57 protein-coding genes, 1 tRNA gene and 1 other RNA gene (2 of these 59 running past the window's edge) are annotated in these 54725 nt (G+C 67.5%); 32 read left to right on the forward strand and 27 right to left on the reverse strand.

The window, feature by feature from the left end; all coding sequences use genetic code 11:
- From E6N53_RS05945 to E6N53_RS05955, 3 genes are all read left to right on the forward strand, one after another.
- Positions 1-123 carry the 3' portion of a DoxX family membrane protein gene (locus E6N53_RS05945; RefSeq protein ID WP_142857680.1) on the forward strand. 300 nt of this gene lie to the left of the window's left edge, so 123 of the gene's 423 nt are visible here — the last part of the coding sequence; its start codon lies beyond the left edge, outside the window; the stop codon is at positions 121-123.
- A 33-nt stretch (positions 124-156) separates the two neighbouring features.
- The gene (locus E6N53_RS05950) at positions 157-600 is read left to right on the forward strand and encodes a rhodanese-like domain-containing protein (protein WP_142857682.1); all 444 of its coding nucleotides are present in this window, start codon (positions 157-159) and stop codon (positions 598-600) included.
- Between the two features lie 280 nt (positions 601-880).
- Positions 881-2107: an RNA-guided endonuclease InsQ/TnpB family protein gene (locus tag E6N53_RS05955; protein WP_142857684.1), complete on the forward strand. Its 1227-nt coding sequence runs from the start codon at positions 881-883 to the stop codon at positions 2105-2107.
- 317 nt (positions 2108-2424) lie between these two features.
- Here the strand turns inward: E6N53_RS05955 and E6N53_RS05960 are convergent, their stop codons facing one another.
- Both E6N53_RS05960 and E6N53_RS05965 read right to left on the reverse strand, forming a co-directional pair.
- On the reverse strand, positions 2425-4368 hold the full coding sequence (locus E6N53_RS05960) for an aldehyde ferredoxin oxidoreductase family protein (RefSeq protein ID WP_142857686.1): 1944 nt from the start codon (positions 4366-4368) through the stop codon (positions 2425-2427).
- 265 nt (positions 4369-4633) lie between these two features.
- Entirely contained in the window at positions 4634-5896 is a 1263-nt protein-coding gene (locus E6N53_RS05965; RefSeq protein ID WP_142857688.1) for a M20/M25/M40 family metallo-hydrolase, read from the reverse strand.
- Positions 5897-5991: 95 nt separating this feature from the next.
- Between E6N53_RS05965 and E6N53_RS05970 the strand changes: the two genes are divergently transcribed.
- The 6 genes from E6N53_RS05970 (at position 5992) to E6N53_RS05995 (ending at position 12178) form a co-directional block, all read left to right on the forward strand.
- On the forward strand, positions 5992-7395 hold the full coding sequence (locus tag E6N53_RS05970) for an FAD-binding oxidoreductase (protein ID WP_142857690.1): 1404 nt from the start codon (positions 5992-5994) through the stop codon (positions 7393-7395).
- 132 nt (positions 7396-7527) lie between these two features.
- Positions 7528-8646, forward strand: a complete 1119-nt coding sequence (locus tag E6N53_RS05975; RefSeq protein WP_136600808.1) for an ABC transporter substrate-binding protein — start codon at positions 7528-7530, stop codon at positions 8644-8646.
- A gap of 3 nt (positions 8647-8649) precedes the next feature.
- Positions 8650-9729 carry an ABC transporter ATP-binding protein gene (locus tag E6N53_RS05980; RefSeq protein ID WP_142857692.1) on the forward strand — a complete coding sequence of 360 codons (1080 nt, stop codon included), beginning with the start codon at positions 8650-8652 and terminating at the stop codon, positions 9727-9729.
- Between the two features lies 1 nt (position 9730).
- The gene (locus E6N53_RS05985; RefSeq protein WP_142857694.1) at positions 9731-10648 is read left to right on the forward strand and encodes an ABC transporter permease; all 918 of its coding nucleotides are present in this window, start codon (positions 9731-9733) and stop codon (positions 10646-10648) included.
- Positions 10645-11505 carry an ABC transporter permease gene (locus E6N53_RS05990; RefSeq protein WP_236642310.1) on the forward strand — a complete coding sequence of 287 codons (861 nt, stop codon included), beginning with the start codon at positions 10645-10647 and terminating at the stop codon, positions 11503-11505. Before E6N53_RS05985 ends, E6N53_RS05990 begins: the two co-directional genes overlap by 4 nt.
- Before the next feature lie 100 nt (positions 11506-11605).
- Positions 11606-12178 carry a DoxX family protein gene (locus tag E6N53_RS05995; protein ID WP_142857696.1) on the forward strand — a complete coding sequence of 191 codons (573 nt, stop codon included), beginning with the start codon at positions 11606-11608 and terminating at the stop codon, positions 12176-12178.
- A gap of 37 nt (positions 12179-12215) precedes the next feature.
- Here E6N53_RS05995 and E6N53_RS06000 read toward each other — a convergent pair whose 3' ends face one another.
- A complete protein-coding gene (locus E6N53_RS06000) occupies positions 12216-12743 on the reverse strand; it encodes a metal-dependent hydrolase (RefSeq protein ID WP_161596515.1) in 528 nt (175 codons plus the stop codon).
- A 167-nt stretch (positions 12744-12910) separates the two neighbouring features.
- Here E6N53_RS06000 and E6N53_RS06005 point away from each other — a divergent pair, with 167 nt between their 5' ends.
- Positions 12911-13981 (forward strand): archaeosine biosynthesis radical SAM protein RaSEA, encoded by a 1071-nt coding sequence (locus E6N53_RS06005; RefSeq protein WP_142857700.1) that lies wholly within the window; start codon positions 12911-12913, stop codon positions 13979-13981.
- A gap of 344 nt (positions 13982-14325) precedes the next feature.
- On the opposite strand, the gene purQ is transcribed toward E6N53_RS06005, so the two are convergent.
- Positions 14326-15000, reverse strand: a complete 675-nt coding sequence (gene purQ, locus E6N53_RS06010; protein ID WP_142857701.1) for a phosphoribosylformylglycinamidine synthase I — start codon at positions 14998-15000, stop codon at positions 14326-14328.
- A gap of 52 nt (positions 15001-15052) precedes the next feature.
- Positions 15053-15307: a phosphoribosylformylglycinamidine synthase subunit PurS gene (gene purS, locus E6N53_RS06015; RefSeq protein ID WP_136601281.1), complete on the reverse strand. Its 255-nt coding sequence runs from the start codon at positions 15305-15307 to the stop codon at positions 15053-15055.
- Between the two features lie 277 nt (positions 15308-15584).
- Between purS and E6N53_RS06020 the strand changes: the two genes are divergently transcribed.
- From E6N53_RS06020 to E6N53_RS06030, 3 genes are all read left to right on the forward strand, one after another.
- Positions 15585-16628 (forward strand): formyltetrahydrofolate deformylase, encoded by a 1044-nt coding sequence (locus E6N53_RS06020; protein ID WP_142857703.1) that lies wholly within the window; start codon positions 15585-15587, stop codon positions 16626-16628.
- A gap of 114 nt (positions 16629-16742) precedes the next feature.
- On the forward strand, positions 16743-17186 hold the full coding sequence (locus E6N53_RS06025; RefSeq protein ID WP_142857705.1) for a GNAT family N-acetyltransferase: 444 nt from the start codon (positions 16743-16745) through the stop codon (positions 17184-17186).
- Positions 17187-17234: 48 nt separating this feature from the next.
- Positions 17235-17513, forward strand: a complete 279-nt coding sequence (locus E6N53_RS06030) for a WNWW family protein (RefSeq protein ID WP_142857707.1) — start codon at positions 17235-17237, stop codon at positions 17511-17513.
- Between the two features lie 96 nt (positions 17514-17609).
- On the opposite strand, the gene E6N53_RS06035 is transcribed toward E6N53_RS06030, so the two are convergent.
- Together E6N53_RS06035 and E6N53_RS06040 are read right to left on the reverse strand one after the other, a co-directional pair.
- Positions 17610-18035 carry a type IV pilin domain-containing protein gene (locus E6N53_RS06035; protein ID WP_142857709.1) on the reverse strand — a complete coding sequence of 142 codons (426 nt, stop codon included), beginning with the start codon at positions 18033-18035 and terminating at the stop codon, positions 17610-17612.
- Between the two features lie 6 nt (positions 18036-18041).
- A complete protein-coding gene (locus tag E6N53_RS06040) occupies positions 18042-18509 on the reverse strand; it encodes a type IV pilin domain-containing protein (RefSeq protein WP_142857711.1) in 468 nt (155 codons plus the stop codon).
- 313 nt (positions 18510-18822) lie between these two features.
- Between E6N53_RS06040 and E6N53_RS06045 the strand changes: the two genes are divergently transcribed.
- Positions 18823-20094, forward strand: a complete 1272-nt coding sequence (locus E6N53_RS06045) for an MBL fold metallo-hydrolase (protein ID WP_142857713.1) — start codon at positions 18823-18825, stop codon at positions 20092-20094.
- Positions 20095-20100: 6 nt separating this feature from the next.
- Here E6N53_RS06045 and E6N53_RS06050 read toward each other — a convergent pair whose 3' ends face one another.
- Complete coding sequence (locus E6N53_RS06050; protein ID WP_142857716.1) at positions 20101-20295, reverse strand: hypothetical protein; 195 nt, start codon at positions 20293-20295, stop codon at positions 20101-20103.
- A gap of 127 nt (positions 20296-20422) precedes the next feature.
- Between E6N53_RS06050 and E6N53_RS06055 the strand changes: the two genes are divergently transcribed.
- The gene (locus E6N53_RS06055) at positions 20423-21277 is read left to right on the forward strand and encodes an aldo/keto reductase (RefSeq protein ID WP_236642311.1); all 855 of its coding nucleotides are present in this window, start codon (positions 20423-20425) and stop codon (positions 21275-21277) included.
- Positions 21278-21376: 99 nt separating this feature from the next.
- Positions 21377-21766 (forward strand): hypothetical protein, encoded by a 390-nt coding sequence (locus E6N53_RS06060; protein ID WP_142857718.1) that lies wholly within the window; start codon positions 21377-21379, stop codon positions 21764-21766.
- An 11-nt stretch (positions 21767-21777) separates the two neighbouring features.
- Here E6N53_RS06060 and E6N53_RS06065 read toward each other — a convergent pair whose 3' ends face one another.
- The 5 genes from E6N53_RS06065 to E6N53_RS06085 all read right to left on the reverse strand — a co-directional run bounded on the left by E6N53_RS06065 (position 21778) and on the right by E6N53_RS06085 (position 26149).
- Complete coding sequence (locus E6N53_RS06065) at positions 21778-22725, reverse strand: DMT family transporter (RefSeq protein ID WP_142857720.1); 948 nt, start codon at positions 22723-22725, stop codon at positions 21778-21780.
- 250 nt (positions 22726-22975) lie between these two features.
- Positions 22976-23257: a DUF6360 family protein gene (locus E6N53_RS06070; RefSeq protein WP_136589676.1), complete on the reverse strand. Its 282-nt coding sequence runs from the start codon at positions 23255-23257 to the stop codon at positions 22976-22978.
- 52 nt (positions 23258-23309) lie between these two features.
- Positions 23310-23819, reverse strand: coding sequence for a DUF5367 family protein (locus E6N53_RS06075; RefSeq protein ID WP_136589675.1), 510 nt, complete (start codon positions 23817-23819; stop codon positions 23310-23312).
- A 75-nt stretch (positions 23820-23894) separates the two neighbouring features.
- Entirely contained in the window at positions 23895-25727 is a 1833-nt protein-coding gene (locus tag E6N53_RS06080; RefSeq protein WP_142857722.1) for a nitrite/sulfite reductase, read from the reverse strand.
- Between the two features lie 80 nt (positions 25728-25807).
- Positions 25808-26149 carry a DUF8134 family protein gene (locus E6N53_RS06085; protein ID WP_142857724.1) on the reverse strand — a complete coding sequence of 114 codons (342 nt, stop codon included), beginning with the start codon at positions 26147-26149 and terminating at the stop codon, positions 25808-25810.
- A 301-nt stretch (positions 26150-26450) separates the two neighbouring features.
- Between E6N53_RS06085 and E6N53_RS20980 the strand changes: the two genes are divergently transcribed.
- The 4 genes from E6N53_RS20980 (at position 26451) to E6N53_RS06100 (ending at position 28334) form a co-directional block, all read left to right on the forward strand.
- Positions 26451-26600 carry a hypothetical protein gene (locus E6N53_RS20980; protein WP_201741086.1) on the forward strand — a complete coding sequence of 50 codons (150 nt, stop codon included), beginning with the start codon at positions 26451-26453 and terminating at the stop codon, positions 26598-26600.
- 71 nt (positions 26601-26671) lie between these two features.
- The gene (locus E6N53_RS06090) at positions 26672-27349 is read left to right on the forward strand and encodes a DUF7119 family protein (protein ID WP_136589672.1); all 678 of its coding nucleotides are present in this window, start codon (positions 26672-26674) and stop codon (positions 27347-27349) included.
- A 174-nt stretch (positions 27350-27523) separates the two neighbouring features.
- Positions 27524-27635 (forward strand) — tRNA-Lys (locus E6N53_RS06095).
- A 267-nt stretch (positions 27636-27902) separates the two neighbouring features.
- Entirely contained in the window at positions 27903-28334 is a 432-nt protein-coding gene (locus E6N53_RS06100) for a group I intron-associated PD-(D/E)XK endonuclease (protein WP_142857726.1), read from the forward strand.
- Positions 28335-28448: 114 nt separating this feature from the next.
- On the opposite strand, the gene E6N53_RS06105 is transcribed toward E6N53_RS06100, so the two are convergent.
- On the reverse strand, positions 28449-28925 hold the full coding sequence (locus E6N53_RS06105; protein ID WP_142857728.1) for a deoxyuridine 5'-triphosphate nucleotidohydrolase: 477 nt from the start codon (positions 28923-28925) through the stop codon (positions 28449-28451).
- 244 nt (positions 28926-29169) lie between these two features.
- Here E6N53_RS06105 and E6N53_RS06110 point away from each other — a divergent pair, with 244 nt between their 5' ends.
- The 3 genes from E6N53_RS06110 (at position 29170) to E6N53_RS06120 (ending at position 32257) form a co-directional block, all read left to right on the forward strand.
- Positions 29170-31143: an aconitate hydratase gene (locus E6N53_RS06110; RefSeq protein ID WP_142857731.1), complete on the forward strand. Its 1974-nt coding sequence runs from the start codon at positions 29170-29172 to the stop codon at positions 31141-31143.
- Positions 31144-31252: 109 nt separating this feature from the next.
- Positions 31253-31798: a ribosomal protein S18-alanine N-acetyltransferase gene (rimI, locus tag E6N53_RS06115; protein ID WP_142857733.1), complete on the forward strand. Its 546-nt coding sequence runs from the start codon at positions 31253-31255 to the stop codon at positions 31796-31798.
- Positions 31799-31837: 39 nt separating this feature from the next.
- On the forward strand, positions 31838-32257 hold the full coding sequence (locus tag E6N53_RS06120; RefSeq protein WP_142857735.1) for a DUF5810 domain-containing protein: 420 nt from the start codon (positions 31838-31840) through the stop codon (positions 32255-32257).
- Positions 32258-32261: 4 nt separating this feature from the next.
- Here the strand turns inward: E6N53_RS06120 and E6N53_RS06125 are convergent, their stop codons facing one another.
- Complete coding sequence (locus tag E6N53_RS06125) at positions 32262-32759, reverse strand: hypothetical protein (protein WP_142857737.1); 498 nt, start codon at positions 32757-32759, stop codon at positions 32262-32264.
- 96 nt (positions 32760-32855) lie between these two features.
- Between E6N53_RS06125 and E6N53_RS06130 the strand changes: the two genes are divergently transcribed.
- The 3 genes from E6N53_RS06130 to E6N53_RS06140 all read left to right on the forward strand — a co-directional run bounded on the left by E6N53_RS06130 (position 32856) and on the right by E6N53_RS06140 (position 34537).
- Positions 32856-33392, forward strand: a complete 537-nt coding sequence (locus E6N53_RS06130) for a DUF5809 family protein (RefSeq protein WP_142857739.1) — start codon at positions 32856-32858, stop codon at positions 33390-33392.
- Entirely contained in the window at positions 33389-33952 is a 564-nt protein-coding gene (locus tag E6N53_RS06135) for an NUDIX hydrolase (RefSeq protein WP_142857741.1), read from the forward strand. The genes E6N53_RS06130 and E6N53_RS06135 overlap by 4 nt, the downstream gene beginning before the upstream one ends.
- Before the next feature lie 225 nt (positions 33953-34177).
- Positions 34178-34537 carry a rhodanese-like domain-containing protein gene (locus E6N53_RS06140; RefSeq protein WP_142857743.1) on the forward strand — a complete coding sequence of 120 codons (360 nt, stop codon included), beginning with the start codon at positions 34178-34180 and terminating at the stop codon, positions 34535-34537.
- Positions 34538-34658: 121 nt separating this feature from the next.
- On the opposite strand, the gene yciH is transcribed toward E6N53_RS06140, so the two are convergent.
- The 4 genes from yciH to E6N53_RS06160 form a co-directional block, all read right to left on the reverse strand.
- Positions 34659-34952, reverse strand: coding sequence for a stress response translation initiation inhibitor YciH (gene yciH, locus E6N53_RS06145; protein ID WP_103427006.1), 294 nt, complete (start codon positions 34950-34952; stop codon positions 34659-34661).
- Positions 34953-35024: 72 nt separating this feature from the next.
- The gene (locus E6N53_RS06150) at positions 35025-37298 is read right to left on the reverse strand and encodes a transglutaminase TgpA family protein (RefSeq protein WP_142857745.1); all 2274 of its coding nucleotides are present in this window, start codon (positions 37296-37298) and stop codon (positions 35025-35027) included.
- Positions 37295-38311 carry a DUF58 domain-containing protein gene (locus E6N53_RS06155; RefSeq protein WP_142857747.1) on the reverse strand — a complete coding sequence of 339 codons (1017 nt, stop codon included), beginning with the start codon at positions 38309-38311 and terminating at the stop codon, positions 37295-37297. Before E6N53_RS06155 ends, E6N53_RS06150 begins: the two co-directional genes overlap by 4 nt.
- On the reverse strand, positions 38308-39288 hold the full coding sequence (locus E6N53_RS06160) for an AAA family ATPase (protein ID WP_142857749.1): 981 nt from the start codon (positions 39286-39288) through the stop codon (positions 38308-38310). Before E6N53_RS06160 ends, E6N53_RS06155 begins: the two co-directional genes overlap by 4 nt.
- Before the next feature lie 445 nt (positions 39289-39733).
- Here E6N53_RS06160 and mutS point away from each other — a divergent pair, with 445 nt between their 5' ends.
- Positions 39734-42439, forward strand: a complete 2706-nt coding sequence (gene mutS / locus E6N53_RS06165) for a DNA mismatch repair protein MutS (RefSeq protein WP_236642325.1) — start codon at positions 39734-39736, stop codon at positions 42437-42439.
- Positions 42417-44060 carry a DNA mismatch repair endonuclease MutL gene (mutL, locus tag E6N53_RS06170; protein WP_142857753.1) on the forward strand — a complete coding sequence of 548 codons (1644 nt, stop codon included), beginning with the start codon at positions 42417-42419 and terminating at the stop codon, positions 44058-44060. The genes mutS and mutL overlap by 23 nt, the downstream gene beginning before the upstream one ends.
- A 31-nt stretch (positions 44061-44091) precedes the next feature.
- On the opposite strand, the gene E6N53_RS06175 is transcribed toward mutL, so the two are convergent.
- The 3 genes from E6N53_RS06175 to rnpB all read right to left on the reverse strand — a co-directional run bounded on the left by E6N53_RS06175 (position 44092) and on the right by rnpB (position 46051).
- Entirely contained in the window at positions 44092-44430 is a 339-nt protein-coding gene (locus E6N53_RS06175; protein WP_142857755.1) for a DUF7573 domain-containing protein, read from the reverse strand.
- A gap of 38 nt (positions 44431-44468) precedes the next feature.
- Positions 44469-45554, reverse strand: coding sequence for a matrixin family metalloprotease (locus E6N53_RS06180; protein ID WP_142857757.1), 1086 nt, complete (start codon positions 45552-45554; stop codon positions 44469-44471).
- A gap of 92 nt (positions 45555-45646) precedes the next feature.
- Positions 45647-46051, reverse strand: an RNA gene (gene rnpB / locus E6N53_RS06185) — RNase P RNA component.
- A gap of 176 nt (positions 46052-46227) precedes the next feature.
- On the opposite strand from rnpB, the gene E6N53_RS06190 reads away from it, so the two are divergent.
- Positions 46228-46830, forward strand: a complete 603-nt coding sequence (locus E6N53_RS06190) for a TIGR00296 family protein (RefSeq protein ID WP_136589655.1) — start codon at positions 46228-46230, stop codon at positions 46828-46830.
- A gap of 197 nt (positions 46831-47027) precedes the next feature.
- On the opposite strand, the gene E6N53_RS06195 is transcribed toward E6N53_RS06190, so the two are convergent.
- The 3 genes from E6N53_RS06195 to E6N53_RS06205 form a co-directional block, all read right to left on the reverse strand.
- On the reverse strand, positions 47028-47540 hold the full coding sequence (locus tag E6N53_RS06195; RefSeq protein WP_142857759.1) for a GNAT family N-acetyltransferase: 513 nt from the start codon (positions 47538-47540) through the stop codon (positions 47028-47030).
- 34 nt (positions 47541-47574) lie between these two features.
- Positions 47575-48729, reverse strand: coding sequence for a nicotinate phosphoribosyltransferase (locus E6N53_RS06200; protein WP_142857762.1), 1155 nt, complete (start codon positions 48727-48729; stop codon positions 47575-47577).
- 351 nt (positions 48730-49080) lie between these two features.
- Positions 49081-50529: an Hvo_1808 family surface protein gene (locus E6N53_RS06205; protein WP_142857764.1), complete on the reverse strand. Its 1449-nt coding sequence runs from the start codon at positions 50527-50529 to the stop codon at positions 49081-49083.
- A 117-nt stretch (positions 50530-50646) separates the two neighbouring features.
- On the opposite strand from E6N53_RS06205, the gene E6N53_RS06210 reads away from it, so the two are divergent.
- Positions 50647-51225 (forward strand): cysteine hydrolase family protein, encoded by a 579-nt coding sequence (locus tag E6N53_RS06210; protein ID WP_142857766.1) that lies wholly within the window; start codon positions 50647-50649, stop codon positions 51223-51225.
- A gap of 8 nt (positions 51226-51233) precedes the next feature.
- Here E6N53_RS06210 and E6N53_RS06215 read toward each other — a convergent pair whose 3' ends face one another.
- Entirely contained in the window at positions 51234-51761 is a 528-nt protein-coding gene (locus tag E6N53_RS06215; protein WP_142857768.1) for a PaaI family thioesterase, read from the reverse strand.
- A gap of 45 nt (positions 51762-51806) precedes the next feature.
- Positions 51807-52706, reverse strand: a complete 900-nt coding sequence (locus tag E6N53_RS06220) for a DUF8155 domain-containing protein (RefSeq protein ID WP_142857770.1) — start codon at positions 52704-52706, stop codon at positions 51807-51809.
- Between the two features lie 95 nt (positions 52707-52801).
- On the opposite strand from E6N53_RS06220, the gene E6N53_RS06225 reads away from it, so the two are divergent.
- Both E6N53_RS06225 and E6N53_RS06230 read left to right on the forward strand, forming a co-directional pair.
- The gene (locus E6N53_RS06225) at positions 52802-53518 is read left to right on the forward strand and encodes a lipoate--protein ligase family protein (RefSeq protein ID WP_142857772.1); all 717 of its coding nucleotides are present in this window, start codon (positions 52802-52804) and stop codon (positions 53516-53518) included.
- 48 nt (positions 53519-53566) lie between these two features.
- On the forward strand, positions 53567-54725 hold the 5' portion of the coding sequence (locus tag E6N53_RS06230) for a dihydroorotase (protein WP_142857774.1). It continues 206 nt past the right edge of the window; only the first 1159 of its 1365 coding nucleotides appear in the window; its start codon is at positions 53567-53569; the stop codon falls past the right edge of the window.

The raw sequence follows: 54725 nt of genomic DNA on the forward strand, positions 1-54725 counted from the left end.
CTCGCGGTCGCCGCCGTCCTCACCGAGGGCGCGTTCGTCGACGTGCTCATCCGCGACGTCGGCCTCGCCGCGCTCGCCGCGAGCGTCACAGTCCGGGCGGCGAAGCGTCGTGCCGCGGCGTGAACGATTATACCGCTGGCGTGCGCGTACTCGGCCATGAGCGACACCGAAGCCGACTTCGAGGTCGACCGGAAGGCGTGGGACATGGCCGACGCGGCGGACGAACAGGTCGAGACCGTGACCGTCGCGGAGTTGCAGGCGGAACTGGACGCGCAGGCGGGCGACGAGACGGACGTCGTCGTCCTCGACGTCCGCGACATCCGCGAGGCGTGGATCGAAGGCGGCGTCCCGGGGGCGAAACACGCCCCGCGCGGGATGATCGAGTGGTGGGCCGACCCCTCCACGAAGTACTACAAGCCCTTCTTCCACCCCTCGAAGCGGTACGTCGTCTACTGTAACGAGGCCGGCCGGTCGGCGCTGGTCGCGAAGACCCTCGGCGAGATGGGCTACGACGACGTCGCCCACCTCGAAGGCGGGTTCACGGCGTGGAAAGAACAGGGCGGCGCGGTCGAAGAGGTCCCCCAGCGCGACTACAAGTAGGCGAGCCGCTCGAACTGTTCGGTTCGCGAGCGGTGTCGGGAATCACGCTGAAGACAGGGAGCGTATCAGTCGCACGACTTCGCCGACCCGGTACCAGGGGCAGCTAGGGCACGGACCGATAGATGCTGAGGGAAGGACTCGTCACTCCTCGTCGTGGGGGCCACGCGTATACTTTTTACAAGCGGTATAGGAGAATGCCCCGGGGCTTGACCCTGGGGTTGAATCCGATAGGCCGGGATACAAACCATTAATTGAACAACTCTCTAATCAATAGATAGCGATGGAATACAGTCACCGCTACCACGCTTACCCGACACAAGAGGTAGCGGCTGAACTGGAATACCATATTGACGTTCATCGCCAAGCGTACAACCACACTCGATACGAATACGAGAACGTTGACGCCGACGACATCGGCTCCGCGTACAAACACCACTATCGACTCCCCGGCTGGAAAGAAGAGTTTCCCGTTTTCTCCGATGTTAACTCGAAGACTTTGCAACGAACCGTCACACGGTTCTATCAGAACCTTTCAAACCTCTCCGACAAAAAGCAGAACGGGCACAAGGTTGGGAAACTCAAGTGGAAGTCTCCGACCGAGTACCAGAGTATGACGTATTCGCAGTCCGGTTTCGAACTCAAAAACACGAGTGGCCGACATGCGACGTTAGAACTCTCCAAAGTCGGAGACATTCGGATTCGCTACCACCGCGAAATTCCCGAACGAGCAGACATCAAGGAAGTCACCATCAAGAAGGAGACCACTGGCGAATGGTTCGTCTCCTTCGGACTCGAAACCGACGACGCTGACTTACCCGAGAAACCCGATGTGGGGTCGCTCGATACGAGCAACAGCGTGGGTATCGACCTCGGCATCCTCAACTACATCCACACGAGCGATGGGAAGACGGTAGACTGGCTTGACCTCGAAGACGAGTACGAGAGACTCCGACGAGAACAACGTAAGTTGTCTCGTAAAGAGAAAGGGTCGAGAAACTACGAGAAACAACGCCAGAAGGTCGCCAAGGTCAAACGCCACATTCATGGGAAGGTGCTGGACTATCAGCACAAAATCACGACGTGGCTAGTCAAAGAGTACGACGCTGTGTTCGTGGAAGACCTGAACGTTCAGAGTATGCTTCAGGGCGACGGGAACGCTCGCAACAAACAGGATGCGGCGTGGCGGCAATTCATCACCTTGCTCGAATATAAGGGCGACCTGTACGGCACGCACGTCGTGCAGGTTGACGCGCAAGGAACGACCAAAGATTGTTCATCGTGTGGCGTGGAGACGGTGAAACCTCTCTGGGTGCGTGAGCATTCGTGCCCGTCGTGTGGGTTTGAGTGCGACCGTGACGCGAATGCGTCGTTGAACGTCTTGCAGAGAGGCTTTTCTGAACTAGGGCTGGGATGGCCCGAAGATACGCCCGTGGAGACTGCGCTCCCTACGGACACGGATTCCGTGTCTGCAAAGCGCGTCGTAGAAACGGGAAGCCTCGGAGCTTGACCCCGAGGCGATTCACTGTCCCTGTCGCGGTATCGTTTGCTTTCATCGTTGTACTCCTCGTTCGTAATCGTCCGAAGCAACTTATCAGCGGCTTTTTTTTACCTTGTTCGAGGTCTTCTCCGGCATCAAATTACAGTAGTCGTGAATGTATATATAAGTTTAGTCTCTCATAAAATGAAATTTTTTGGTGCACACGCCTTCTGCACGCCGCAGGCCGGTACCCTCTGCTCGTGACACCTCCGGGGGAACGGTCCGACTGTACTCTCAGTGGGTGGTCGTCGTCGAAAAAAGCAGTCGTCGTGGGGTTCCGAGCCTGCTCAGTCGTCGGCGGGCGTGCCGGCACCGCTGCCGGTGGAGACGCCCGTGCCGGGGCCGACGTCAATGCCGAGGTCGTCGAGCTTCTCGTCGGGCACGACGCCGTCGACCCAGCCGCGGTGGGCGTAGTACTCGTCTTTCATCTGGTCGAGCTCACACAGTTCGCCCTCGGAGGCACCCTGGCCGGGGACGGCCTCGTCGCCCTCGACGAACCGTCCGGGGAGGGAGTCGTCGACGCCCTCGAAGCCGGCGAGGTTGTTGTAGTAGCGCTCGAGGTTGTAGATGCGCTCGCCCGCCTCCATGAGTTCGTCCTCCGTGACGCTGAGGCCGGTCATGCCGTTGTACTGGAGCACGTACTCCTCGACGCCCTCCGCGAACGCGTTGAACTTGCAGATGTCGAACGAGTCCGAGATGGCGTGGAGGTCCTGGAAGGTGGCGGTGAGTTCGCCCTTGCCCTCCCACGCGTAGGGGTCGACCTTCTCCGGGATGCCGAGAATCTCGGCCGCCGGGGTGTAGCCACGCAGGTGGCACGCCCCTCTGTTCGAGGTGGCGTAGGCGATGCCCATGCCCTTCATACAGCGCGGGTCGTACGCCGGAATGGTCTGGCCCTTGACGTCGAGGCGGTTCGACTGGGCGTCCATCTCCTCGGCGACGAGCTTCGCGCCGTCGGCCAGCAGGTCACCGAGTGCGCCTTCGCGCTCGGCGATGCGGTCGATGAGGTCGACCATCTCCTCGGAGTCGCCCCAGTCGAGCGTCTCGCCGAGGTCGTCGAGTCGGCCCTCCTCGGACATCTCCATCGCCATCGCCATCATGTTGCCCACCTCGATGGTGTCGACGCCGACGTCGTTGCAGCGCTGGAGCATGAGCGCGATGCGGTCGCGGTCGGTGTGACCGGAGTTCGGGCCGAGCGCGAACGCGGACTCGTACTCGTACGACTCCGTCCGGACGTTCATCTCCTCGCCCTTGTGCATCACGTTCACCTCGACCTCCTTCTTGCAGGCGACCGGGCAGGAGTGACACGTCGGCTCGTCGACGAGGATGTTCTCGCGGACGTTCTCCCCGGAGATGCGCTCGGCGTCGATGTCGACGCCCGCGCCCTCGTCGGAGTCCTTGTACGAGTGCGTCGAGGTGTACTTCCCGTTGCGCGTCGGGAGGCCGTCCATCTCCTCGGTGATGTTCATGAGGACGTTCGTCCCGTACAGCGAGAGGCCGCCCTCGTTCGGGGCGGTGACGTCGGACTCGCGGATGACCTCCATGGCCTGCTGATACCCCTTCTTGAACGTCTCGGGATCGGCCGGCTTCGGCATCTTCGTCCCGGACTTGACGACGATGGCCTTCAGGTTCTTCGAGCCCATCACACAGCCGGTGCCGCCGCGCCCGGAGGCGCGGTCGTCCTCGTTGACGATGCAGGCGTAACGGACGAGGTTCTCGCCGGCCTGGCCGATGGCCATGATGGAGAGGTTCTTGCCGTAGGAGCCGTCGACCTCCTCCTCAACGATGTCCTTCGTCTCGTGGACGCCCTTACCCCAGAGGTGGCTGGCGTCACGCAGTTCGACCTCGCCGTCCTCGACGACGGCGTAGACCGGCTCTTCGGCCTTGCCCTCGAAGAGGAGTCCGTCGAAGCCCGACCACTTGAGTCGGGCGCCCGACCAGCCGCCGTGGTGGGAGTCCGTGACGGTTCCCGTCAGCGGCGATTTGGTACAGACGGCGATGCGGCCGCTCATGGTCACCTGCGTCCCCGTGAGCGGGCCGTTCATGAACGCGAGGAGGTTCTCCTCGCTCAGCGGGGCCACGTCGGGGCCCTGGTCGAAGACGTACTTCACACCCAGACCGCGGGCGCCGATGTACTTCTTCGCGTCCTCGTCGTCGATGCTCTCGTATGCGACCTCACCCGACGAGAGGTCCACGCGCGCGATGTGGTCCTGGAATCCGCCTAAATCTGTCATAGTTAATGCTCGAGATTATATTGGGTCGCTGTCCGATTAGATGTTGCCACCGTAACGTAACCGCCTTCGGTTTCATCCCCGGTTCGGCCCTGCTTCGGAGCAGACGTACACGACGGCTTACACGTGTCGAGAAATTGACCTAGCGTCCCTGGAAATCACGCGGCCGGAAAAGCCACGCGAGGCCGGCCGACACCCTCGTTTCAGCTCGAGACCGCTAGGAAGAATCACTCCCGTCGCCGTTCGTCACGCGCCCACCAGTGTGGGCTCACTCGTCGTCGGCGAGGAACGTCGACACGGCGTTGACGATGACCTCGCCGGCGACGAGCGCGTCCTCCCAGACGAGCGTCTCGTCGGGGAAGTGTGCCTGCTCGATGTCGCCGGGGCCGAAGACGACCGTCGGGATGCCCGCCGCGACGTAGTGGCGGTTGTCCGCGCCGTAGGTCTCACCGAGCGGTTCCGTCCGCGACAGCCCGTGCTCCCGCATCGCTGCCTGTACTGCCCCGACGACCGGTTCGTCGGGGTCGATTTCGGCCGGCTCGAACTGGATGGTGAAGCGGTCGAAGTCGGGTGGGTGCTCGGTGAGCCACTCGTCGTCGTCGACGACCTCCTGCAGGGCGGCCTCGTACTCCGCTTCGACGTCGTCGACGGACTCGCCGGGCGCGACGCCGAAGCGACACTCCGCAGTGAGCGAGGCGGCGACCGTCGACGCCCACGACCCCGCCTCGACGATACCGATGGTGAGCGGCCAGGGGTTGTCGAACTCGGTGTAGCGGGGATGGGTGACCCGCTCTCCGCGCTCGGCTTCGAGGTCGAGGAACCGGTGTCTGATGGTCTCGAACTTGTCGAGAACGTCGACGCCCTCCCAGCGTCGGGCGGCGTGTGCCGACCTGCCGACCAGTTCGAGCCGCTTCATCAGACAGCCCTCGGTGGCGACGACGGGAGTGAGGCTGGTCGGCTCCGCGACGATGGCGGCGTCGCGCTCGAAGGGGTACGGGTTGTTGAGCGCGGCCGCGGCGGCACCGATGCCACCCTCCTCCTCGCCGACGACACACTCGACGACGACTCTGCCGTCCAGGTCGTCCCCGAACCGTTCGTGGGCGCTCATCGCGGCGAACGCACAGACACCGACGGCGGTCTTCATGTCGACCGCGCCGCGGGCGGTGAGTTCCTCCGCTCCATCGCTCCACGTCGGGTCGAACGGCTCCGACGTCCAGACGCCCTCGTCCGCGGGGACGACGTCGACGTGGCCGTTCAACACCAGTGTCGGCCCCGCGTCGGGGTCGCCGAACTCGAGGACGCCGGCGACGCTCGGGCGGTCCTCGGTCACGAACTCGTCGCTGTCCGGGAACGACGGGTGCGCGGCGAGCGTGTCGGCGTCGGCCTCCCAGGTGTACGTCTCGAAACCGAGGTCGTCGAGTCGGGATTCGAGCCACTCCTGGGCGGGCTTCTCGTTCCCGTCTGTGGTGTCGAAGCGGAGGAACTCCTCGGTGAAGCGGCGGAGGTCGTCGTCGAACGCGCGGAACTGCATTGGTCGTGGTCCGTCGATTGGGTACAAAGGGCTTGCGTCCTCCCTGCGGCGACCCCACACGCTTTTGCCACGCGTTGACAACCTCGGGTAGACAGATGTCGACGCTCACCCCGGACCTCCTCTCCGAACTCCCCTTGCGAGACGACCAGTACTCCACGACAGCGAGTGACCGCGACGACCACTCCCGCGACTGGGGCACCCATCCCGACGACGCGGTCGACCCGGACGTCGTCGTCTGGCCCGAGTGCACGGAAGACGTCTCGGCCGTCCTCGAACTGGCGAGCGACCACGACGTCCCGGTCACGCCCTTCGCCGCCGCGACGGGTATCGAGGGTAACGCCGTCCCCGTGTGCGGGGGTATCAGCCTCGACATGACGCGGATGGACTCGGTGCTCGACGTTCGCCCCGACGACCTCCAGGTCGACGTCGAACCCGGGGTCTTCGGCGCAGACATCAACGAGGCGCTCGAACGCCATGGCCTCTTCTTTCCCCCGTTGCCGACCTCGGGCGACATCGCCACCATCGGCGGGATGATCGCGACGAACGCCGCCGGGAAGCAGACGGTCAAGTACGGGAAGGTGGGCGACTGGGTGCTCGAACTCGAAGCGGTACTCGCTGACGGCTCCGTCGTCGAGGTCGGAACGAAGGCGGCGAAGACCTCCTCGGGCTACAACCTCCGCGACCTCCTCGTCGGGAGCGAGGGGACGCTCGCCGTCGTGACACGCGCGACGCTGAAACTCGCCGGACGACCCGCCCAGCGTCGAGCGGGACGGGTCGTCTTCGACTCGTTCGAGACCGCGGCGGCCGCGGCCTCGGACATCGTCCGCTCCGGGGTCGACGTCGCCGCGCTCGAACTCATCGACTCGCTGGCCGCCGAGATGGCCAACGCCTACATCGACGGCGACCTCCCCGAGAAGCCGATGGCCTTCCTCGAGTTCCACGCGAACCACGGGGTCGACGAAGAGATCGACTTCTGCCGTGCGGTCCTCGAGTCGTACGCCCCCCTGTCGGTCGAGTTCGGCGACGAGTCGGCGCAGGCCGACCTCTGGGAGGCGCGGCGGGAACTCGCCGACGCCACGCGGGCGTACTACCCGGACCTCGATTCCATCGTCGCCGGCGACGTGGCGGTCCCCATCTCGAAGTATCCCGACCTCATCGAGCGCATCCACGCCCTCGCGCGCGAGCGTGAACTCGCCGTCCCCTGTTTCGGCCACGCCGGCGACGGCAACATCCACTTCGACGTCTTCGCCGACAAGGGAGACGAGGCGGAGTGGGCCCGCGCGCGAGACACCTACGAGACCATCGTCAGAGAGGCCCTCCGCCTGGGCGGTACCGCCACCGGTGAACACGGCATCGGGCGCGGGAAGCGGAAGTTCATGACCGACGAACACGGGGAGGCGGGCGTCCGAGCGATGCGTGCGGTCAAGCGCGCACTGGACCCCGACGGCGTGTTGAATCCCGGAAAGGTCCTTCCGGGTCCGGAGGCGGGCGGCGACTGACTCCTGTCGTGCAAACATTTCTACATTGATGGACACTTCTGTACGGCACATTCTGGACAATCGGACGGAATCGGCGTCCCCTGTGTCAGTGTAACAGGTACCACTATATACCAAGAGTCTAAAGCCGCCGCTATGTCCCGCAAGCAATCGTTCGGACGCAGAGAGGTACTGAAAACCACCGGTGCCGCGCTCGCCACGGGCGCTGTCGCCGGCTGTCTCGGTGGCGGCGGGGGCGGCAGCGGTGGCGACCGGGTGCCGATGGACATCACGGAGTGGCCGCCGGAGGAGTACTCGTCGAACCTGAACATGATGAACTGGTACGACTCCTGGGCGGAGTGGGCCATGGAGGAGTTCGGCAACGAGTACGACGTCGAGGTGACGAACGAGGGGTTCTCCTCGCCCGACCAGTGGTACTCGCGGCTGCAGGCCGGCAACACCGAGATCGACAACATCGCGGCGACGACCAACTGGGTCGAACGCTCCATCAACAACGACTTCCTCCACGAACTGCCGGTCGACATCATGCCCGCGTGGGAGAACGTCACCGACAACATCAAGGAGGCCTCCTCGTACCAGCAGGACGGCTCGACGTACGCCATCCCCGAAGCGCTCGTCCTCTACCCTCTGACGTACAACACGGACCACTTCGACGCCGCGCCGGAGTCGTGGGGCGTCCTCTGGGACGAGTCGCTGGAGGGTGAGATCATGATGTGGGACAACTCGACCGTCTCGTGTCAGATCGCGGCGATGTACACCGGACAGGACCCCATCTCGCCCTCGGACTTCGACGAGATCGAAGAGGTGCTCAAACAGCAGAAGCCGCTTCTCAGGACCTACTGGGGCGACTACGAGCAGGGGATGCAGCTGTTCGTCAACGAAGACGTCGTCGCCGGGCCGCTCACGATGGGGCGGACCTACACGGCGCGGTTCAGCGAGGGTGCACCCGTCAACTACACGGCTCCCGAGGAAGGGGCGATGTTCACCTCCGACCTGTTCGTCATCCCGAAGGGCGCGCCGAACCCCATCACGAGCCTGCTCTTCACGAACTGGGCCTCGGAGAAACCCAACGCCGCACAGCTGTTCGAGACGATGGGCTACAAGCCCGGCGTCGACATCCAGAGCGAACTCTCCGAGCAGGACCGCGAGTTCACGACGTGGCCCTCGGACTGGAACCTCGTCTTCTCGGAGACGCTCTCGGACGACGTTCGCTCGCGCTACGACGAGATCTGGACGGCGGTCAAGGCAGCCTAGGCCATGTCACTCCTCAGTGTTCGCGGCCTCACGAAGCGGTTCGGGGACCTCACGGCGGTCGACGACGCGGACTTCGACGTCGAAGACGGCGAGTTCGTCTCCATCCTGGGGCCCTCGGGCAGCGGCAAGTCCACCATCCTCCGGATGGTCGCGGGGTTCGAGACGCCGACGGACGGCGAAATCGTCCTCGCCGGCGAGGACATCGTCGCCAGACCACCGTTCGAGCGCGACATCAACATGGTGTTCCAGAACCTCGCGCTCTTCCCCCACCTCACGGTCGCGGAGAACATCCAGTACGGCCTGAAGCAGCGCGGCGTCCCGAAGGACGAACGCGAGCGACGAACCGAAGAGATGCTCGAGATGGTCCGGCTCCCGGGCTACGGCCCGCGTGACCCCTCGGAACTGTCGGGCGGCGAACAGCAGCGCGTCGCTCTCGCCCGCGCGCTCGTGAACGAACCGGCGCTGGTGCTGTTCGACGAGCCCCTCTCCAGCCTGGACCGGAAGCTCCGCCAGCACATGCAGACCGAACTTCAGCGCATCCAGGCGGAGACGGGCATCACGTTCCTCTACGTCACCCACGACCAGGAGGTCGCCCTCTCCGTCTCCGACCGCCTAGTCGTCCTCAACGACGGCCTCGTCGAACAGGTCGACTCCGTCGAGGCGCTGTACGAGGCCCCCCAGTCGCAGTTCGTCGCGGACTTCATCGGCGACGTCAACACCGTCGACGCCCGCGTCGTGTCGGCGAGCGACGACGGGCTCACCATCGAGACCGGCGGCACGGAACGGTTCATCCCGGCGGCGAACGGCTTCGCCGGCGGCGACCGGATCCACGTGTGCGTCCGTCCCCACGACGTCAGCCTGAGCGGTGACGGCGACTTCGCCACCGACGGCACCGTCCGGACGCGGAGCTACCAGGGCTCGGACACCGTCTACACCGTCGAGACCGACCAGTGGGGGGACATCGTCGCCGACGTCCGTGGGTCGAGCTTCGACGTCGGCGACAGCGTGACCGTCGCGTGGGACGCCGCGGACGTCCACCTCTTCGCCGCCGGGGAGGAAGGCACCGTCGAGGGGGCGGCCTGAGATGGGGACGGAGACGGAGACCCGCGCGCCGAGCGGGGAGTCGACGCTCCTGACCGACCTGACGGACTTCTTCCGCACGCGACCGCGGCTGAAGAAGCTCGCCATCGCCGGGCCGCCGTACGGCGTGCTCATCGGCTTCTTCCTTCTCCCCCTCGTGGCGATGCTCGTCATCTCGTTCCAGGAGGGACAGATCAACGGCCCGTGGACCCTCGCGAACTACACGAACTTCCTCGGCTCGCAGACGTATCTGACGGTCGTGTGGCGGACGCTCGTCATCACTGTGCAGGTGACGGTGCTCGTCACCGTCGTCGGCTACACGCTCGCGTACAGTATCGTCCGTTTCTCGCGACGGGCTACCCTCCTGTTGCTCCTCGTCATCCTCCCCTTCTGGACCTCGTACATCATCCGGATGTACGCGTGGATTAATATCCTCCAGAGCGGCGGCGTCCTCGACTCGACACTCCAGCTGTTCAGTCTCCCGTCCGTCGGGCTGCTCTACACCCAGCCGGCGGTGATGATCGGCTTCACCTACGTGTGGCTTCCGCTCGCCGTGTTGCCGTTCTACGCCTCGCTCACGAACATGGACGCCGACCTCATCGAGGCCGCGAAGGACCTCGGGGCTGGTCCCATCAAGACGTTCTTCACGGTGACGCTCCCGATGACGAAGAACGGCGTCATCACCGGGGTCATCCTCGTGTTCATCCCGACGTTCGGGTCGTTCATCACGCCCCGGCTGCTGGGCGGCACCAACAACATCATGATCGGGATGGTCATCGAGAACCAGTTCAAGTCGGCGTTCAACTGGCCGTTCGGTGCGGCTATCGGCATCGTCATCTCCGTCGTGGTGGTCCTGCTGCTCGTCGCGGGTGCCCGCGGCGGCGGCAACCTCTTCGGCAGTAGCGGGGGTGAGCGCACGTGAGCACCGACACGGCGAAACCGCGTTCGACGGGGCCCGTCGCCGCCGTCGAACGGCTCGTACAGAACCACGGGAGTTCGCTCGCCCGCGTCGCGATGGTCGCCGTCTTCGCGTTCCTCTGGGTGCCCATCGCCGTGTTGGTGTTCATGTCGTTCGCCGAGGGAGGTGTGCTCTCGTTCCCGCCGAAAGAGCTCACCCTGCGGTGGTACTTCGTCTTCCTCGAGAACGACACGGCCATCGACGCCATCATCACCACCCTGCAGGTGTCGCTCCCGACGACGCTCATCACCGTCGTCCTGTCGACGCTCATCGCCTACGCGGTCGACCGCTACGTCTTCCCGGGGCGGGGCGCTCTCCAGCTTCTGGCGACGCTCCCCATCGTCGTCCCGCTGGTGGTGACCGGCGTCGCGCTGGTGCTGTTCTTCGGGCTCATCCGGCCGCTCATCGTCCTCAACGGCTATCCGGCCGTCGTCATCGCCCACGTCGTCCGCACCATCCCCTTCGCGACGCTCGTCATCATCCCGACGTTCCTCACCTTCGACCGCCAACTCGAGGAGGCCTCGAAGGACCTCGGCGCGGACGAACTCCAGACGTTCCGGCAGGTCACCCTGCCCAACGTCTTCCCCGGTATCATCGCCGGCGGCCTGCTGGCCTTTACGCTCTCGTTCAACGAGTTCGTCTTCACCTACTTCGTGAAGGATTCGGCGACGACGACGCTACCCGTCTACATCTGGAACCAGATCCGCTACAACGTCACGCCCGAGGTGAACGTCATCTCGGTGGTGTTCCTCCTCGTGGCCGTGACGCTCGTCCTCGTGGCCGTCTCGCTCACCCGCGTCGACCTGCTCGCGCGGCGCTGAGCGCCCTCTGCTTCTCGGTGGCGTGATTCTCGGAATCCCGTATGTACTTGAATATTCATGGTCTCCTTTCGTATCGGCGACAGGCGTAGTACCGTGTGGAATGTCCACACAAAACACGCTCCACGCCGAGATACTCGGCCGCGGCTTCGACTTCGACTACTCGGAGAACTGGATCGGGTACTCCCTGGTGTTCATGCGGGTGACGATGGGATGGGTGCTGTTCCAGGGCGGCATCACGAAGCTGGTGACGTACCTCGACGCGGACCCCGCGAACAACTGGACGGCCGCCGGCTACCTGGCGAACGCCATCCCGGCGGGGAACCCGCTGGCAGGCTTTTTCGCCTCGATGGCCGGCAACCCGCTCATCGACGTCCTGAACATGTGGGGGCTCACCCTCACCGGATTGGCGCTCATCCTCGGCGCGTTCGTCCGCTGGAGCGCGTTCTGGGGCGCGGTCATGATGCTCTTTTACTGGCTCGCCGCGCTGCAGGGCGGCCTCCTCGCGGGACTGCCCCTCGAACACGGCTGGGTCGTCGACGACCACCTCGTCTACGCCTTCCTCCTGTTCGGCCTCGGGGCGTTCGGCGCAGGGCGCATCCTTGGTCTCGACGCGTCCCTCGAGAAACTCTCGGTCGTCCAGAACAACCGCTGGCTCCGGCTGTTCTTGGGCTAATCCCTGGAACCGCCGAACGCCGGCGTGACCGCGTTCGTTACTCGGCGACCCGCCGTCGCCGTTCGCGCTCGACGAAGAGGAACGTCACGAACACGAGCGGGACGAGCACGAGACCGGGCGTGAGCCGGGGTGAGGCGTAGAACTCGGCGACCCTGACCCAGGGAGCCACGTTGTCGCTCGCGTACACCGGGGCTGGCAGCAGCGGCCAGAGGAGGAACCCGAACTCCGCTACCGGCGTCTGGTCGACGACGGCGGCGACGAGGTCGCCGACGACGTGGGCGACGTGGCCGAACCCGAACGCGACCGCGAGGTGCGGACGGTCGTACCGTCGGACGAGTGCCCAGAGCACCGCACCGACGACGAGCGCGAAGAAGACCGAATGGCCCATAGCGCGACCGCTGGGGAGCACGTCGGCGTACGCCAGCGGCTTGTCGACCAGGTCGGGGAACTGTGTGCCGACGAGGAGCGCGCCGAGTGTCACGCCGTAGGGTAACCGCCGACCGGTCACCCACGCGAACGGGACATAGAGGAGGTAACCGAAGACCGCGTGGCCGAGCGGGAACACTGTGTGTAGTAGTTCCGTTGACGTCTGGGTAAACCTTCCCATCTGTGGACCGGCGTCCAGCGGGGGCGACACCCCGACTGGGGCCGACGGTGCCTGCCTCGCGTCGCCCTCGTCGGAACGGTGCTCGAGACGAAGCCGTTTTCTCCGGCCCCCAAGTAGAGACGTCAATGAGTAAGCCGACGCCCGAGGTGTACGAGCGGGGTCGCGGCATGGACGCGCACAACCAGGTGATGCGCGACATCCGGTCGCAGAAAGACAAGAAGTACGACCCCCACGAGCCGACGCGGGTGTGGCTCGACGAGGACAACACGCCCGATGGGGTGCGACAGTCGCTCACCATCATCCTCAACACCGGCGGGTGTCGTTGGGCGCGCGCTGGCGGCTGTACGATGTGCGGCTACGTCGCCGAGTCGGTCGAAGGCGGGTCGGTCGCCCACGAGGCGCTGATGGATCAGCTTCAGGTCTGTCTCGACCACGAGGCGGAGAACGCCGACGAGCCCTCCCCGCTCATCAAGATCTACACGTCGGGGTCGTTCCTCGACGAACGGGAGGTCCCCGCCGAGACGCGCGCGGCCGTCGCCGAGACGTTCGCCGAGAGAGAGCGCATCGTCGTCGAGTCGCTCCCGGACTTCGTCTCCCGGGCGAAGCTCGCGGATTTCACGGCACAGGGGCTGGAGACCGACGTCGCCGTCGGGCTCGAGACCGCCACCGACAGGGTCAGACACGACTGCGTGAACAAGTACTTCGCCTTCGACGACTTCGTCGCCGCGAGCGAGGAGGCCGAGGCCGCCGGCGCGGGTATCAAGGCGTACCTCCTGATGAAGCCCCCCTTCCTCACCGAGCGCGAGGCGCTGGAGGACATGGTCTCCTCGGTCCGCCGCTGTGCCGACTACGCCCACACCGTCTCGATGAACCCCTGCAACGTCCAGCGGTACACGATGGTCGACGAGCTGTTCTTCCAGGGCGGCTACCGCCCGCCGTGGCTGTGGTCGGTCGCCGAGGTGCTCGAGCGCACGGCCGACGTCGACGCCATCGTCGTGTCGGACCCGGTCGGGCACGGCTCCGACCGCGGCCCGCACAACTGCGGCGAGTGCGACGACCGCGTCCAGCGTGCCATCAAGGACTTCGACCTCCGGCAGGACCCCGCCGTGTTCGAACAGGTCGACTGCGACTGTGCGGCGACCTGGCGTGCGGTGCTCGACGAGGAGGCGGCCTACGCGATGCCGCTCGCTCGATAGACGTCGGACACGGGGTGTGCTCCTTAAACATCCGATTTAGCCGTCTCCGGCCCGTTCGTACCGACTCGTGCCCCCTGTCAGCAGTTACCAGTCTCTGCTGTCGACGGTACTTAACCGGTGGTTGGTGTCTGTAAGGCGACCCTTCCGTTCCGGAAAGCGCCGCGTACCAAAGTACCCCTGGTGCGTGTCACTTCGTGATAGCACCTGCCGCTATCTCACACACATGTCGGAACACGCCTACAAATCAGTTCATTACAAGGACGGCTGGCTCGAGATTCGCGAAGACGGCAACGCCGACGGCTGGATCGCCACCGACACGCCGACGTGGATCGAACTGTAGACGTCTACGCGAGACCCTGCAGTATCCCCTGCCCGTCCGTCCGCCCGAGGTCCGGGAGCGTCGCCCGCTCGGGGTGTGGCATCAACACGGCCACCGTGTCGCGCTCACCGACCACGCCCGCGACGTTGCCGACGGACCCGTTCGGGTTCGCCTCCTCCGTGACGTTCCCCTCGTCGTCACAGTACCGGAAGAGCACGCGTCCCGCCTCCGCTAACTGCTCGTACAGCTCTTCGCTCACCTCGAACCGCCCCTCGCCGTGGGCGATGGGGAGTTCGACGACGTCGCCCTCGTCGTAGGCGCGCGTCCACGGCGTGTCCGCGCGCTCCACGCGGACGAAGACGTGTTCGCACTGAAAGCGTGCGCTCCGATTCGTCGTGAACACGCCCTCGGTGAGGCCCGACTCACACCCAATCTGTGCGCCGTTGCAGATACCGAGCACCGGAACGCCCGCCTCGGCGCGCTCGCGCACCTCGTTCATGACCGGCGAGCGCGCAGCCATCGCTCCCGCGCGCAGGTAGTCGCCGTAGGAGAACCCGCCCGGAATGACGACGCCGCTGGTGTCGTCGGGGAGACCGTCCTCGTGCCACACGCGGCGGGCGTCGATTCCCAGGTGGGCGAGCGCCTGCACCGCGTCGCGGTCGCAGTTCGACCCGCCGAACTGGACGACAGCGACGGTCACCGCGACCACCTCCGTGTGAAGAGACCGACCGTCGGTGTCGGAGACGTGGCAGTCATTCCGCCGTCGTGACCTCCACGTCGTAGTCGTGGATGGTCGGGTTCGCGAGGAGTCGCTCCGCCATCTCGTCGGCGCGGTCTGCGGCGGCGTCGCTCGACTCGGCGTCGAGGTCGATCTCGAACCTGTTCGCAGAGCGCAACGCCTCCAGTTCGAACCCCAGGCGTTCGAGGGCTCGCTTCGTCGTCTCCGCCTCGGGGTCGAGCACGCCGCGCTTGAGGCGGACGGTGACCGTCGCGGTGTAGGCAGTCATCGTCCGAGGGTGCGTGGTCATGAGCAAAAGCCGTTTTGGAGTCGGTGTGATATACATACATGCGTATACCACCGCGGTCGGCGACGCCTCACTGCGTCCGAGCCTCGTCGCGGCAGGCGTGTCTCGGCCGCGTTGTGGTCGGCGCGTCCGACGCGCGCGTCCCGCGGACACGACTTACTCGCTTCCGAAGCAATCCTTTCGGAGAAAACGGAAAGCGTTTACGCCCGCACCGACACCTCGCGTGTATGCACGGCCTTGAACAGCCGGAGGTGACGGTATGACACGCGAGTACACCCAGATTACGGTCATCGGAGACGACAAGACCGGAATCGTCGCGAAGTTCACCACCCTGCTGTTCGAGCGCGGAATCAACATCGAGGACATCGACCAGGCGGTCCGCGACGGCATCTTCCGGATGACGCTGCACGCCGACACCGCGGGGATGGTCTGTACGAAAGACACCCTGCGCGAGGCGCTCGCCGACCTGGGTGCGGAGATGGACGTCGACGTCCAGGTTCGGTTCCCGGCCGACCGCGAGACGAAGCGCATCGCGGTGCTGGCGACACAGGAGTCACACTGCCTCGAAGCGCTGTTCGGCGCGTGGGCGAACGACGAACTCGACGCCGAGATATCGGTCGTCATCGCGAACCACGACGACCTCCAGCCGCTCGCCGAGCGGTACGACGTCCCCTTCTACGACGTCGGCGACGAGAAGGGGTCGCCCGACGAGGACGAACTCATCGACCTCCTCGAGGAGTACGACGTCGACCTCGTCGTCCTCGCCCGGTACATGCGCATCCTCTCGCCGAACGTGGTGTTCCGATACGAGGACCGCATCATCAACATCCACCCCTCCCTACTCCCGTCGTTCCCCGGCGCGGCCGCCTACCGCCAGGCGAAAGAGGAGGGCGTCCGCATCGCCGGCGTCACGGCTCACTACGTCACGACGGACCTCGACCAGGGGCCGGTCATCACCCAGCGGGCCTTCGACGTCCCCGACGACGCCTCGTTGGATGAACTCAAGACTCGAGGACAGCCGCTGGAGGCCGAGGCGCTCCTCGAAGCGGTCAAACTCCACCTCGACGACGCCGTGACGGTCCACCGCGGCCGGACCAGCCTGCGTGACGGCGTCGATGAGCGCGAGTACAAGCTCGGTCTCGGCGATATCGGTAACCCCGACCGCCCCGTCGACGGCCTCGGCAAGGCGCTCTCGGCGACGACGGACGCGACCGACGACTCGACCGACGGCGATTCCGACGATTCGACCGACGCCGACACGGACGCCGACGCCGAAGCCGAAGCGACCACGCCCAGCAACTGAGCGTCGCAGTCCAGCCGACGCTCGCCGGTCGTCTCCCCTTCCCCTGTCCGCTCGATTCTCGCCCCTGAGAGCGTCGGCGCACGTTTGATACGTGCGCCGTGCTACGAGGCGTCCATGACACGCGACATCGACGTCGACGTCGCCTACGAGGTTCCCGAGAGTGGCCTCGCCGACGTGGTTCGGCTCCTCCGCTCGACGGGCTGGGCCGCCGACCGTGACGCCGAGGGCGTCCGCCGGATGCTCGACCACACCGACGTCGTCGTCTGTCTCGTCCGCGACGTCGTCAGCGGCCGGACTCAAGGGGCGGAGGTGGTCGGCTTCGCCCGCGCGCTCACCGACTACCAGTATCGCGCCTTCATCGAGGACGTCGTCGTCGGCGTGCCCTACCGGGGACGAGGCCTCGGGTCGAGACTCGTCGAAGAACTCTGTGCACACCCCGGCCTTACCGACGTCGAGCAGCTCGTGCTGGAGTGTCGGCCGGACCTCGCCGACTTCTACGGTCGCCTCGGCTTCGAACCGGTCCCCGCCGAGTCGATGCTGTTGAAGCGCGAGCGGTGAACGTCGTCCGCGACAAACCGTGAAGTGCCGTCGCCGCCTGGGTCGCACATGGACGAGTCCGAACTCGACCGCGCGCTCAGAGAGGCGTTCGCGGGGACCGACGCCGAGCGTCGCGTGGTCGTCCGGCAGGCGATGGACCTGGCCGACTCCGGTCAGGTGACGCGCGACCGCGGGGTGGCGCTGACGGTGGACGAAGTCGTGCGGAATCTGGCGGACGCGCCCGACGAACGCGTGGCGAACCGGTGGAACTGGTGGATGGGGGCGCTGGAAGTGGCGTATGGGGGGTACGCGGCGTTTCAGGTGCGGCGGTACGAGAAAGAGGAGTGAGTGCTGTTGCTCCGTCGTCAGGTCAATAAGAGGAATTAAAGGACTGCGACGGCGTCGGCCGTGCAGTAATTATGATAAAACCGCGCGTTCAGGGGACTACCCGAAACGGGCGATAGTTGCCGTCTTGTCACTGTTCGCCGACTGCCAAGTCAGACGGACAGTAGGGTCCGAAACCGCGTTGGTTTCAATCACGACCGAGGTCCCTGCGGACATCGCAACGTTGACAGTCCCGTCGTCCTCGACTTCGGAAGCCGCCTGACTGCTGTTGATGTCCCCGACCGCGACGAGATTATTCGCCTCGATAGGGTCACCACCGTCGTGCGTGGCCGTCAGATCGTACGCGCTGCTGTCATAGTCGAAGGTGAACTGTGCCTGTGGTGCGGTCTCGGAGACCTGATCACCTAGTCCAAGAACGAACGTCCCGATGACGGCCGCGAGGATCACCGTAATCGCCACCATGAGGATGACGCCGATGACCGGGCTGACTGCACGGTCTTCCGTGAAGAGTTGCTTGAAATTCATTTCAGTTTATGCCTCGAACTGACCGATAGTGGCGGTCTTGTCGCTGTTCGACGACGACCAGATGATTCTGACCGTAGCAGAGCTCAGATCAAGGTCCCCGCTGCCACCGTTTACCGTAGTGTCATCAATCGTTCCAGATGAGCCTGCGGACACAGTGCCAGAAGAGCCGACAGTGGTCCAGAGGAACTGAGCGTTCGGACTGCCACTGCCAGATGCCCCTGAAATGGAAACGTTCAGGTCCGCAGCTTCGATGGCGTCGCCACCGTCGTGCGTGATTTCGATGCTGTCAGTGGTCCCGTCACTGTAATCAAACGTAAACTGTGCCTGCGGTGCGCTCTCGGAGACCTGATCGCCCAGGCCCAGCACGAACGTCCCGATGACGGCCGCGAGGATCACCGTAATCGCCACCATGAGGATGACGCCGATGACCGGGCTGACAGCGCGGTCTTCCGTGAAGAGTTGCTTGAAGTTCATTGTCGTTCTCTGCACGTTCTGACCGAACAGGGAGTCCCATCGACGCACACGGCGCGCGCCCAGCGGTTCAGTCCGCTGCTCTCTCTCGGTCGACCGTGCCTGGCCGCAGATATTCGATTGGTCTATTAAAACCTGCCCCGCCGATTTTCACTGGTGATACTGGATAGATATACTCTACTTAAACAGTAATTAAAAGAACGACCGTCGGCCGGTCGAAGCGGTGCCGTCTCACTCCTCGTGTGTTCTCAGCGTAGAGAACTGTGGACAGCGCGAACCGACGAACGGAAACCGTCGGAGTCGGTAGTGTGGGCAGATGAAGCTCCAGTTCCTCGGCGGTGTCCGCGAGGTCGGGCGGAGCGCGCTCCTCGTCAACGACTCGCTCCTCCTCGACTACGGCATGCTGACGGGGAACCCGCCGCAGTTCCCGGTCTCTCGGCCCGACCCGGAGGCGGTCGTCGTCAGCCACGGGCACCTCGACCACGTCGGGCTGATTCCGTCGCTCCTTTCGGGGCGGGACCCACCAGCGATTCACTGGACGCCCCCGACGCAGGAACTCGCGCTCACGCTCGCGCGAGACACGCTGAAGCTCCACGGCCCGTCGAGCCGCCGGCCACGGGGCGGTTCGGGAACCCAGGGTGGCGGCTACCGGTGTCCCTTCACCGAGAACGACGTCAAGCGTGTGACTGAGATGTCACACACCCACGGGTACGGTGAGCCGTTCGAGGCCGCTGGCCACGAGGTGACGTTCTACAACGCGGGCCACATCCCCGGGAGCGCGCACGTCCTCGTGGACGATGGCGAGACCCGACTCCTCTACACGGCCGACTTCCACACCGACGACCAGCGACTCGTCTCCGCCTCCACCGACCGTCCCGACGCCGACGCGGTCGTCTGCGAGAGCACCTACGCCGACGTCGACCACGACCCACGGGGCGAGGTCGAAGCGCGATTCGTCGAGAGCGTCCGGCAGACGCTGTGGGAGGGCGGGACCGTGGTCGTGCCGGCGTTCGCCATCGGGCGGACACAGGAGCTCCTCCTCGTCTGCGAGGCGTACGACATCCCCTGCTACGTCGACGGCATGGGCCAAGAGGTGACGCGGATGCTCCGCCAGCACCCCGCGTTCGTCCGCGACGCGGACGCGCTCGACCGTGCGGCCGGACACGCGCGGTTCGTCACGAGCCACGGCCAGCGAACCCGCATCGCCGAACAGAACGCCGCCATCGTCACGACGAGCGGGATGCTCTCCGGCGGGCCGGCGATGACTTACATCCCTGCCATCCGCGCTAACCCGACGAACAAGATCACGCTGACCGGATACCAGGTCGAGGGAACGCCCGGGCGACGACTGCTCGAGACGGGCCGTGCAGAGATCGACGGCCGCGTCATGCCGGTCAGTGCCCGCGTCGAGTCGTACGACTTCTCGGCGCACGCCGACCGCGACGGGCTCCGGTCGTTCCTCGGCGCGTACGAGGACGCGTCCGTGTTCGTCGTTCACGGCGACCGCTGTGAGGCGTTCGCGACGGAGTTACAGGCCGACGGAGTCGACGCGACCGCTCCCGACCTGGGCGCTGTCGTCGAAGTGTAGCGGTCGTCACTCCCGTTCGGCCGGACCGACAAGTTCGAACGAGAGCCACCCCTCGGTGTAGGAGACACCGCCGCGCTCACGGGGACGTGGCTCCAGACCGACGTCGTACCCGTAGACCGTCGCGGAGCCGTCGCGGAGGTCGGACGCGATTCGTTCGAACGTTGCGGCGAGAACGGCGTTCCGGTCTGTCGGGTCGCTCATACACCCTGTCGGTCGGGCACGTCCAAAGGTGCTCGGGGCAGCCCCCCGCTGCACGCGGGTGCGTCGAGCCGCCACCGGCTCGTCTCCATCGCCCAACAGCTATCAGTGCGGCGGCCGAGTCACGGCTGTGACCACGAACGACCTCACCAACCAGAGCGACACGTTCGACATCGGCGGCGACCTCACCGTGCACCGACTCGGCTTCGGTGCGATGCGGATCACCGGCGAGGGCATCATCGGCGAGCCCGACGACGTCGACCACGCGAAGCAGGTGCTCCAGCACGCCGTCGACCTCGGCGTCGACTTCATCGACACGGCCGACTCGTACGGCCCGGGCGTGAGTGAGCGGCTCCTCCGCGAGGCACTGCACCCCTACGACGACGTCGTCGTCGCGACGAAGGGTGGCCTCCTGCGCAACCGCGACACCGACTGGCTCCCGTGCGGCGACCCCGACTACCTCCGAAACGCCCACCTCTGTAGCTGTGACCGTCTCGGCGTCGACAGCATCGACCTCTACCAGTTCCACCGGCCAGACCCCGACGTCCCGTTCGAGGCGTCCGTCGAGGCCCTGGCCGAACTGAAAGACGACGGCGTCATCAAGCACGTGGGGCTCTCGAACGTCTCCGTCGACCAACTGGAGACGGCCCGCGAGATGGTGGACGTCGCCACGGTGCAGAACCGCTACAGCGTCGTCGAGCGCGAGGCCGCGGACGTGCTCGACGCGTGTGAGTCGTACGACATCGGGTTCATCCCGTGGTTCCCCGTCGGCGCGGGTGACCTCGGTGCCAAGGGCGACCTCCTCGAGGAGGTCGCTGCCGCACACGACGCCTCGGTGTACCAGGTCGCGCTCGCGTGGTTGCTCGCGTCCTCGCCGGTGACGCTTCCCATCCCGGGCACGTCGAGCCTCGAACACCTCGAAGAGAACGTCGCGGCGTCCGCCCTCGAACTCACCGACGACGAGGTCGCACGGCTGTCGGCCTGAGGAGCGCTCGCCACTGCCGCGACGGCTCACGGCCCGACGAACCGATGACACGTCGCGGCGGCCACGAGACATTTGGTACCACGTGACGTACTGGTGGATATGGACCGAACACCGACTGGCCTGACCGACGACGAGCGAACGGCGCTGCACGAACTCCAACTCGGCGTCGAGGGTGTTCACCGTGCGTACGGACACCTCCTCGCGTTCCACCACGCCATCGGGCGGTCGATGGACCACTTCGCGGCGGCCGAGCCTCTGCTCCGGGAGAGCGGCCACACCGCGTACGCGGACGCCATCCGGGACGACCACCTGCCGGCGGGCGTCGTCGGCGACCGCTGGTCGTACGAGGTGGTCGAGGCGTTCGAGTCGGGCTTCTTGACCGACGTCACTGCGTTCGAAGCGCGCGCTCGGTCCGACCTGGCCGACGGACAGACCCACGTCGCAGAGCGGGTGCAACAGCAGGCGTGGCGCGAGCGTGCGCAGGACTGAGCGGGGGCGTCTCAGTCGTCGACGGTCTCGAACGAGCCGGTGAGCGCCGGCGCGTCGGGCTCGCGACCGAGCCAGCGGCACAGTGCGGTGACCAGCGCCTGACGCTGGACGACGGCGAAGCCGGCGAACACCACGACGAACCCGAGGGCGGTCGTCGGTGCGACCGTCTCACCCAGGACTGCCCATCCCGTCAGCGCGGCCACGACCGGCATCGCGTACGCCGTGAGGTTCGCCCGAACGGGGCCCACGGTGTCGATGAGTGCGTAGTACGCGGGGTAGGCGGCGGCCGTCCCGAGGACGCCGACGTAGAGGACCGCGCCCACGACGCCGGGCGTCCACGCGACGGCGGACGATTCGCCCAGGCCGAGGCTCACGGCGTGGACCGCGGGAGCGACCACTGCCATCGACCACCCGGTCAGCGCCAGGGTCGGCATCGTTGGACGGATGCGACGGAGGAGGACGCTCCCGAGCGCGACACAGACGGCTGCCACGGCGACGAGGCCCTGTCCCACGCTGCCGATGAGGTTCGCCGGGTCGGGCTGGACGATGACGACGACGCCGGCGAGGCCGAGCAGCAGGCCTCCGGCGTCGGCCACAGAGAGCCGTTCGTCGCGAAGCAAGAAGAACGCGAACACCGGCGCGACGACGGGCATTACCCCGTAGACGACGGCACCGGCGTTGCCCGAGGTCGTGGTCTGCCCGACGAACAGGAAGACGTTGTTCACGAAGATGACGAGCAGGCCGCTGGCGACGACGCCGAGGACGTCGGCACGGGTGTGGGGCCGCCACGCGTCGTATCTGTACCACGCGTACACGAGGAGGACGACGGCGGCGACGTCGACGCGGAGGGCGGCGAACAGCACGGGCGGCAGCGACACGAGGCCGGCCTCGATGCCGACGAACGAGGTGCCGAAGAGGAACGCTGTCGCGGCGAAGAGGAACGCGGCGCGACGACTCACGCGTCCACCCCCCACGCGGCGACTCGGGTGCGTGTCGGCGCGTGGGCGGTGGACGGTTGGACGTCGATACGAGACTGGAGGGGAGATATCGGAATCACTGTCGTTTCTCAACTAAATAGAGGCATTTACACGTGAAGTACTCGTCGATTCGCTCGAAAAGTATGTGAATGTTCGTCAGTGTCCGGGTTCGCACATCGCACGACGACACCGTTCGCTCACGGCGCGGCAGGGGCGTCGACGGGCGACGTCGTCACTCGTCGGCGGCGTCGACCGTGGCGGCGTAGCGCTCGAGTTCGTCGGCGAGTTCACGCGCCTGGGCCGCCGAGAGCGTCACCCGGTCGGCGTGGGGAGGAAGCGTCTCCAGTTGGGTGTTGTCCAGTTCGAGTTCGAGCGTCACGTGGTCGGGGTCCGTTCGAGGGGCGGTGACGTTGAGCACGGCGAAGGCCTCCTCGTCGAAGTCGTGCCCCTGCGCCGAACCGTCGAGCATGTCGAATGTCGTGTACGCGTTGATCTTCAGGAGTCGGTCTGGCATGCGAGCGTCTGGGTGATGCGCCGACAAAGGCGTGTCGCGTCCGAGGGCAGGGTCAGCTCTCGCCGACTGGCTCGTTGCCGCTTCGGTCTCCCGTCGCGTCGTCCGTGTGCTCTGTCGCCTGCTCGGTCACGTCGTCGGACCCGCCGACGTACGTCAGCGGGACGATGCCGGTCAGGAGCACGGACGCGTACGCGAGGAGCAAGAGTCCGCCGAACGTCGAGCCGGCGGCGGGCGACATGTTGGCGAAGACCCACTCGAACGTGGTGACGACGATGGCGTCGAGGACCATCCCGGGGAGGACGAGGAGCGTCGCGGCCGTCAGTCGCCTGTCGGGCGGCACGTCGAGGAGGGAGTAGACGGCGAACGCCAGCATGGCCATCACCGGGACGGTCGTGACGAACACGATCGCGACCCGGCTGCTGTCGTCCGGTGGGAGCAGGAACTGGCCGACGAGCCGGAACGCGAGGGTCGCGAGTAACCAGAGCCCGACGCCTGTGCCGACGAGCGCCGCGGCCTGCGTGCGCGAGTCGACGGCGGCCTCGCGGGAGAGCGGTGACGACATACGAGGGAGAACGTCGGGGACGAACGTCAACGTGCCGACGGAATCGCGCGCGGCGGCGGTGGTGTCGGGGAGAGCTCAGTCGTCAGCAGGGATCGGATTTCCGTCGCGGTCGGTGGGGGCGGGCGAGGCGTTCAGGTCGTCCTCGTCGGCGTAGGGGTACCACGTCATCTTCGTGTTGTGCATCATCGGGTCGTCGTAGTCGGTCTCCTCGGGTTCGACGAGCGCGGCGAGGAACTCCTCGTCGTCCTCGTGGCGCTCGACGAAGTCGCGGAACGTCTCGTACTCGACGGCTTCGCCGTCTCCTTCTCGTCGTTCCGCTGGAACGACGCGCTCCTGCCGATGCGTCTCGAAGTTCGCGAGCAGGTTTCGGAGAGCGCCGGGCACCTCGTCGACGGGGACGCGCTGGGTGACCCACTGGGTGAAGCGAGGGTTCTCGCCGAGGCCGCCGCCGAGACCGATGTCGAGCGCTTCCACCGCCTCGCCGTCTTTCCGAGTCTTCATGCCCCGGAGGGAGACGTCGGCGATCTGTGGCTGTGCGCACGAGGCCGTACAGCCGGAGAGGTGGATGTGGAAGTCGTCGACACCCTCGGGGAGGCCGACGTTGTCCTTCAGCCAGCGCGCGTAGCGCACCTGGCGATTCTTGGTCTCGACGATGGAGAGCGAGCAGAACTCCGTGCCCGTGCAGGCGACCGAGCCGCGCATGAACGGGTGTGGGTCCGGCGAGTAGTTCTCCAGGAGGGGCTCTTCGAGGAGCGCGTCGAGTTCGGACTCGGGGACGTCCGTGATGATGACGTTCTGTCGCTGGGTGACGCGGACCTCACCGGAGCCGTACTCGTCGGCGACACGGGCGAGCTCACGCGTGTCCTCGGTCGCCATCCGCCCGACGAGAACGTTCAGGCCGACGTAGTAGTCCCCGTCGTTCTGCTCGTGGACGCCGACGTGGTCGGAGTGACCGCCCGTAGCACGGCCCGAGTTGTACGAGTAGCTCTCGCGGAGGTCCTCACCGGCCGTCCGAAGCTCGAAGTCGACGTACTCGGCCTGCAGCGTCTCGCGGATCTCCTCGACGCCCATCTCGTCGACGAGGAACTTCATCCGGGCGCTGTATCGGTCCTCACGGTTACCGTAGTCTCGGAACAGCGCCGAGATGGCACCGCCGACCGTCGTCGCCTCCTCGGGCGTGACGAACACGTCGAGGTCGCGGGCGAAGCGCGGTTCGTTCCGTGCGAGTCCGCCGCCGACGTTGACGTTGAAGCCCTTCACGGCTTCGCCGTCGATTTCCTTCGTCGCCGGCTCGAACGCGAGGTCGTTGATGTCGCCCTGCCCGCAGCCCTCGCGGCAGCCGGTCACGGCGACCTTCCACTTCCGGGGGAGGTTCGAGTGCTCGTCGTGCCCCTTGTACGTCTCGTGGAGCCCCTCGGCGACGGGTAGCGCGTCGACGTGCTCGTGTTTGTCTTTCCCGGCGACGGGACAGCCGACGATGTTCCGCCAGGAGTCACCGCAGGCCTGCTGGGTCGACAGCCCAACCGATTCGAGCTTCTCGAAGATCGCCGGGATGTCCTCCAGACTGATCCAGTGGAGCTGGATGGACTGCCGTGTCGTCCAGTCGACCCAGCCGTTCCCGAAGATGGGGTTCTCCTCGGGCCCCTCGGCGTACTCCTCGGCGATGTCGGCGACGACCTCGGTCTGCCCCGGCTTCAACACGCCGTTGGGCGTCCCGATGCGCATCATGAAGTACGACTCTTGGCCGTTGCGCTGGTGGTACAGCCCCCACCATTTGAAGCGCTCGAACCACTCGTCGTGTTCGTCCTCGGGGATCGCATCCCAACCGTCCTCCGCGAAGCGGAAGAGGTGTTCTCGTATCTCGTTACCGTAGACCTCCGACTTCCAGTTCTCGACGTCCGTCGGCATTCGTGTCGCCTCCTACAGACTCCACACGTAAGCCCGTCTGTATGGCGTCAACCCTTCCCGGTGCTTCAGGCAACCAGAAATTATTGCCGTCTCGTGCGCGGGTCGTGCGCGCCGGGTACACGAACCGGCCAGAGGACGCTCTCGCGGTCGATATCGTGGTACGCCCCCTCGACGATTCGTCCGACGGGAAGCCACGGTGTGACTCCCGTCTCGCCGCACGCGATACACTGTCCGTAGACGCGCGTCCCCACGGTCCGTCCGTCGACACCCACCTCTTGGAAGTTCTCGACGACGAGGTCGGGAAGGGCGCAGGCGCAGAATCCGGGGTCGTCGAACCGCCAGAGTTCGCTCACGCTCACGCGGCGTTCGTCGTTGACCGAGATCCACGCACCGTCGTCGAGGATGCGAAGGGCGACGCTCATACTCTAACGTGGGGCGGCACCACCGAGTACGACTCGGCCGCCGCAATCCCTGACGAGTCTGGTGACACCTCGTTCGAGAGCAACCGCACGACGTCGGTATTTTTCGTCGGAACGAGGCGTCGAAGATAGAGGCAGTAGTCTCCGGTAGCCGGGAGTGCTGGCATCGATTACTGGCTGAGGCGGCCTTATTTCTCTGGCCTCCATGGGTGTAATCGATGACCGACTATCTGCGGAGTCGCTACCGACAACACGCACCAGCGGACGTCGCCCCGGAGCTGTACGACGACGTGGAGGACGAACGATGAGTGAGGAACCCGCAGCCGTGGTCGACGACGCGACCGAGAGCGACGACGTCGACACGGCTCACCTCGACGACGTGGAGGCCGGAGCGGGCTGCACCGAGATCTGGGAGCACCTCTCCGAGCGTCGCGAACAGGCCGGTTCCGACTGACCCGATGCTGTGGCGTTCAGTCGACCGTACAGCGAGGTGTTTTTGCTATCGGCGACCAACCGACGGACGAGATGAGTGACGGAGACGGTCCTCGTCGGTGGACACATCCCGCCGACCGCGAGGAACCGGTCGGCGAACCGGTGGTCCGCGCCGATCCGTCTGTCACGGGCGAGCGAGCGCGCGAGGCCGTCGGCTTCGACCCCGACGACCCCGAGAGCGTGCAGCTCGCGGCCGAGACGGTCCGGGCGTTCTCGGAGAACACGGTCGGCGCGGAGGACAACGTCTACATGCTCCGCGGCGCGGCGGCCTGCGCCGCGCTCGTCCGCGGGGTCGGCTCGTACAAGCGCGCGGCCGAACGGGCCGGCGGTGACGTCTCGGTCTCGTTCATCCGGAAGTGGGCCCGCGTCCACGACCTCCCGCAGGCGATCCGACGACACGTCGCCCGCGGCGACATCGCCCCGACGGCGGCGAAACACATCGCCCGCGTCTCCGGTGACGCCCGCTTCGCGCTCGCGTGGGCGGTGCTCGACAGTGACCTCACGGTCCGCGAGGTACGCCGAACCGCGAGCGCCGTCAACAACGGGACGTCCGTCGAGGCGGCGCTCACCGAACACGGCGTCGTCCTCGGAGAACTCGCCACCCGGCTCCCGCCCGAACTCTACCTCGAACTCCGGCGGCGTGCCTCGCTGGAGAACGTCTCCCCCGACGACGTGCTCGCCGACGCGCTGACGGCGTACTTCGCGGAGTGACTGGCGAACGGGCGACCGGAGAGTGACACGAGGCGGGTGGTCGCGCTTCCGCAGCACGCCCCGTCGGAGCGGGTCAGGACATGCGATGCGGTGGATTCGTCTTCGCATTTGAATCGGCGGGCGCATAGGGCGACAATAAACGCTTATTAACACGCCACGGTTATCGATGTTTGAGGGCCGGTAGCTCAGTTCGGCAGAGCGTCTGGCTTTTAACACAGTCACTCGTTCGATTCGGGTGGCCGTGGAAGTGACCAGACGGTCGGGGGTTCAAGTCCCTCCCGGCCCGCTCCTTTGTGCGGACGTAGTGAACCAAAGAGCGACGGCTTGAGGGATTGAATCAGAAAGCGTAGTGAGCGACAGCGAACGGAGCGACTGTGGTTCAAGTCCCACCCAGCCCGTATTCCTGTGCACTCGATAGGTAGTGAAATCACATGGATACGGACGGGACGAGTAGGTGATAGTGGAGTCTGTATTACTCATCTGTGGTGTGACACGTGGAGTGAATTTACGTAAGGGGGACCTGTATTATTGTTGTACCCTGTGAGTCTTGTTCATGGTCACCCCACATCCAAAACAACGGGGACAACAGAGTGAAGCGGCGGTCCTCTTCGAGTTCGTCGGTCGTGGATTATCAGTTCTCCAGCCATCCGGTGATAACGAACGCTATGACTTGGTCGTAGAAATCTCGGGGACGTTCTACCGGGTACAGGTGAAGACTGGACGATTAGAAAACGGTCGAGTCCAATTCGAGACTCGAAGCTCCGGAACATTAACAAACAAAATCAGTAAGCGTGGATACGATGGTAAAATCGACGTCTTCGCCGTCTATTCTCCAGAGAGACGAGAAACGTTCGTCGTACCTATTGAAGATGCGCCAGAGACCTCAATGGGTCTACGAGTGTCTGCCGCACAAAAACAATCACCGAATATCAACTGGGCCGCCGATTACTCTGTCGAGAGATGGCTTGAGACAGTGGGCGAGTGACTCAGACACCTGTTGCAACTAAATAGCCACGCCGTCTTCGATGACGATGGTAACCCGGACTAATTTACCTGAGAGATGTCGGTCCAGAGAACTCCCTCAGAGCGACGACGAGTCTCACTCGGTCCGCTCGCCCTGATAGCTCCCGTCGTACGTCCCCTCGTGAGTCGCCTCGGCGAGTACCAACTGTGCGATTCGCGCGCCGCGTTCGAGGTCGATGGGGTGGTGGACCTGGAGGAGTCCCTCTCCCTTTCCCTCGTAACCCGCGTCCCACACCGCGGTGTTGAGCATACAGGAGTTGCGCATGAGCGAGGAGCGTGGGTAGATGAACCCGACGTGGCCCTCGGGGATGTGGACCGTCTCGGCGTACTGGACGACGTACCCGCCGGGGGTGAGCGACACCCACTCACCGCCATCACGGGATTCGAACTCGACGGGGCGGCGCTCGCCGATCCGTTTGCCGTCCGTCGAAATCTGTCCGGTTTCTGTCTGTTCGAGCACCGACGCGAGCGTGAGGTCGACGCCGTTCGGCTGGACCTGTGTCTCGTCGACGGGTGTGACGTGGTCGGCGACGTACGCACCGCTTTCGAACATGGCGGGAGTGGTGAGAGTCGACGCAAGACCGTTTCGAAGTCGATACGCGAGGCTGATGACGGTGCGAGACGGGGTTGTTCATATACGTTACGGTCCGGCAGTCGTGCGTGGTGGAGACCTTTACTCAGGCGCGAAACAATGTAAATTACGTCGCGAAAATTGCCGGACTGCAGGGAGTTTCACATGGTAGACTGACACAGAACAGGGAGGATTTATATCCGTCCGCCATCGACGGGCAAACGTTATGGGACTGACGTTGACCGAGAAAATCCTCGACGACCATCTCGTCGAGGGAGAGCTCGAGCCCGGCGAGGAGATCGGGATCGAGATCGACCAGGTGCTGACACAGGACACGACTGGGACGATGGTCTGGCTACAGTTCGAGGCCCTCGACCTCGACGAGGTCCAGACCGAACTGGCGGCGCAGTACTGTGACCACCAGACGTATCAGTTCGACTTCAAGAACACGGACGACCACCGCTTCCTCCGCTCCGCGGCCGGGACGTACGGCGCGTACTTCTCCCGCCCGGGTAACGGTATCTGCCACAACGTCCACAAGGAGAACTTCGCCGCGCCCGGCAAGACCCTCCTCGGCTCGGACTCGCACACGCCGACGCCCGGCGGACTGGGTCAGCTCGCCATCGGTGCCGGTGGCCTGGACATCTCCGTCGCCATGGGCGGCGGCGCGTACTACGTGGAGATGCCCGAAGTCGTGAACGTCCGCCTCGAAGGTGAACTCCCCGAGTGGTCCACCGCGAAGGACATCATCCTCGAGATGCTCCGCCGTGAGACGGTCAAGGGCGGCGTCGGCAAGGTGTTCGAGTACACCGGCCCCGGCGCGGAGTCCCTGACGGTCCCCGAGCGGACGACCATCACGAACATGGGCACCGAACTCGGTGCCACCTCGTCCATCTTCGGCACGGACGAGGAGACGCGCGACTACCTCGCCCGACAGGGCCGCGAGGACGACTTCGTCGAGCTCTCGCCCGACGAGGACGCCGAATACGCGGACGAAATCGTCATCGACCTCGACGAACTCGAGCCGCTCATCGCGCAGCCGTCGATGCCCGACAAGGTCGTGCCCGTCCGCGAGGTCGCCGGCACGGACGTCGAGCAGGTCATCATCGGCTCCTGTACCAACGGCGGCTACGAGGACGTCCTCCCGGCCGCGAAGATGGTGAAGGGCCGCGAGGTCCAGAAGGACATCGAGATGATCGTCGCCCCGGGCTCGAAGCAGGCCGCCGAACTGCTCGCCCGCCAGGGCTGGACCGCCGAGATGATGGCCGCCGGGGTCAACGTCTCCGAGGCGACGTGTGGGCCGTGTATCGGTATCGGCCACGTCCCCGCCTCCGACTCCGTCTCGCTCCGGACGTTCAACCGCAACTTCGAGGGCCGCTCCGGTATCGAGGACGACTCCGTCTACCTCTGCTCGCCGGAAGTCGCCGCTGCCGCGGCCATCCACGGCGAGATCATCGACCCGCGCGACCTCGCCGACGAACTCGGCGACCTCGAGGCACCGGGTATCGAACTCCCCGAGAAGTACGACGGCTCGAAGACGGACCTCATCACGCCCGAGGACGCCATCGACGACGAGCTCATCAAGGGCCCGAACATCGGCTCCGCCCCCATCGGCGAGCCGCTCGAGGCCGACATCGCCGGTGAGGTGCTCCTGAAGATGGAGGACAACATCACGACGGACCACATCATCCCGGCGACGTCGGACATCCTCATGTACCGCTCGAACATCGAGAAGCTCTCCGAGTTCACGCTCTCGCGCGTCGACGAGACGTTCGCACAGCGCGCGATGGACGCCGACGGCGGCGTCCTCGTCGCCGGCGAGAACTACGGCCAGGGCTCCTCACGAGAGCACGCCGCGATGTGTCCGCTCTACCTGGGCGTCGAGGCCGTTCTCGCGCAGTCGTTCGCCCGCATCCACAAGGCGAACCTGTTCAACTTCGGCATCCTGCCCCTGACCATCGACGCCGACACCTACCAGCAGATCGACCAGGGTGACGACGTCGAGGTCGTGACGGACGTCGCCGAGGCCGTCCAGGCCGGCGAGGAAGAGTTCACGGTCCGCGTCAACGACGACTGGGAGGCGACGGCCACGCTCAAAGCCTCCGAGCGCGAGCGCCGTATCCTCGCCGCCGGTGGCAAGCTCCGCCTCACGAAGGAACAGTACGAGTCCGGCGGCGGCGCGGCACCCGCCGACGACTGAACCCACCTCGCCCACGTTCTCCGTTTTTTCTCCGCACCGAGCCGTCGCTCTTTCCCCCCACCCGTCTCTGGCCGTCGTCCTTTTGCGGCCCCCTCCCGTATCCGACGACGTGTCCCCCGCACCCGGCTCTGACGAACACCTCTCCGCACTCGACGAGGTCGTGATTCGACAGGCCGAACAGGCGGACCTCCTCGACGTGTTTCGGCTCGAACGCGCGACGTTCCCCCAGCCGTGGCCGTTCTCGGCGTTCGAGTCGTTCCTCGGCGAGGGTGGCTTTCTCGTGGCCCACGTCGGACCGTCACCCGACATCGTCGGCTACGTCGTCAGCGACACGACGCCGAACTACGGGCGCGACATCGGTCACGTGAAAGACCTCGCCGTCCACCCGCGCGCTCGCGGGCAGGGGCTCGGTCGGACGTTGCTCCGTCGGGCGCTCGAGACGCTCGCCGTCGACGGCGCGGCGCTCGTCAAACTCGAGGTACGGGCGACGAACGACGCGGCGCTCGCCCTCTACCGAAGCGAGGGGTTCGAACCGCTCCGCCGCATCCCCCGCTACTATGCCGACGGCGAGGACGCCTTCGTGATGGTCCTCGACCTCTCGGAGTGGGGCGCGTCGGGAGGCGACGACGCGCCCGACGAGCCCGCGGCCGAGTAGAGCGCGGACGTTTTTGCCCGCCGGTCGCAACTGTGGAGTATGGGCTACGCCTGTCCGGTCTGCGACGACCCACAACAGGACACCACACACCTCGCCAACCACCTCGCGTTCCAGGCGCTGACACACGGCGACGACCACGAGTCCTGGCTCGACGAACACGCCCCCGGCTGGGCCGAGGGGGGACCGGCCGACCTCGCCCCGCGACTGGAGGAACTCGCGGCGGAGGCCGAGTACGAGGTCGTGTTCGAGGACACTGCTGGAGGAACGAACGCGGACACGCTGTACGACCCCGACTTACAGGGCGCTGTGGGTGGACACGGACACGACCACGGTCACAGCCACGGTCGTTCGGGCGACGACGGCATCGACGTCTCGGACCTCGACCCCGAGGCGCGCGAGATCGTCGACGAGGCGCGGGAACTGACGCGAGAGATGCTGGACGACGAGCGCGGCGAGTAGGCCCTCACCGCCCGTCGAGCGCTGCAGTCGCTCCGGCGACGACCAGCAGGAGCGCCGTCCCGACGCCGGCCAGGGCGCACACTCGGACGAGGTCGTCGGCCGGCGACGAGAAGAGCCCGGGCAGTCCGACGAGAGACCAGAGGTCCGCGAGCGCGGGAACGGCGACGCCGGCCAGGAACCACGCCGCGGGCGCGGGTACGAGCCGGAGCTGCTGGCCGAGCACGCTCGCGGCATCGCCCGTGACGACCGGCGTCGCCTCCTCGCCGAGTCGCACCCCGCGGACGACCACGTAGACCAGCGCCGCGACCACCCCGGTCGTCCGGACGGCCCAGGAGACGAACGGTTCGAACGCGAGCCATGAGAGGACGGTCCAGAGCAGCACGACTCCCGCGATGGGGAGGCTCTCGCGGAGGGCGTGAGCGGGGCTGAGGGGGGACGGTGGGGCCACCGAGACGACCGGGAGTCGTTCCGTGACCGTGCGGTGGAGGGCGAGTGCTGTCATCGGACGCCCCAACGTTTCGCTGACGACATCAAAACCGCTGTGGCCACCCTCGGGAGTCCGACACAGGTAAACCGCCACCACCACCACGTACGACCGATGCGTACCGAGGGAACCCTGGCACCCGACACCCACGAGGAGGCGCGCGAGGCGTTCGAGGCCGCCGGGCCCGTCGCACAGCGGGTCGTCCGCGAGACGGCGCGAGCGATGGCGTTCGACCCCGAGGAGTACCGCGAGCGCGTCACGGGAGCCGTCGTCTCGACGGCCCGCGACGTGCTCTTCTCGTCGCGCCTGCGCGTCCACAGCGGGACGCGCGCCGAGTTCGACGAGTGGTGTGCCGACCACGACGCGTACGAGGTCGTCGAGGTGGGGAGCCCGAACGTCGAGCGGGTCGTCTGGCACCCCGCGCCGTTCGTCGAGCGAGTCGTCGCCGCGAGCTACCAGGACGAGCGTGACGCCGCCGTCGAGATTCTCCGGCGACAGGCGCTCGGTCGGGTCTACCGCGTCGAACTCGACGGGCTCGACGGGGCGGCGGCGACAGATACCGTTGCGGCCGAACGCGGGGAGGCAGCCTCGGCGGCGGGTGAACGGGGTGCCGACGAGCGCGGGCCCGACACGGACGGGAGCGACCGATGACTGACGACGGCCGCCGCCACGACCCGCTCGCCGACCCCGAGTGGCCGGTCCTCGAATCCGCGGTCGAGTACGAGACGGGGTGGTTCACGGGCGGGTACGACCTCGTCGAACAGCCGAACGGGACCACCAAGCGTTACTACTGGGCCGAACTGGCGACCGCGGTGGTCGTCGTCGCGGTCACCGACGACCGGCTCGTCATGGTCGAACAGTACCGGCCCACCATCCGCGAGACGCAACTGGAACTCCCCGCGGGTATCGTCGAGGCGGGCGAGTCGTTCACCCACGCGGCCGAGCGCGAACTCCGCGAGGAGACCGGCTTCGAGGCGTCGTCGACGAGTCTCCTGCAGGAGGTGTGGTGTACGACGGGGATGCTCAGACATCGTCGCGGCTTCGTCTTCGCCGAGGGGCTCTCGCCGGCCGACCAGGACCTCGACGACAACGAGTTCCTCCAGGTCCGCGCGATTCCGCTCGACGAGGCCGTCGACGTCGCTCGCGCCCAGCCGACGAACGACGCCACCGTCGAGGGCATCCTCATCGCTCACGACGAGGGACTGCTGTAGAGCCCGCCGAGACTCCGAACGGTTCGGTGATCGGCTGGTCAGTCGTGTGTGCCGCCGGTGAGCGTGAGTGGTCGTGGTGACGGTGAGTGAGCGTGGCTGTGTGGCGTCAGCCGCGAGGACCCGTTCCCCGTCGTTTCTGCCGGTGTGGTATCCCTGCTTCGGCCGACCGTCCTCACCGTCCAGAGCGCCGAGTGACTTATCCACCCGTACCCGCTCTACCCGGGTATGGACGGCGAGATCTCCACCGACGAGGTCGCTTCGCTCTTGAACACCGAGAACCCGCCCCGCATCGTCGACATCCGCTCGCCCGGCGCGTTCGCTCGCGGTCACATCCCCGGGAGCGAGAACGTCCCGTTCGGCCGTCTCCCGGAGATGGTCGAGTCGCTCGCCGACGCCGACCACATCGTCACGGTCTGCCCACACGGGAAGGCGAGCGTCCAGGCGGCCCGGCTCATCACCTCGTTCGAGGGAACGAACGACGCGCGAGTCGAGAGCATGGCTGGCGGACTCGAAGCCTGGGCGGGGCCGCTCGAAACCGACGACGAGCGAGCGACGGCCGATTCGAGCCCCGACTCGCCGTTCTGACCGACTCCGTCTCGTCGTGATTCCGGCGGTTTCGACTCACTACTTGCCACAGCGTCGGCTCTGACGGTCCGACGACACTGTACGAGAAACGAACGGCTCGACGCGGACTGCTACGCCGTGTTCATGCGACGTTGAACCCTTTGTCGCGGAGGAAGTCCTCCACGCGCCCGGTGTGGTTCCCCTGGAGTTCGATGGAGCCGTCCTCGACGGTCCCACCGCAGGCGAACTTCGACTTCAGGTCCGACGACAGGCTGTCCATGTCGACGTCCTTCGGGTCGAACCCCTCGATGACCGTTACCTCTTTTCCGTAGCGTCGCTCGTCGATGTGGATATTGATCTCCTGGGACTCACGGGCCACGTCCTCACAGACGCAGAGTTCCTCAGGCAGTCCACACGTCGAGCATACCTCTGACATTCCAACCTGATTTCTGAGAGCGAGATACAAAACAGTATCGGGAGGACGCACCGCTCGACAGACCGATTCGGCTCAGGTCGCCGACGCGACCGGCTCGTCGTCCCGGCTCGCGAACAGTTCGCCCACGACGGGCGTCACCTCCCAGACCAGGTCGTCGACGAGTGTGACCGCTCGCTCGGCCTCCGCCGCCGAGACGCCCGAGCCGTACCGTGAGCGCTCGTACACGTCGGCGACGCGTTCGACCCGACCGTCGAGGCCGTGACCGCGGCGTATCGCGCCGATGTACGCGCGTGGGGTCTCCGTCGGACGGCGCGCGCGATACTGGCGTTCGAGGAGCCGCTCGAGACGACCGTACGCCCGTCGGACGTCGGCTTCCGTATCGCCCGTCGACCGCTGGTACCGCAGGCGGAGTTCGGCGACCAGCCACGCGGTGAGGCCGACCCGCCGCGCGCCCGCGACGAGGCCGACGAACGCGACGAGGCCGAGCCCGAGCGTCTCCCGCGAGGGGAGCTCCGGCACCTGGAACCCCTCGTCCGTGTCACCGCCCTCCGTGCCGCCGTCCACGAGTCCCGCTGCGGGCGTGGCGTTCGCGTCGATGGGGTTCCCCTCGATGTTCCGTCGGACCGCGTCGCTCTGTGAGGTGTTGTTCACCGAACTGTCGTTCGTCTCGAACGGTGTGACGGTCGGGGTCCCACCGGCTTCGGGCTCGGTATCGTTCGTGTCGACGCCGGCCTCGTCGTTCTGTCGCGCCTCGGTGAGGCGGGTCCGCTCGGCGGTCTGGCGCGGCGTCGCGGGCGTCGGGTCGAAGCGGACCCAGCCGACATCCGGGAAGTACACCTCGACCCACGCGTGCGAGTCGAGGCCGCGGACGACGTACTCGCCGTCGCTCACCTGCTCACCCGGGGTGTAGCCGACGGCGAACCGCGCGGGGACGCCCTGTGCCCGCAGGAGCGTCACCATCGTCGTCGCGTAGTACGTACAGTAGCCGGCGTCCATCTCGAACAGGAACGACTCCGCGATGTCGCCGTCCGGGCGCTCGACCGTCAGCGAGTAGCGTTTGTTCGCTTCGAGCCACTGCTCGACGGCGACGGCCTTGTCGTAGGCGTTGTCCTCCCCGCCGGCGATTTCGGCTGCACGTTCGCGCACCCGCGTCGACGTGCTCTCGGGGAGCTGGAGGTACTGTTCGCTGACGGCGTCGGGGTAGTCCGTGCCCGCCCGACGGAGCTGTTCGGAGGTGTACTGCGGGACGCGGCTCTCGACGGTGTAGCTGTCGCCGGGTGCGAGGCTCGCCGCGGGCGTGAAGAAGCCCTGCTGGGTGATGCGGACCTGCCCGGCGGCCCCCTCCGAGACGGAGACGGAGACCGGCTTCCACGCCGCCGGCATCGCCGCGACCGCCGATTCGGCCGTCACGGTCTGGCTGACCCGCCGCGAAGCGCCGGGCGGGCCGTCGAGGCCGCCCTGATAGGGTTCGGTGTCGCCCGTCCGCACCCAGCCGTCGCCGGTGTAGCGGTCGTACGACGCGGTCTGCCAGTACTGGCGCTCGTCGGCTTCGATGGTGTAGCGGACCTGCGGCGACAGGCGGATGGAGCCGAGGACGTCGATCCGTTCGGGCGAGTTGACGAGGCTGGCCTCCACCGTCGGCGAGCCGCGGTCGGGCAAGAGCGGCTGTGCCGCCCCACCGGGGACCACCGAAAGGGTGGCTGCGAGGACGACCATCGCCGCCAGCACCGCCACGAGCGTATCGAGCTGCGCGACGGTCCCTCCGTACGCGTCGAGCGTTCCCAGTCCCACCGCCGCACCCGCGCCGAGGACGCCGACGAGCGTGGTCGCCGTCCCGGCGTCGCCCGTGAGCACGAACAGGCCGAGCGTCGTCCCACCGACGGCGACGCTCAGGGCGTACCGCTCGCGCATCGCGAGGTACCACGAGAGGAAGACGGGGCCGGGCGCGACTGCGAGCGCCCACACGTCGGCGGCGGTCAGCCGCAGCACCGAGAGGCCGGTGAGGAGCGCGACGGTGTCCGAGAGGAGTCGCTCCGTCGAGAGGAGCGAGAGCTGGCTCGCGGGGATGGCGAGGAAGTAGGTCACGGTCCCGCCCACGAGGAGGACGACGGTGAAGAAGACGGCCGTCCGGATGCGGAGGAACCGGCCGAGCGCCGTCGCCAGGAGGAACGTCCCCACCACGAGGAGGAGGAACACGCGGTTCCCGCCGACCACGTTCGTGACCCGCGAGAGGACGCTCAGATACGACAGCGTCAGGACGAGGACGCCGACGAGCGCCGGCGTCCGAAAGCTGGTCCGGTCGCCGAGCCCCTCCACCGCCCCCAGCGACACCCGACGGGCGCTCACGCCGTCACCTCCCGCGATGTGGTCGACGTGTCGGCGGCGTCGCGGAACCCGGAGTGGTCCGCGTCCGTCACCAGGTCGTCGAACGGGACGTCGCGGTCGCCGAGGCGGACGACCGTCCCGCGACGGGTCGCGCGCACCGCGACGAGCGGGTCTTCCTCCGGAGTCGCCGTGCCGTGGCCGACCCGTGCGAGGTGGTCGAGCGCCTTCCGGCGGTCCCCGGGAGCCACCGCGAGGGTGCCGGTAGGCGTCACGAGCGTCACGGGGACGCCCGCCCGCAGGAAGGCGAGGACGACAGTCGCCCCGGCTTCCGCCATCTCGTCGGCGCGGCCCTCGTCCGCCGAGAGGGCGACGACGACCGTCCGCGAGCGGTTCTCGGCGCTGAACTCCTTGACGACGAGGTCGTCGCGTTTGGCCGACGACTTCCAGTGGACGTCGCGGAGCGAGTCGCCGCGGACGTACTGCCGGAGACGGTCGAACTCGTCGCGGTCGTTGCTCTCGGCCGTGTCGTGCAGCGCGAGCAGGTCGCGCTTCGCGCGGTTCGAGAGGTCGTGTACCCGGGGATAGACGAGCACGTCGTCGGTGTCCTGCACGGAAAAGCGCCTGGCGGCGAGACCGAGGACGTCGCGTGCGACGAACGAGACGGGGCCGAGGGTGTGTACGCCGCGGCGGCGGTACGTCACCTCGTACGAGACGGGGTCGCGCCCGACGGTCGTCTCCGCGTTCGCCTCACCCGAGACCCCCGGCGGGAGCGCGTCGCTGACCGTCGCGGTGAACGGAGTGTCGGTCTCGAACCCCAGAGTGACGGTGCCCGCGTCGCCGGGGAAGCCGTTGTCGGGAAGCGCCCTGTCGATTCGCGGCTCCCCGGTCCGGCGAACCTGGACGACGGCGGCGACGAGCGCGACGAGGCAGGGGAACACCACGGCGTTGAGCGAACGTGCGCCGAACGCCGCCGCCATGAGGGTCCCCGAGAGGGCGACGACCACGACCGTCCACCCCCGTCGCGTCAGCCTCATTCGACCGGGACGGTGTCGAGCGCTCGCTCGACGACCGCAGCGCCGTCGTCGTCACCCCCACCGGGGCGGATGCGGTGGCTCCACACCGTGCGGACCTCCGTCTGGACGTCGTCGGGGACGACGTAGTCGCGACCCTCCAGCACCGCCCGCGCCTGTGACGCGCGGACGAGCGCGATGCCGCCGCGCGGTGAGACGCCCAACTGGGCGTGGTCCCGCGTGAACGACGCCAGCCGCGTGACGTACGACCGGACCGGTTCGCGCACGTCGACGGTGGTCACCGTCCGCCGGGCGCGCTGGACCTCGGGGACCGAGGCGACGGCTTCGAGCGACTCGATGGGGTGGTCGCCGGCCACCCGACCGAGCAGTTCGGTCTCGTCCGCCTCGGAGGGGTAGCCCAGCCGGAGCTTCTTCATGAAGCGGTCGATTTCGGCCATCGGCAGTTCGTACGTCCGGTTCGGCTCGACGTCGTTCTGCGTCGCGATGACGGTGAACGGCGAGGGGAGTCGGTGGGTGTCGCCGTCGACCGTCACCTGGTCTTCCTCCATCGCCTCCAGGAGTGCGGCTTGCGTCTTCGGCGGGGCCCGGTTTATCTCGTCGCCGAGGACGACGTTGGCGAACACCGGGCCGGGCTGGAACTCGAACTCGCGGCTCTTCTGGTTGAACACGTTCACGCCCGTCACGTCGGAGGGGAGGAGGTCGGGGGTGAACTGGACGCGCTTGAACGTACAGTCGATGGAGGTGGCGATCGAACGGGCGAGCATCGTCTTCCCCACGCCGGGGACGTCCTCTAAGAGGAGGTGCCCCCGAGCGAGGAGCGTGACGAGGATGTGCTCGATTGCGCCGTGCTGACCGACGATGACGCGCTCGACGTTCTCGGTGATGCGGTCGGCGAGGCCGGCCGCGCCGTCGACCGAGAGCGGTTCGAACTCGTCGGCGGTGGGTGTGACGTTCGCCTCGGACTGGCTCGCGTCGGTCACGCCGCACCCTCCGCCACGTCGCTGGCTCGTCGGTGCCTCCGGGGTCGCTCTGCCGCGCCCGAACTGGCGGCGGCGCGAGCACGGGTGCCCGACCGAGGAGCCACATACGGAGACCGAGACAGCGGGCTGGGGAACAAGTGCCTGTTCGTCCTCACGGTTACCGTGTCTAGTTGCCCGAGTCACGTAACTTTGCTGGGTGTGTTCAGGTGCCACACCAGCGGACGGCGCGGCCGACCGTGATGGGGGCCTATCGGTGACCAGCCAGCCGTCTTCGACCGCGCGCAGACCCGACGCTTTTTACCGCTCCATCGCCGGCTATCCCCACATGAACGGCAGCGGGGACACCGACCCCGACGCAGACACGAGCGACGCCGAGCGGGCCGGAGCACACGGGTCGGCTGCGGGCGACGACGCGCCGGACCCCGCACTCGGCGCACCGCACGAGATGCTCGACGTGCGCGAGGACCTGACGCCGATGATGGCCCAGTACACCGACCTCTGTGAGGCCCACGACGACGCGCTCGTCCTCTTTCAGGTGGGCGACTTCTACGAGGCGTTCTGTGCCGCGGCGGAGACCGTCGCGCGCGTCTGTGAGGTGACGCTCACGAAGCGGGAGGACTCCACCGGCCGCTATCCGATGGCCGGCGTCCCCATCGACAACGCGGCGTCGTACGTCGAACGGCTGCTCGACGCCGGCTATCGCGTCGCGCTCGCCGACCAGGTCCAGCCCGCCGAGGAGGCGTCGGGGCTGGTCGACCGCGCCGTCACCCAACTCGTCACGCCGGGTACGCTCGTCGACGACGCGTATCTGGAGGGGAGCACGGCGAACTATCTCGCGGCGCTCGTGCGGGAGGCGGCGGGGACGGAAGCGACGTACGGCCTCGCACTCGTCGACGTCTCCACCGGCGAATGCCTCGTCACGAGCGGGAGCCGCGAGACGGTCTCGGAGGAACTCGAACGGCGCTCCCCGGCGGAACTGCTCACCGGTCCCGAACTCGACGACGTCGGGGCGGACCTCGTCCCCGAGGCGATGCACACCTCGTACGACCCCTCCGTCTTCGAGCACGACACGGCCAGGGCACACCTGCGGCGCTACGCCCGCCCGGACGTGGTCCTCGCCAACGACGCCGAGGTCCGTGCGACGGGTGCGGTCCTCGCGTACGCCGAGTACACCCAGGGCGGCGACCATCTCGACTACGTCTCCCGAGTCACCCGGTTCGACGCCCGGGAGTCGATGCGGCTGGACGCGACGGCGCTCGCGAGTCTCGAACTGTTCGAGTCGCGCTCGCGGTCGGGCCACACCCTGATGGGGACGCTCGACGAGACGGCGTGTGCGCTCGGTCGCCGCCGCCTCGAGGCGTGGCTCCGCCGGCCGACGGTCGACCGGCACGAGGCGGAGGCGCGACTCGACGCGGTCGAGGCACTTTCCAGGGAGGGCGTCGTCCGCGAGACGCTCCACGACCGGTTGCGGGAGGTGTACGACCTCGAACGGCTCGTCGGTCGGGTCTCTCGGGGGCGGGCGAACGCCCGGGACCTCCGCTCGTTGGCGACGACACTGGCTGTCGTGCCCGACCTGCGCGAGGCGCTCGCCGCGCTCGACCACGACTCGGCGCGGCTCGCCGACCTGACCGACCGACTCGACGACTGCGGTGACGTCCGCTCGCTCGTCGAGGAGGCCATCGTGCCCGACCCGCCCCAGGAAGTGACCGACGGCGGTGTCGTCCGAGAGGGGTTCGACGCCGAACTCGACGACATCCGGGCGACCGAGCGCGAGGGGCGTGCGTGGGTCTCGCAACTCGAAGCGACCGAGCGCGAGCGGACCGGCATCGACTCGCTGGAGGTGGGGTACACCCAGGTCCACGGCTACTACATCGAGGTGACGAACCCGAACCTCGAGCGGGTCCCCGAGGACTACACCCGCCGTCAGACGCTGAAGAACTCCGAGCGGTTCTACACCCCCGAACTCAAACGCCGCGAGGACGAGATCCTCTCGGCGTCCGAGCGGGCTGACGCGCTCGAGTACGAGGTCTTCTGTGAGGTACGCGCTTCGGTCGCCGACGAGGGCGAACGGCTCCAGGCGCTCGCGGACGTGTTGGCGGAACTGGACGTCCTCGTCGCGTTCGCGACCATCGCGGTCGACCGCGACTACGTCCGCCCGACCTTCGGGGCCGAGGCCATCGAAATCGAGGCGGGACGTCACCCCGTCGTCGAACGGACGACCGAGTTCGTCCCGAACGGGATCGACTTCTCGCAGGGAGACGTCGCGCTCATCACCGGGCCGAACATGTCGGGCAAGTCGACGTACATGCGACAGGTCGCACTCACGTGCGTCATGGCCCAGGCAGGGAGTTTCGTCCCCGCCTCGCGCGCATCCCTGCGCGTCGTCGACCGGGTGTTCACCCGCGTCGGCGCTTCCGACGACATCGCGGGCGGACAGTCGACGTTCATGCGCGAGATGGCCGAACTGACCGACATCCTCCACGCCGCCACCGACCGGTCGCTCGTCCTCCTCGACGAGGTGGGACGGGGGACGGCGACGACCGACGGCCTCGCCATCGCCCGGGCGACGACGGAGTTCATCCACGACGAGGTCGGTGCGTCGACGCTCTTTGCCACCCACTACCACGAACTGACCGGCCTCGAAGCCGAGTACGACGGCGTGTTTACGCTGCACTTCACGGCCGACCGCGACGCCGACGGCGTGACGTTCCTCCACCGCGTCGCCGAGGGCCCCTCGTCGTCGTCGTACGGCGTGGAGGTGGCTCGACTCGCCGGCGTGCCCGACCGGGTCGTCGAGCGGGCGCGCGCCCTGGTCGAGGCGGCCGACCGCCACGAGGCGGCCGAACGCGACCCCGACACGGCCGACCCCTCGCGTCACGCCGCGACGAACGGCGAGCACGTGCGGACGTCCACCGACGCCGACTCGGCCGAAAAGGCCTTCTCGAAGCCCCGCCAAACCAGCGGTGGCCGCGCGAAGTCAGCGCCACTGCCCGACCCGTCGCGGGACTCTCACGGCGACCCGAACCACGTCGTCGGTGGGGTCCTCGCGGACATCGAACGCCTCGACGTCGCCCGCACGACGCCGATGGACGCCCTCAGCCTCCTCCACGAACTCCAGCGGAGACTCGATGACGCAGATCAGGAGACTTGACCCCGAGACGAAGCGACGAATCGCCGCCGGCGAGGTCGTCACGCGACCCGTCGACGTCGTGAGAGAACTCGTCGAGAACAGCCTCGACGCCGGCGCGTCCCGTATCCAGGTGGCCGTCGGCGGCGACGGCACCGACCTGATTCGTGTCCGAGACGACGGCCACGGGATGCGCCGCGAGGACGCCGCCCTCGCGGTCGAGCGTCACACCACGTCGAAGCTCTCCGGCCCCGACGACGTCGAGCGAGTCTCGACGCTCGGGTTCCGCGGCGAGGCGCTCCCGAGCATCGCCCAGGTCGCCGACCTCACTGTGACGACGAACGACGGCGGACCGCGCGGGACACGCGTCCACGTGTCCGCGGGGCGTGTCGAGACGGAAGCCGCGGGCCGTGCCCGGGGGACGACCGTCGAGGTGCGCGACCTCTTCTCGAATCGCCCGGCACGCCGGAAGCATCTCTCCTCGGCGAAGGCGGAGTTCGCCCGCGTCTCGAAGCTCCTCTCGCGCTACGCGCTCTGTCACGCGGACACTCGCGTGTCGCTCTCGCACGACGGCCGCGAGACGTTCTCGACACCCGGGTCGGGCGACACTGACGCCCTCCTGGGCGTGTACGACAGGACCGTCGCCGGGCAGTCGACGACGTTCTCCTTCGTCGGCGACGACGGCGACGGCGACGAGGCGCGCGTCGACGGCGTCCTCTGTTACCCGTCGGTCACGCGCGCCACCCGCGACCACGTCCACGTCGCGGTCAACGGGCGTCCGCTCGCGGACGAATCACTCAGGCGGGCCGTCGTCGCGGGCTACGGCTCGCTCCTCGCGGGTGACCGTGCGCCCATCGCCGTCGTCCGGGTGACGCTCCCGCCGGCGGCGGTAGACCACAACGTCCACCCCGCGAAGGCCGAGGTCTCCTTCCGCGACGACGCCGTCGACGAGTACGTCGAACAGGCGGTGAGCGAGGCGCTGTCGACGGCGGACCTCCGTCGGAGTGGCGAGGTGGCGATGGACCTCGAGACGAGTCTGCAACCGCTCGACGGCGAGTCACGGCTCGGCGACGTCACGGTCATCGGCCAGTTCCGCGAGTTGTACCTGCTCTGTGCGGCCGGCGACGAACTCCTCGTCGTCGACCAGCACGCCGCTCACGAACGCATCAACTACGAACGGCTTCGCGCCGCCGTCGGTGACGTCCCCTCCGCCGAGGTGACGCCCCCTGTCACGCTCTCGGTGTCGGCTGCGGAGGCGTCACTCGTCGACGCACTCGCCGACGACCTCCGGGCGCTGGGCTACGAGGCGTCGACGTTCGGCGGGAGGGCCGTCCGCGTCTCTCGTGTCCCCGCCCCGCTCGGCCGGACCGCAGCCCCCGAGTCGTTGCGGACGGTGCTCGCCGCGCTCGACGGCGACGGAGAGACGCCGGCGGACGTCCGCGACGAGTTGCTGAAGGACCTCGCGTGTCACCCGTCGCTCAAAGCGGGGGAGACGCTCTCCACCGAGGTGGGAGAACGACTACTGGACCGGCTGGGCTCCTGCGAACAGCCCTACGCCTGCCCGCACGGCCGACCGACGATTCTCGCGCTCGACGAGGAGACACTGGTCCGCGGCTTCGAGCGCGGGAACACCCGACTCGGGTGAGCACCCCTCACCAGACTCGGGCGAGCCCCCTTCACCACTCCTTGCAGTCGGCGCAGACGAACTGGTCGCCGTCGAACCACTGCGCGTTCGCGTGCGTCCCGCAGACGGGACAGTCGTCACCGTCGGGCGACCACCGGTACGTCGCCCGTGGGAGGCGCTCGTCGTCGCGGTCGGTCTCGTCTCCGCTGCCCGCGGCCTCGTCGGCCTCCCGTCCGTCCGTGGCCGCGGTCACGTCCTCGACAGCGGCCGACGCGTCCGGGTCGACCGCCGTCGGCTGACTCGATTCGGCGTCGTCACGTCCGCTGCCCGCGGTCTCGTCTGCGCCGTTGCTCACCGAGACGAACTCGTCCAGCGACCGGTCCCGACCCATACGTCGGCTACGGGCGAGCAGTTAATTAAGCGCCACGCTCACGCCCACCACTCGCTCCGGCGTTCCTGGTAGGAGGCGTTTCGGAACACGGGCGGCTTATCGGCGTCCGCCTCCGCGCCGAACGCGATGGCGAGCCAGTAGCCAGTGTGCCACCCGACGGCGTCGGTGTCGATAGCCACCACGGTAACCGTGAACTGCGCGTAGCGCTCGCTGGCACCGTCGCCGTCGGGGTCGGGTCCGCGGCTCGACCCGCAGGAGCCGGACCCCGCGGTACACGGCGACGCCGAGGCGTAGCGAACGACGAGGTCGGCGTCGGAGTCGTCGACGACGCTGAAGGTGAGGTTGTCGGGCATCCCGGGTGCACCGCGTTCGTAGTAGTCGAGCGCGGCGCGAACCTGCGTTCGTGCCGCTGTGGGGTCCGGTGCCTCGTCGACGTCGACGTAGACCGTGAAGTCGCTGTCGGCCCACGGGAACCCCCGTTCGGTCGCGTTCGGCTGCGGGAGCGTGGTGAGCGTCACTCCGGTTCGCATCACTGCCTGGGGCTCGTCGTCGTGTCCCAGCCCGAGTGTGTGGCCGAGTTCGTGCGAGACCACCTGGACCGTCGACTCGTCGGAGAGTCCCCGCTTGACCTCGACGGTGACCGGGCGGTCGACCTGGGCCGCGCTCGTGATGTACGGCGCACAGCCGGCGGTGTGGTCCGACCGCTTACAGCCGGTGACCTCGTCGACGAACCGCACGACGAGGTCTGGCTCGGCCGCGTTCGGGCGGACCTCGTAGTCGATGGGGTAGCCGGCGTACTGCGTCGCGTTCGCCTCCCAGAACGCCGCGGCGCGGCGGACGAGCGGGGCGACGTCGCGGTCCGGCGACCCCTCGATGGCGACGACGACAGGCGCTGTCCCCCAGGGACTCTCCGTCGCCGGGGCGGTTCCGGCGCTCTCCTCGTCCGAGTCGGCCGCGTCGCTACTCGCCGTTGCCGCCGTCGCTGCGGGCTCGGATCCGGACCCGGCCGCCGGACGCTCGCCGTCCTGCGCGAGCGTGTCGGGGGCGACCCCACCCAGACAGCCCGCGAGGACGACGACGAGGACGAGTGCGAGCGAGCGTGCGTGGGTCGCGTGCCGGGACATCTAGGTGGCCTGTGGGACGTCGGTACACAAATCCCTTCTCCCGCCGGTCTCACGTTCGAACTTCGAGAGCGCTGGCGCTCTGCGGTGTGAGCGGCTGAGAGGAGTAAGCCCCCTTCTGTTCGTCCCGGCATTCAGCTGAGCGTCCGCGTCCTCCTCGGACGGGGTCCGAGGGCACGTCGAGGACGTGCTCGTCCGGACTACCTGACGGCGCGGACTTGCACCGGTGAGGATTCGCCGTTCCATCCGTTCTCGGCCCGCGGCTCGCGGGCGATGCCCGCTCGCAGACGAGGGACGAAGTCCCTCGCGGCCCTCGGTGGGTTAACTCCCCTTCCTCGCGGTCGGGTTCGCGCACCTCATCGGTCGGACCGAGGGGTCTCGTTTCTGTTCCAGAGCCAGCCGTCTCCGACTCCGGGCTTGCGCCCGGTCACCTGTCCGGACGGTGGGGGGACTTTCCTCATGGCCGGCGGTGCGGCCACGGGAACCGGGCTCTCTCTGCCACCGTATCGTACTCCGTGGCCGTGGTTAAGGGGTTCGGTGTCCACAGCGCCGCCGCCGACCACGGTGACCGACCGAGTACGACGCGTGCTATGCCCTCACGAGGGTGAAATAAACCCTCACGATTCTTCTTGTGTGAAAGGAAGGGTTCAAGTCGTCAGGCACCATCGTAAGGTGTATGTCGGAGGCGCAGACCGTTCGCCTTACATACGAGGATGGGGCGCGTGCGGTCGAACTGGCCCGAGAATCCGTCGAATCGTACGTTCTGCACGGCCAACGAGAGCAACCGGGGAGTATGCGTGACGCCTTTTACGCCCGCACCGGTGCGTTCGTTCGACTCCAGTCCACACGTGGACGGGGGCGCCTGCGCGGCTGTGCGGGGGCGTATCGAGGAAAAGACCAACTGGGCCACGCCATCGTCGACGCGGCTATCCAGGCCGCGTCGGGCGATTCCTGTGGCTCCGAAATCGAATCCCAGGAACTGCCCCATCTGAACATCTCGGTCTGTATCGTCTGTAACCACCTTCTCACCAACGACCCACTCGCCGACCTCGAGCTGGGCCGCCACGGTGTCGCCGTCGACAGCGGCGGCAAGCACGGCTGGCTCTACCCCACGATTCCCGTCGAGAACGACTGGTCGAAAGAGGAGTACCTCACCCGCGTCTGCCGCAAGGCCAAGCTCTCACCGTTCGCCTGGCAGACCGACGACGCGATGGTCACCCTGTTCGAGGGACAGGTGTTCCGCGAGCGCAACGACGGCGGCAGCGTCGAAGAGCTGTAACCCGCGACCTTCTCCCCCGTGCTGAGAGACGGTGAAGCCGGCTCTACGTCCTGGAACCGGCCAGTTTCGAAGACGAGCGTCGGCCGCGTTTTCGTACGAGACCGTCTACAGACAGTGTGCTGCACACTGCGAATCGGCCCGACTGCTGGTCGTTCTCCTTCACCACGTGCGCAGACCCGGCACACTGGGACCCCGAGCTACCGTTCGGTCTGTTCGAACTCGGGCTGATACCTGACGACCCCTTCGACGCCGTCTACCGCGCCGTCGTGCAACGGTTTGACCATGAACGCTTCGTCAACACCGTACTCGTTACCGAGCCCGTACTCGCTCGCCCGTTCGAAGCCGAAGCGAGCGTAGTACCCGGGGTCGCCCAACACGACCACCGCGTCGACACCGGCCTCGCGACACGCTTCGAGACCGTGCTGAATCAGCAACGAGCCGACTCCCTCGTTCTGGTCTTCCGGGAGGACACCGACCGGTGCGAGCCCGACCAGTTCAACGGGCGCTCCGGACTCCTCGACGGTCGTTGGAGAGAACAGGACGTGGCCCACGATTCGGCCGTTCGCGACTGCCACGAGCGAGACCACGGCCTTGGTAGCGTCGTGTAGTCGCTGTACGATGTGTGCCTCCTCGGTCCGCCCGCCGAAGGCACGTCGATGCACCTCGAAGACGGCGTCGGCATCACTCGCCGTGAAGGGTCGTATCTCCATTGAGTGGTCTTTGACGGGAGTTATGTTGTATGCTTCACTCCTCGCCGTACCCACACAGGGCAGCGTCGGCCTCGGCCCGTGCCGCCGCCGCGTCGAGGCTCAGGTCGATGCCGTCGACGAGTTCGCCGTCCCGGATGAGCGGTTCGAGCAGGGCGTCGCCGTCTTCGGGAGCGGGGTCGTCTCGTCGGCGGACCTCGTGTCGACCGTCACCCGTTCGGTACACCTCCTTCACCCCTCCGAGCTTCCCGCGCTTCGCGCCCGCGACGCCCTCGACTTCGACGATGTCGAGCGCGAAGTCGACCGGGTTCGCGTTCGAGACGTACCCGCCGACGCCGAAGCCGTCGGCGACGTCACGGAGTTCGCGCAGGTCGGCGGGCCCGAGGCCCCCGCTGGCGAATATGTCGACGTCTTCGCGGCCGTCGCCGTCGAGCGCCCACCGGACCTCGCGGAGGATGTGTCGGAAGTCCCCGCGCCGCGAGGAGGTGGTGTCGAGACGGACGCTGTCGAGGCGGTCCATCGCCTCGACGGCGCGGCGCACCTCGTCGACCTCGTCGCTGTAGGTGTCACACAGCGCGACTCTGGGGACCGAGTCGTCGACGGTCTCGTCGAACGCCCGCCACGCGGCCTCCTGCTCGCCAGGGCCGAAACAAATCACGAGCGCGTGTGGCATCGTCCCCGACGCCTCCCTGCCCAGGACGTCACCGGCGGCGACGTGCGAGAACCCGTCGAGGCCGGCGACGAGGGCCGACCGTTCGACCATCGCGGCGATGGAGGGGTGGACGTGTCGCGCCCCGAACGAGAGCACGAGCGACTCGGGTGCGGCGGTCCGCACGTCGAGCGCGGCGGTGGCGACGCCGCTGGCGTGGCTCAGAAACCCCAGAAGAGCGGTCTCGTACCGGGCGAAGTCGAGGTAGTTCCCCGAGAGACGCATCACGGGGCCGCCGTCGAACAGTCGGCCCTCGGGGACGGTGTCGACGTCGACCGGCAGTCCGGTGAGGAGGTGCGCCGCGTCCTTCACGCCCGCGAGGAGTTCGAACCCCTCGCCCGAGAACTGGTCCGCCGTCACCTCCGCGACGACGTTGGGGTTCCGTCCGGCGGCTTCGAGCGTCTCCTCGGTCCGCTCGAAGTAGGCGTCGGTCGCCCGCCCGTCGGCGATGGCGTCGGGCGAGACGATGTCGAAGTCGGTCATACGGCCCGATTGCGAGGGTGACGTGAAAAGTTCACTCGTTCGTCCGGACCGTCCCGTGGGGACCGGACGAGGACCGGTCGCCTCTCAGCAGGCCGACCGCACGGGACACGGGCGCGGTGAGACCGCCCCTCACCCTCCCCAGCCGACTCGCTCGTTCACGTCGCTCACTCACTCGCCCCTCGCGCGAGTCGCTCACTCGTGTTGTTCGTTCGCTCCCGCGCGCCGACTGCTCACCCGTGGGGGCGTCGCGACTGCTACGTGGCGAGCCCTCTCGCGACGGTTCGAAGCGGTGAGTGCTCCAGTGGAGACGTGAGGACCGGGCGACGGCTCCGTCCGGCGTGGGCCGGGCGTTCAGCCCCGCGAGCGCACGTCGTCGAGGTCGTCGACCGTCGGCGCGTTGACGATTACGACGCGGGTCCCCTGTCGCGTCACGCGGAAGGCGTCGGCGTACGGCCCTTCGTCGATGACCCAGACGTTCGTCGCCTGCTGGCTGCCACCCTGTGCCCGGAGGATGGCGCGGTACGCCTCGAGGAACTCCCGGGCGTCTTCCTCGCTGTCCCACTCGGTCACCCAGACGTACCCGTACTCGGCGGTGGAGCCCGACCCCTTGTGGTAGGGGAAGACGCGGTCGTTGGCCCATCCCGTCGAGGGCGCTGCGGCGTAGTTGTACGTGTCGTAGGAACTCTCGGTCTCGAACAGGTCCTGTGGGTTGATGGTGTCGGCACCCGCCCGTGCTTGCGTCCAGAACATCGCGAAGATGGAGGCTTCGCCGACGGTGTCGGAGCCCTCGACGCCCTGTGATAGGTACCGTTCCCACTCACCGGTCGACCGGTCGCGGAAGTCGATGGGGACCGGCTCCTCGTCGGTGACGTGGATGACCTGCTCCGTCGACGTCGGGGGCGACTCGAACGCGTCGTTGACGGCGTCCCAGCCGCCCTCCTCGACGAGCGAGGCGACGTACACCGGACCGTCCGAGTACGGCTGGAACACCGTGAGGAGGATACCGAGATTCGGCGACGGACCGTCCGAGCCACCGCGCTGTGAGGGCGTCGAGACGCACTCCCACTCGCCGCTCGCACACCGGCGGGCGTACTCGCTCTCGACGTAGTTCGCGTCGCCCTCGACGAGCCCGTCGATGGCGAGGTCGCCGTCCTGTGTCTCGCCGCGGAACCGCTCGTCCGTGAGGTCGAACTGCTGGTCCTGGATGGCGTGGACGAGTTCGTGGACGAGCGTCGAGTTGCGGAGGACCGGCTCGTCGGGGTTCTCGGTGATGATCTTTATCTCGTCGTCGCCGGGCGCGTAGAAGCCGACGACGGAACTCCCCTGGGTGTCGGTGAGCGCCTGCTGGACGTTCGTGTCCTCACCCGTGATGAACAGCGCCTCCCACACCTGGTTGTTCCACGCCGCGAACTCGCTGTCCGCGGGCGTTCCGACCTCACGCGACCCGTTGCGGTACTCCGAGCGGGCGATGACCTCGACGGGCACCTCCGACTCGAACTCCAGCCCGCGGATGTACTCGACGCGCGCCATCGACCGCGCGACGAACGCGTCTAGCTCCTCGTCGGAGAGCCCGTCGGACTGGTCGACGTCGATCGATTCGTTGTACCAGTAGCCGGCTTCCCAGCCGAGTCGGTCGGACGCCGGGTCGGCGAGGTCGGACGCGCCCGCGTCGCCACCGTCCGTCTGTCCGTCTCCCGCCGACTCGCCGACCGGCGGCGGTCCCTCGGCGAAGGGTGCCGCACACCCCGCGAGAACCACGAGTGTGACGACGAGAAGCGACGAGAACTGCAACCGTCTCATACCCGAATCAAGAGGCGGACGCTGAAGAACCTTGTCAGGGTCGCCAGCCGTCGTCGCGCGACCCGCCGCCGTCAGTCCGCCGCCGGGCCTTTATCACCGACGGTCCTACACTCGCCCATGCCCGAGACGTTCGACCCATCACGAACGGCCGTCGTCGTGGTCGACATGCAACACGGCTTCTGTCATCCCGACGGGAGCCTCTACGCGCCGCCGAGTGGTGACGCCGTCGAACCGGTGACCGACCTCGTCGCCCGCGCCCGGGAGGCAGGTGCCCGCGTCGTCTACACCCGTGACGTCCACCCGCCCGAGCAGTTCGACGACGCCCACTACTACGACGAGTTCGACCGCTGGGGCGAACACGTCGTCGAGGGGACGTGGGACGCCGAACTCGTCGACGACCTCGACGTCGGCGAGGAGGACCTCGTCGTCGAGAAACACACCTACGACGCGTTCTACCAGACCCAACTGGAGGGGTGGCTCCGCGCGCGCGGCGTCGACGACCTGCTCGTCTGCGGCACCCTCGCGAACGTCTGCGTCCTCCACACCGCGGGCAGCGCCGGTCTCCGTGATTTCAAACCGGTCCTCGTGACCGACGCGCTCGGCTACCTCGAGGCCGAGCACAAGGCGTACGCGGTCGAGCACGCCGACTGGCTGTTCGGCGAGACGACGACGCTCGACGAAGTCGTCTTCGGGTGAGCCGCCGGTCAGTCGCCACCGACGCCGCCGTCTGCTTCACCCTCGCCGCCCGCCGACGCTCGGAAGAGGCGGTACGCCACCTGTCCCGTCGCGACCGGGTGGCTGTCGTCACCGTCGGGTGTGGGCCCCTCGACAGTCACCGTCGAGACGCCGATGCTCCCGCCCGCGCGGACCACCTCCGCGGTCGCCGTCAGGTCGCCCGAGGCCGGCCGGAGGTAGTTCACGTTGAGGTTCACCGTCGCCAGGTTCCCCGCCAGTGGGTCGTCGAACAGGGTGCGCTGGGCGATGGCCCCGGCGGTGTCGATGAGTGTCGCCGCGACGCCCCCGTGGACCTGTGGGGCCTCCGTCACCGCCTCCCGTTCTGCGTCCGTGGGCACGTCGTTGGTCAGTTTCTCGTCGAACGGAATCGACATCACCACGCGGCCGTACTCGACCGCATCGACCCGCGTCCCGAGCCACGAGAGGTAGCCGTGGCGGTCCTCGATGTACTCCTCGAACAGGCCGGTGACCGCCGGCGGAAACGCGTCCGTCGTCACGGGCGGTTCTCCGCCGTCACACGGCTTGTAGCCATCGGTGCCGCCTCAGCGAACGTGGACCTGTACCCGAACCCGCTCGCCGCGTTCGAACGCGTGGCCTGGGCAGACGACCTTCGCCCCGGCCGGTCCCGCACTGGCGAGAAACAGCGACAGGCCGTGGGCCCGCTCGCCACTGACCTCGAGTTCGACGTCGCGCCAGGCGACGGTCCGCCCGGTGCGGTCGCCGACGACCGTCCCGAGCAACGAGACCGGTCCTTCGGTCTCCGGTGACGCACCGAGGACGCCGCCGCCGTCGTAGTGCGGGAGGCCCCCGTCGAGGACGCCCGCGTGTTCCCCGTCGCCCTCCGCGCCGATTCCACACCACCCCTGCCCCGGATGCGTGGGCGCGTCGACGACGACGTACGTCTCGCCGGTCTCCCGCACGGTTCCCCGGCCGTCCCAGGCCAGTGGCCTCGGTACGACGGGGAGCGACACGGGCAGCGACCCCGAGGCGCGGTGGAGGTTCTGGCCCGTCGTCCGGAACCCGAGGTGGACGTGGTTGTCGACCCACGGGGCGAAGAAGCCCGACCGGACCATCTCTCCCAGTGAGTCGCCGACTTCGACCCTGTCGCCCGGGTCGACGCCCGGGTCGACGTGGAGGACGCGTGCGACCACCTGCTCACCGAGGCCCGCCGCCTCGCACCACGCCGGGTCGCAGTCGACGAGGACGAGGTGGTCGTGCTCGACGGCGTAGGGTTTCTGCGGCGTTCGCACCGTCTTCGTCTCCCGGACGGTCCCGCTCACCGGCGAGATGCCGTCGTTCGAGTCGGGGTAGAGGTCGATGGCACACCCCGCGTCGTGGGCGGGGTACGGCGAGTTGTACAGCGAGAGCCGGCGGAACGGGGCGAGCGATTCGGTCGGGAGGGTCACGTCGCGGCTCTCGTCCGCCCTCGGCTCGGCTTCCATACCCCCACCAGGGAGGAGACTCGTATGAGTGCGTCGGCCTCCCGCTCCGAAGCGCGGCAGACACCGTTAGGTAGCTCCGCTCCCTCCTCGCGTTCATGCGACTCGTCCGTGGCCGCGCCGACACGCCTTCGGAAGACCGTGCCGCGACAGCGACGATGCTGGCCCGTGCGGGTGCGACCGGCGAAGAGGCGTTCCGCGCGTGGACCCCGCACCGACAGGTCGCGTTCGGACGACGCGACACGCACGCGACCGGCTACGACCGAGCGTGTCGGGCCGCCCGCGAGCGGGGCTACGCCGTCCTCGAACGCAGCGTCGGCGGCCGCGCCGTCGCCTACACCGGGTCGACGGCCGCCTTCGCCCACGCGCTCCCGCTCGAAGACGCCCGCCGAGGGCTCACCGAACGGTACGAAGCGGGGGTCGACGGTGTCCTCGTCGCCCTCCACGACCTCGGGGTCGACGCGGCCCGCGGTGAACCCGAGAACGCGTTCTGTCCGGGCGACCACTCGGTTCGCCTCGCCGCGGGCGGGAAAATCGCCGGCATCGCCCAGCGTGTCCAGTCGGGGGCGGCGCTCGTCGCGGGGTGTGTCCTCGTCGACGGTCGCGAGGACCTCGTCGACGTGCTCACTCCGGTGTACGCGGCGCTCGACGTCCCGTTCGCCCCCGACTCCGTCGGCACGCTCGCGGACGCGGGCGGGCCGACCGACCCCGATTCGGTGTGTCGCGCGCTCGAACGCGCCTTCCTCGGCGACGAAGACGACCCCGACGTTCGGGTGGCGGCGGTCGCCGACCTCGTCCGCGCCGACGAGGCGTGAGCGGCCGAGACCACGGGGTTTACGAGCGCACGCAGGCGACCAGTTCTCATGCTCATCCGGGACGCCCGACTCGCTGACGGCCGGCGACGCGACGTTCGTGTCGACGGCGAACGCATCGCCGCAGTCGCCGCCGCGGAATCGCTTCACGCCGACGCCGACACCGACGCCGACACCGACACCGACGCCGACACCGACACCGACACCGACACCGACGAACCCGTCGTCGACGCCGACGGCCGCCTGCTCCTCCCCGGGGCCATCGACGTCCACGTGCACTTCCGACAGCCCGGCGACCCACACAAGGAGACGTGGGTGACCGGGTCGAAGAGCGCGGCCGCCGGCGGCGTCACGACCGCCGTCGACCAGCCGAACACGAACCCGCCGACGACGACGGGCGAGGCGTTCGAGGAGAAAGCGGCCCTCGCCTGCGACTCGCTCGTCGACTACGGCATCAACGGCGGCGTCACCGAGGAGTGGGACCCCGACTCGCTCTTCGCCTGCCCGCTCTTCGCCCTCGGCGAGGTGTTCCTCGCCGACTCGACGGGCGACATGGGTATCGACGCCGGCCTGTTCGCCGACGCGGTCGGCCGTGCCGCCGCGGCCGACGTTCCGGTCACGGTCCACGCCGAGGACGCCACGCTGTTCGACGAGTCGGCCCGCCAGGGGAACGCTGGCGGGACTGGTCGCGACGCCGACGCCGACCGCTGGAGCGCCTTTCGGACCGCCGACGCGGAGGCGGCGGCGGTCGAACGCGCCGTCGAGGTGGCCGCCGACTCTCGGGCGCAGGTCCACATCGCCCACACCTCGACGCCCGAAGGCATCGACGCCGCCGCCGCGGCCGGTGCCACCTGTGAGGTGTCGCCGCACCACCTCCTGCTCTCTCGCGACGACCTCGACGAGCTCGGGACCTACGGCCGGATGAACCCGCCCCTCCGGAGCGAAGAGCGCAGGCGGGCCGTCTTCGAGCGCGTCGTCGACGGGACGGTCGACATGGTCGCGACCGACCACGCGCCGCACACCGTCGCGGAGAAAGAACAGGGCCTGTGGGACGCACCCAGCGGTGTCCCGGGCGTCGAGACGATGCTCCCGCTGCTCCTCGAGGCGGCCCGGCGGGGCGAGCTCTCGTACGAACGCGTCCGCGACCTCACCGCGACGACCCCTGCTGAGGTGTTCGACCTCCCCCGAAAGGGGAGGGTCGAGGCGGGAG

This window comes from Salinigranum halophilum, from assembly GCF_007004735.1.
In the GTDB taxonomy this organism is placed as follows: Archaea; Halobacteriota; Halobacteria; order Halobacteriales; family Haloferacaceae; genus Salinigranum; species Salinigranum halophilum.

Excerpts from the sequence above, each read along its gene's own strand:
- E6N53_RS05950 (WP_142857682.1), top strand. The coding sequence starts at position 157 with ATGAGCGACACCGAAGCCGACTTCGAGGTCGACCGGAAGGCGTGGGAC.
- E6N53_RS05955 (WP_142857684.1), top strand. The coding sequence starts at position 881 with ATGGAATACAGTCACCGCTACCACGCTTACCCGACACAAGAGGTAGCG.
- E6N53_RS05960 (WP_142857686.1), bottom strand. The coding sequence starts at position 4,368 with ATGACAGATTTAGGCGGATTCCAGGACCACATCGCGCGCGTGGACCTC.
- E6N53_RS05965 (WP_142857688.1), bottom strand. The coding sequence starts at position 5,896 with ATGCAGTTCCGCGCGTTCGACGACGACCTCCGCCGCTTCACCGAGGAG.
- E6N53_RS05970 (WP_142857690.1), top strand. The coding sequence starts at position 5,992 with ATGTCGACGCTCACCCCGGACCTCCTCTCCGAACTCCCCTTGCGAGAC.
- E6N53_RS05975 (WP_136600808.1), top strand. The coding sequence starts at position 7,528 with ATGTCCCGCAAGCAATCGTTCGGACGCAGAGAGGTACTGAAAACCACC.
- E6N53_RS05980 (WP_142857692.1), top strand. The coding sequence starts at position 8,650 with ATGTCACTCCTCAGTGTTCGCGGCCTCACGAAGCGGTTCGGGGACCTC.
- E6N53_RS05985 (WP_142857694.1), top strand. The coding sequence starts at position 9,731 with ATGGGGACGGAGACGGAGACCCGCGCGCCGAGCGGGGAGTCGACGCTC.
- E6N53_RS05995 (WP_142857696.1), top strand. The coding sequence starts at position 11,606 with ATGTCCACACAAAACACGCTCCACGCCGAGATACTCGGCCGCGGCTTC.
- E6N53_RS06005 (WP_142857700.1), top strand. The coding sequence starts at position 12,911 with ATGAGTAAGCCGACGCCCGAGGTGTACGAGCGGGGTCGCGGCATGGAC.
- purS (WP_136601281.1), bottom strand. The coding sequence starts at position 15,307 with ATGACTGCCTACACCGCGACGGTCACCGTCCGCCTCAAGCGCGGCGTG.
- E6N53_RS06020 (WP_142857703.1), top strand. The coding sequence starts at position 15,585 with ATGACACGCGAGTACACCCAGATTACGGTCATCGGAGACGACAAGACC.
- E6N53_RS06025 (WP_142857705.1), top strand. The coding sequence starts at position 16,743 with ATGACACGCGACATCGACGTCGACGTCGCCTACGAGGTTCCCGAGAGT.
- E6N53_RS06030 (WP_142857707.1), top strand. The coding sequence starts at position 17,235 with ATGGACGAGTCCGAACTCGACCGCGCGCTCAGAGAGGCGTTCGCGGGG.
- E6N53_RS06035 (WP_142857709.1), bottom strand. The coding sequence starts at position 18,035 with ATGAATTTCAAGCAACTCTTCACGGAAGACCGTGCAGTCAGCCCGGTC.
- E6N53_RS06040 (WP_142857711.1), bottom strand. The coding sequence starts at position 18,509 with ATGAACTTCAAGCAACTCTTCACGGAAGACCGCGCTGTCAGCCCGGTC.
- E6N53_RS06045 (WP_142857713.1), top strand. The coding sequence starts at position 18,823 with ATGAAGCTCCAGTTCCTCGGCGGTGTCCGCGAGGTCGGGCGGAGCGCG.
- E6N53_RS06050 (WP_142857716.1), bottom strand. The coding sequence starts at position 20,295 with ATGAGCGACCCGACAGACCGGAACGCCGTTCTCGCCGCAACGTTCGAA.
- E6N53_RS06060 (WP_142857718.1), top strand. The coding sequence starts at position 21,377 with ATGGACCGAACACCGACTGGCCTGACCGACGACGAGCGAACGGCGCTG.
- E6N53_RS06070 (WP_136589676.1), bottom strand. The coding sequence starts at position 23,257 with ATGCCAGACCGACTCCTGAAGATCAACGCGTACACGACATTCGACATG.
- E6N53_RS06075 (WP_136589675.1), bottom strand. The coding sequence starts at position 23,819 with ATGTCGTCACCGCTCTCCCGCGAGGCCGCCGTCGACTCGCGCACGCAG.
- E6N53_RS06080 (WP_142857722.1), bottom strand. The coding sequence starts at position 25,727 with ATGCCGACGGACGTCGAGAACTGGAAGTCGGAGGTCTACGGTAACGAG.
- E6N53_RS06085 (WP_142857724.1), bottom strand. The coding sequence starts at position 26,149 with ATGAGCGTCGCCCTTCGCATCCTCGACGACGGTGCGTGGATCTCGGTC.
- E6N53_RS20980 (WP_201741086.1), top strand. The coding sequence starts at position 26,451 with ATGAGTGAGGAACCCGCAGCCGTGGTCGACGACGCGACCGAGAGCGAC.
- E6N53_RS06090 (WP_136589672.1), top strand. The coding sequence starts at position 26,672 with ATGAGTGACGGAGACGGTCCTCGTCGGTGGACACATCCCGCCGACCGC.
- E6N53_RS06100 (WP_142857726.1), top strand. The coding sequence starts at position 27,903 with ATGGTCACCCCACATCCAAAACAACGGGGACAACAGAGTGAAGCGGCG.
- E6N53_RS06105 (WP_142857728.1), bottom strand. The coding sequence starts at position 28,925 with ATGTTCGAAAGCGGTGCGTACGTCGCCGACCACGTCACACCCGTCGAC.
- E6N53_RS06110 (WP_142857731.1), top strand. The coding sequence starts at position 29,170 with ATGGGACTGACGTTGACCGAGAAAATCCTCGACGACCATCTCGTCGAG.
- E6N53_RS06120 (WP_142857735.1), top strand. The coding sequence starts at position 31,838 with ATGGGCTACGCCTGTCCGGTCTGCGACGACCCACAACAGGACACCACA.
- E6N53_RS06125 (WP_142857737.1), bottom strand. The coding sequence starts at position 32,759 with ATGACAGCACTCGCCCTCCACCGCACGGTCACGGAACGACTCCCGGTC.
- E6N53_RS06130 (WP_142857739.1), top strand. The coding sequence starts at position 32,856 with ATGCGTACCGAGGGAACCCTGGCACCCGACACCCACGAGGAGGCGCGC.
- E6N53_RS06135 (WP_142857741.1), top strand. The coding sequence starts at position 33,389 with ATGACTGACGACGGCCGCCGCCACGACCCGCTCGCCGACCCCGAGTGG.
- E6N53_RS06140 (WP_142857743.1), top strand. The coding sequence starts at position 34,178 with ATGGACGGCGAGATCTCCACCGACGAGGTCGCTTCGCTCTTGAACACC.
- yciH (WP_103427006.1), bottom strand. The coding sequence starts at position 34,952 with ATGTCAGAGGTATGCTCGACGTGTGGACTGCCTGAGGAACTCTGCGTC.
- E6N53_RS06155 (WP_142857747.1), bottom strand. The coding sequence starts at position 38,311 with ATGAGGCTGACGCGACGGGGGTGGACGGTCGTGGTCGTCGCCCTCTCG.
- mutS (WP_236642325.1), top strand. The coding sequence starts at position 39,734 with ATGCTCGACGTGCGCGAGGACCTGACGCCGATGATGGCCCAGTACACC.
- mutL (WP_142857753.1), top strand. The coding sequence starts at position 42,417 with ATGACGCAGATCAGGAGACTTGACCCCGAGACGAAGCGACGAATCGCC.
- E6N53_RS06175 (WP_142857755.1), bottom strand. The coding sequence starts at position 44,430 with ATGGGTCGGGACCGGTCGCTGGACGAGTTCGTCTCGGTGAGCAACGGC.
- E6N53_RS06180 (WP_142857757.1), bottom strand. The coding sequence starts at position 45,554 with ATGTCCCGGCACGCGACCCACGCACGCTCGCTCGCACTCGTCCTCGTC.
- E6N53_RS06190 (WP_136589655.1), top strand. The coding sequence starts at position 46,228 with ATGTCGGAGGCGCAGACCGTTCGCCTTACATACGAGGATGGGGCGCGT.
- E6N53_RS06195 (WP_142857759.1), bottom strand. The coding sequence starts at position 47,540 with ATGGAGATACGACCCTTCACGGCGAGTGATGCCGACGCCGTCTTCGAG.
- E6N53_RS06200 (WP_142857762.1), bottom strand. The coding sequence starts at position 48,729 with ATGACCGACTTCGACATCGTCTCGCCCGACGCCATCGCCGACGGGCGG.
- E6N53_RS06205 (WP_142857764.1), bottom strand. The coding sequence starts at position 50,529 with ATGAGACGGTTGCAGTTCTCGTCGCTTCTCGTCGTCACACTCGTGGTT.
- E6N53_RS06210 (WP_142857766.1), top strand. The coding sequence starts at position 50,647 with ATGCCCGAGACGTTCGACCCATCACGAACGGCCGTCGTCGTGGTCGAC.
- E6N53_RS06220 (WP_142857770.1), bottom strand. The coding sequence starts at position 52,706 with ATGGAAGCCGAGCCGAGGGCGGACGAGAGCCGCGACGTGACCCTCCCG.
- E6N53_RS06225 (WP_142857772.1), top strand. The coding sequence starts at position 52,802 with ATGCGACTCGTCCGTGGCCGCGCCGACACGCCTTCGGAAGACCGTGCC.